Source organism: Magnetospira thiophila (assembly GCF_054657015.1).
In genome coordinates this window covers 1,126,993-1,183,237 of record NZ_BAAHXF010000002.1, presented here as the reverse complement: position 1 = coordinate 1,183,237, position 56,245 = coordinate 1,126,993, and the positions used below count along the sequence as shown (strand labels likewise).

53 protein-coding genes (2 of these 53 running past the window's edge) are annotated in these 56,245 nt (G+C 61.6%); 25 read left to right on the top strand and 28 right to left on the bottom strand.

The annotated features are described in order from the left end of the window. The 3 genes from ACYQ1P_RS15375 to speE form a co-directional block, all read left to right on the top strand. Nucleotides 1–2,191: the 3' portion of a tetratricopeptide repeat protein gene (locus ACYQ1P_RS15375; RefSeq protein ID WP_460021223.1), read on the top strand. It extends 1,217 nt beyond the left edge of the window; only the last 2,191 of its 3,408 coding nucleotides appear in the window; its start codon lies beyond the left edge, outside the window; its stop codon occupies nt 2,189–2,191. Nucleotides 2,192–2,355: 164 nt separating this feature from the next. Further along, nucleotides 2,356–2,835: an adenosylmethionine decarboxylase gene (gene speD, locus ACYQ1P_RS15370; protein ID WP_460021222.1), complete on the top strand. Its 480-nt coding sequence runs from the start codon at nt 2,356–2,358 to the stop codon at nt 2,833–2,835. Further along, nucleotides 2,832–3,680 (top strand): polyamine aminopropyltransferase, encoded by an 849-nt coding sequence (gene speE, locus ACYQ1P_RS15365; protein WP_460021221.1) that lies wholly within the window; start codon nt 2,832–2,834, stop codon nt 3,678–3,680. The genes speD and speE overlap by 4 nt, the downstream gene beginning before the upstream one ends. A 5-nt stretch (nt 3,681–3,685) precedes the next feature. Here the strand turns inward: speE and fliP are convergent, their stop codons facing one another. From fliP to ACYQ1P_RS15345, 4 genes are read right to left on the bottom strand one after another with little or no spacing between them, the layout of a single operon-like run. Next, nucleotides 3,686–4,438 carry a flagellar type III secretion system pore protein FliP gene (gene fliP, locus ACYQ1P_RS15360; RefSeq protein ID WP_460021220.1) on the bottom strand — a complete coding sequence of 251 codons (753 nt, stop codon included), beginning with the start codon at nt 4,436–4,438 and terminating at the stop codon, nt 3,686–3,688. Further along, nucleotides 4,435–4,797, bottom strand: coding sequence for a flagellar biosynthetic protein FliO (locus ACYQ1P_RS15355; RefSeq protein ID WP_460021219.1), 363 nt, complete (start codon nt 4,795–4,797; stop codon nt 4,435–4,437). The genes fliP and ACYQ1P_RS15355 overlap by 4 nt, the downstream gene beginning before the upstream one ends. Continuing rightward, the gene (locus ACYQ1P_RS15350; RefSeq protein ID WP_460021218.1) at nt 4,794–5,045 is read right to left on the bottom strand and encodes a hypothetical protein; all 252 of its coding nucleotides are present in this window, start codon (nt 5,043–5,045) and stop codon (nt 4,794–4,796) included. Before ACYQ1P_RS15350 ends, ACYQ1P_RS15355 begins: the two co-directional genes overlap by 4 nt. Further along, nucleotides 5,042–5,392 carry an EscU/YscU/HrcU family type III secretion system export apparatus switch protein gene (locus ACYQ1P_RS15345; protein WP_460021217.1) on the bottom strand — a complete coding sequence of 117 codons (351 nt, stop codon included), beginning with the start codon at nt 5,390–5,392 and terminating at the stop codon, nt 5,042–5,044. The genes ACYQ1P_RS15350 and ACYQ1P_RS15345 overlap by 4 nt, the downstream gene beginning before the upstream one ends. 170 nt (nt 5,393–5,562) lie before the next feature. Between ACYQ1P_RS15345 and flgB the strand changes: the two genes are divergently transcribed. The 8 genes from flgB (at nt 5,563) to recA (ending at nt 13,061) form a co-directional block, all read left to right on the top strand. Next, a complete protein-coding gene (gene flgB / locus ACYQ1P_RS15340) occupies nt 5,563–5,982 on the top strand; it encodes a flagellar basal body rod protein FlgB (RefSeq protein ID WP_460021216.1) in 420 nt (139 codons plus the stop codon). 33 nt (nt 5,983–6,015) lie between these two features. Beyond that, complete coding sequence (gene flgC, locus ACYQ1P_RS15335; RefSeq protein ID WP_460021215.1) at nt 6,016–6,429, top strand: flagellar basal body rod protein FlgC; 414 nt, start codon at nt 6,016–6,018, stop codon at nt 6,427–6,429. A gap of 29 nt (nt 6,430–6,458) precedes the next feature. After that, nucleotides 6,459–6,788, top strand: coding sequence for a flagellar hook-basal body complex protein FliE (gene fliE / locus ACYQ1P_RS15330; protein ID WP_460021214.1), 330 nt, complete (start codon nt 6,459–6,461; stop codon nt 6,786–6,788). Between the two features lie 31 nt (nt 6,789–6,819). Beyond that, the gene (locus tag ACYQ1P_RS15325) at nt 6,820–7,083 is read left to right on the top strand and encodes a flagellar biosynthetic protein FliQ (RefSeq protein ID WP_460021213.1); all 264 of its coding nucleotides are present in this window, start codon (nt 6,820–6,822) and stop codon (nt 7,081–7,083) included. Between the two features lie 30 nt (nt 7,084–7,113). Next, nucleotides 7,114–7,875, top strand: coding sequence for a flagellar biosynthetic protein FliR (locus ACYQ1P_RS15320; protein WP_460021212.1), 762 nt, complete (start codon nt 7,114–7,116; stop codon nt 7,873–7,875). A gap of 60 nt (nt 7,876–7,935) precedes the next feature. Further along, nucleotides 7,936–9,024 carry a flagellar biosynthesis protein FlhB gene (gene flhB / locus ACYQ1P_RS15315; RefSeq protein WP_460021211.1) on the top strand — a complete coding sequence of 363 codons (1,089 nt, stop codon included), beginning with the start codon at nt 7,936–7,938 and terminating at the stop codon, nt 9,022–9,024. A 5-nt stretch (nt 9,025–9,029) separates the two neighbouring features. Further along, nucleotides 9,030–11,762, top strand: coding sequence for a hybrid sensor histidine kinase/response regulator (locus ACYQ1P_RS15310; RefSeq protein ID WP_460021210.1), 2,733 nt, complete (start codon nt 9,030–9,032; stop codon nt 11,760–11,762). Between the two features lie 201 nt (nt 11,763–11,963). Further along, nucleotides 11,964–13,061 (top strand): recombinase RecA, encoded by a 1,098-nt coding sequence (gene recA, locus ACYQ1P_RS15305; RefSeq protein WP_460021209.1) that lies wholly within the window; start codon nt 11,964–11,966, stop codon nt 13,059–13,061. Nucleotides 13,062–13,204: 143 nt separating this feature from the next. On the opposite strand, the gene ACYQ1P_RS15300 is transcribed toward recA, so the two are convergent. After that, entirely contained in the window at nt 13,205–13,390 is a 186-nt protein-coding gene (locus ACYQ1P_RS15300) for a hypothetical protein (protein WP_460021208.1), read from the bottom strand. Nucleotides 13,391–13,532: 142 nt separating this feature from the next. Here ACYQ1P_RS15300 and alaS point away from each other — a divergent pair, with 142 nt between their 5' ends. From alaS to ACYQ1P_RS15285, 3 genes are all read left to right on the top strand, one after another. Next, the gene (gene alaS / locus ACYQ1P_RS15295) at nt 13,533–16,187 is read left to right on the top strand and encodes an alanine--tRNA ligase (RefSeq protein WP_460021207.1); all 2,655 of its coding nucleotides are present in this window, start codon (nt 13,533–13,535) and stop codon (nt 16,185–16,187) included. Then, the gene (locus ACYQ1P_RS15290; RefSeq protein WP_460021206.1) at nt 16,187–17,395 is read left to right on the top strand and encodes an MFS transporter; all 1,209 of its coding nucleotides are present in this window, start codon (nt 16,187–16,189) and stop codon (nt 17,393–17,395) included. The genes alaS and ACYQ1P_RS15290 overlap by 1 nt, the downstream gene beginning before the upstream one ends. A gap of 75 nt (nt 17,396–17,470) precedes the next feature. Next, nucleotides 17,471–19,009 carry an LPD3 domain-containing protein gene (locus ACYQ1P_RS15285; RefSeq protein WP_460021205.1) on the top strand — a complete coding sequence of 513 codons (1,539 nt, stop codon included), beginning with the start codon at nt 17,471–17,473 and terminating at the stop codon, nt 19,007–19,009. Nucleotides 19,010–19,356: 347 nt separating this feature from the next. Here ACYQ1P_RS15285 and cobD read toward each other — a convergent pair whose 3' ends face one another. After that, nucleotides 19,357–20,358 carry a threonine-phosphate decarboxylase CobD gene (gene cobD / locus ACYQ1P_RS15280; RefSeq protein ID WP_460021204.1) on the bottom strand — a complete coding sequence of 334 codons (1,002 nt, stop codon included), beginning with the start codon at nt 20,356–20,358 and terminating at the stop codon, nt 19,357–19,359. A gap of 86 nt (nt 20,359–20,444) precedes the next feature. Here cobD and ACYQ1P_RS15275 point away from each other — a divergent pair, with 86 nt between their 5' ends. Continuing rightward, entirely contained in the window at nt 20,445–21,017 is a 573-nt protein-coding gene (locus tag ACYQ1P_RS15275; protein WP_460021203.1) for an exonuclease domain-containing protein, read from the top strand. Here ACYQ1P_RS15275 and ACYQ1P_RS15270 read toward each other — a convergent pair. From ACYQ1P_RS15270 to radA, 4 genes are read right to left on the bottom strand one after another with little or no spacing between them, the layout of a single operon-like run. After that, nucleotides 20,991–21,749 carry an SDR family NAD(P)-dependent oxidoreductase gene (locus ACYQ1P_RS15270; RefSeq protein ID WP_460021202.1) on the bottom strand — a complete coding sequence of 253 codons (759 nt, stop codon included), beginning with the start codon at nt 21,747–21,749 and terminating at the stop codon, nt 20,991–20,993. The two genes, ACYQ1P_RS15275 and ACYQ1P_RS15270, sit on opposite strands and share 27 nt — an antisense overlap. Further along, the gene (purF, locus tag ACYQ1P_RS15265) at nt 21,750–23,231 is read right to left on the bottom strand and encodes an amidophosphoribosyltransferase (RefSeq protein ID WP_460021201.1); all 1,482 of its coding nucleotides are present in this window, start codon (nt 23,229–23,231) and stop codon (nt 21,750–21,752) included. 26 nt (nt 23,232–23,257) lie between these two features. Next, nucleotides 23,258–23,929 (bottom strand): CvpA family protein, encoded by a 672-nt coding sequence (locus tag ACYQ1P_RS15260; protein WP_460021200.1) that lies wholly within the window; start codon nt 23,927–23,929, stop codon nt 23,258–23,260. A 12-nt stretch (nt 23,930–23,941) separates the two neighbouring features. Next, a complete protein-coding gene (radA, locus tag ACYQ1P_RS15255; protein ID WP_460021199.1) occupies nt 23,942–25,339 on the bottom strand; it encodes a DNA repair protein RadA in 1,398 nt (465 codons plus the stop codon). 108 nt (nt 25,340–25,447) lie between these two features. Here radA and ACYQ1P_RS15250 point away from each other — a divergent pair, with 108 nt between their 5' ends. Beyond that, nucleotides 25,448–25,630, top strand: a complete 183-nt coding sequence (locus tag ACYQ1P_RS15250; RefSeq protein WP_460021198.1) for a DUF1192 domain-containing protein — start codon at nt 25,448–25,450, stop codon at nt 25,628–25,630. 136 nt (nt 25,631–25,766) lie between these two features. Here the strand turns inward: ACYQ1P_RS15250 and ACYQ1P_RS15245 are convergent, their stop codons facing one another. The 3 genes from ACYQ1P_RS15245 to rpmE form a co-directional block, all read right to left on the bottom strand. Then, nucleotides 25,767–25,979 (bottom strand): YgaP family membrane protein, encoded by a 213-nt coding sequence (locus ACYQ1P_RS15245; RefSeq protein ID WP_460021197.1) that lies wholly within the window; start codon nt 25,977–25,979, stop codon nt 25,767–25,769. A gap of 132 nt (nt 25,980–26,111) precedes the next feature. After that, nucleotides 26,112–26,570 carry an Hsp20 family protein gene (locus tag ACYQ1P_RS15240; protein WP_460021196.1) on the bottom strand — a complete coding sequence of 153 codons (459 nt, stop codon included), beginning with the start codon at nt 26,568–26,570 and terminating at the stop codon, nt 26,112–26,114. 416 nt (nt 26,571–26,986) lie between these two features. Continuing rightward, nucleotides 26,987–27,211, bottom strand: a complete 225-nt coding sequence (rpmE, locus tag ACYQ1P_RS15235) for a 50S ribosomal protein L31 (RefSeq protein WP_460021195.1) — start codon at nt 27,209–27,211, stop codon at nt 26,987–26,989. Between the two features lie 116 nt (nt 27,212–27,327). On the opposite strand from rpmE, the gene cyaY reads away from it, so the two are divergent. Then, nucleotides 27,328–27,645 carry an iron donor protein CyaY gene (gene cyaY, locus ACYQ1P_RS15230; RefSeq protein WP_460021194.1) on the top strand — a complete coding sequence of 106 codons (318 nt, stop codon included), beginning with the start codon at nt 27,328–27,330 and terminating at the stop codon, nt 27,643–27,645. Nucleotides 27,646–27,814: 169 nt separating this feature from the next. On the opposite strand, the gene ACYQ1P_RS15225 is transcribed toward cyaY, so the two are convergent. The 7 genes from ACYQ1P_RS15225 to ACYQ1P_RS15195 form a co-directional block, all read right to left on the bottom strand. Further along, the gene (locus ACYQ1P_RS15225; RefSeq protein WP_460021193.1) at nt 27,815–29,011 is read right to left on the bottom strand and encodes an MFS transporter; all 1,197 of its coding nucleotides are present in this window, start codon (nt 29,009–29,011) and stop codon (nt 27,815–27,817) included. An 85-nt stretch (nt 29,012–29,096) separates the two neighbouring features. After that, nucleotides 29,097–30,233: an osmoprotectant NAGGN system M42 family peptidase gene (locus ACYQ1P_RS15220; protein ID WP_460021192.1), complete on the bottom strand. Its 1,137-nt coding sequence runs from the start codon at nt 30,231–30,233 to the stop codon at nt 29,097–29,099. Between the two features lie 2 nt (nt 30,234–30,235). Then, nucleotides 30,236–31,981: an N-acetylglutaminylglutamine synthetase gene (gene ngg / locus ACYQ1P_RS15215; protein ID WP_460021191.1), complete on the bottom strand. Its 1,746-nt coding sequence runs from the start codon at nt 31,979–31,981 to the stop codon at nt 30,236–30,238. Between the two features lie 4 nt (nt 31,982–31,985). Further along, a complete protein-coding gene (locus ACYQ1P_RS15210; RefSeq protein ID WP_460021190.1) occupies nt 31,986–33,758 on the bottom strand; it encodes an N-acetylglutaminylglutamine amidotransferase in 1,773 nt (590 codons plus the stop codon). A gap of 330 nt (nt 33,759–34,088) precedes the next feature. Beyond that, a complete protein-coding gene (locus tag ACYQ1P_RS15205; RefSeq protein WP_460021189.1) occupies nt 34,089–34,589 on the bottom strand; it encodes a peptidylprolyl isomerase in 501 nt (166 codons plus the stop codon). Between the two features lie 68 nt (nt 34,590–34,657). Beyond that, nucleotides 34,658–35,203 (bottom strand): protein phosphatase CheZ, encoded by a 546-nt coding sequence (locus ACYQ1P_RS15200; protein WP_460021188.1) that lies wholly within the window; start codon nt 35,201–35,203, stop codon nt 34,658–34,660. 79 nt (nt 35,204–35,282) lie between these two features. Continuing rightward, nucleotides 35,283–35,606: a hypothetical protein gene (locus tag ACYQ1P_RS15195; protein ID WP_460021187.1), complete on the bottom strand. Its 324-nt coding sequence runs from the start codon at nt 35,604–35,606 to the stop codon at nt 35,283–35,285. Between the two features lie 129 nt (nt 35,607–35,735). Between ACYQ1P_RS15195 and pyk the strand changes: the two genes are divergently transcribed. Next, nucleotides 35,736–37,151 (top strand): pyruvate kinase, encoded by a 1,416-nt coding sequence (gene pyk, locus ACYQ1P_RS15190; RefSeq protein WP_460021186.1) that lies wholly within the window; start codon nt 35,736–35,738, stop codon nt 37,149–37,151. Nucleotides 37,152–37,157: 6 nt separating this feature from the next. Here pyk and ACYQ1P_RS15185 read toward each other — a convergent pair whose 3' ends face one another. Then, nucleotides 37,158–38,942, bottom strand: coding sequence for an AMP-dependent synthetase/ligase (locus tag ACYQ1P_RS15185; RefSeq protein ID WP_460021185.1), 1,785 nt, complete (start codon nt 38,940–38,942; stop codon nt 37,158–37,160). A gap of 121 nt (nt 38,943–39,063) precedes the next feature. Between ACYQ1P_RS15185 and ACYQ1P_RS15180 the strand changes: the two genes are divergently transcribed. Next, the gene (locus tag ACYQ1P_RS15180; protein WP_460021184.1) at nt 39,064–40,839 is read left to right on the top strand and encodes a M3 family oligoendopeptidase; all 1,776 of its coding nucleotides are present in this window, start codon (nt 39,064–39,066) and stop codon (nt 40,837–40,839) included. A gap of 4 nt (nt 40,840–40,843) precedes the next feature. Then, nucleotides 40,844–42,181 carry an ABC1 kinase family protein gene (locus ACYQ1P_RS15175; protein WP_460021183.1) on the top strand — a complete coding sequence of 446 codons (1,338 nt, stop codon included), beginning with the start codon at nt 40,844–40,846 and terminating at the stop codon, nt 42,179–42,181. Here ACYQ1P_RS15175 and ACYQ1P_RS15170 read toward each other — a convergent pair. Continuing rightward, the gene (locus ACYQ1P_RS15170; RefSeq protein WP_460021182.1) at nt 42,173–44,431 is read right to left on the bottom strand and encodes a hybrid sensor histidine kinase/response regulator; all 2,259 of its coding nucleotides are present in this window, start codon (nt 44,429–44,431) and stop codon (nt 42,173–42,175) included. The two genes, ACYQ1P_RS15175 and ACYQ1P_RS15170, sit on opposite strands and share 9 nt — an antisense overlap. A gap of 79 nt (nt 44,432–44,510) precedes the next feature. Here ACYQ1P_RS15170 and ACYQ1P_RS15165 point away from each other — a divergent pair, with 79 nt between their 5' ends. The 3 genes from ACYQ1P_RS15165 to ACYQ1P_RS15155 all read left to right on the top strand — a co-directional run bounded on the left by ACYQ1P_RS15165 (nt 44,511) and on the right by ACYQ1P_RS15155 (nt 47,158). Beyond that, nucleotides 44,511–45,527 carry an amino acid ABC transporter substrate-binding protein gene (locus tag ACYQ1P_RS15165; protein WP_460021181.1) on the top strand — a complete coding sequence of 339 codons (1,017 nt, stop codon included), beginning with the start codon at nt 44,511–44,513 and terminating at the stop codon, nt 45,525–45,527. 222 nt (nt 45,528–45,749) lie between these two features. After that, nucleotides 45,750–46,106, top strand: a complete 357-nt coding sequence (locus ACYQ1P_RS15160) for a DUF952 domain-containing protein (protein ID WP_460021180.1) — start codon at nt 45,750–45,752, stop codon at nt 46,104–46,106. Further along, a complete protein-coding gene (locus tag ACYQ1P_RS15155; protein WP_460021179.1) occupies nt 46,106–47,158 on the top strand; it encodes a quinone-dependent dihydroorotate dehydrogenase in 1,053 nt (350 codons plus the stop codon). The genes ACYQ1P_RS15160 and ACYQ1P_RS15155 overlap by 1 nt, the downstream gene beginning before the upstream one ends. A 245-nt stretch (nt 47,159–47,403) precedes the next feature. Here ACYQ1P_RS15155 and ACYQ1P_RS15150 read toward each other — a convergent pair whose 3' ends face one another. Beyond that, nucleotides 47,404–48,234, bottom strand: coding sequence for a tetratricopeptide repeat protein (locus tag ACYQ1P_RS15150; protein WP_460021178.1), 831 nt, complete (start codon nt 48,232–48,234; stop codon nt 47,404–47,406). Nucleotides 48,235–48,350: 116 nt separating this feature from the next. On the opposite strand from ACYQ1P_RS15150, the gene ACYQ1P_RS15145 reads away from it, so the two are divergent. Together ACYQ1P_RS15145 and ACYQ1P_RS15140 are read left to right on the top strand one after the other, a co-directional pair. Continuing rightward, the gene (locus ACYQ1P_RS15145; protein WP_460021177.1) at nt 48,351–48,806 is read left to right on the top strand and encodes a MarR family winged helix-turn-helix transcriptional regulator; all 456 of its coding nucleotides are present in this window, start codon (nt 48,351–48,353) and stop codon (nt 48,804–48,806) included. A gap of 108 nt (nt 48,807–48,914) precedes the next feature. Next, on the top strand, nt 48,915–49,055 hold the full coding sequence (locus tag ACYQ1P_RS15140; protein WP_460021176.1) for a hypothetical protein: 141 nt from the start codon (nt 48,915–48,917) through the stop codon (nt 49,053–49,055). A 249-nt stretch (nt 49,056–49,304) separates the two neighbouring features. On the opposite strand, the gene ACYQ1P_RS15135 is transcribed toward ACYQ1P_RS15140, so the two are convergent. The 5 genes from ACYQ1P_RS15135 to ACYQ1P_RS15115 form a co-directional block, all read right to left on the bottom strand. Beyond that, the gene (locus ACYQ1P_RS15135; RefSeq protein ID WP_460021175.1) at nt 49,305–50,861 is read right to left on the bottom strand and encodes a 2-isopropylmalate synthase; all 1,557 of its coding nucleotides are present in this window, start codon (nt 50,859–50,861) and stop codon (nt 49,305–49,307) included. Between the two features lie 467 nt (nt 50,862–51,328). Beyond that, on the bottom strand, nt 51,329–52,882 hold the full coding sequence (gene guaA / locus ACYQ1P_RS15130; protein WP_460021174.1) for a glutamine-hydrolyzing GMP synthase: 1,554 nt from the start codon (nt 52,880–52,882) through the stop codon (nt 51,329–51,331). 55 nt (nt 52,883–52,937) lie between these two features. After that, nucleotides 52,938–54,299: an RsmB/NOP family class I SAM-dependent RNA methyltransferase gene (locus ACYQ1P_RS15125; protein ID WP_460021173.1), complete on the bottom strand. Its 1,362-nt coding sequence runs from the start codon at nt 54,297–54,299 to the stop codon at nt 52,938–52,940. Nucleotides 54,300–54,303: 4 nt separating this feature from the next. Continuing rightward, entirely contained in the window at nt 54,304–55,776 is a 1,473-nt protein-coding gene (gene guaB, locus ACYQ1P_RS15120; protein WP_460021172.1) for an IMP dehydrogenase, read from the bottom strand. Between the two features lie 73 nt (nt 55,777–55,849). After that, a protein-coding gene (locus tag ACYQ1P_RS15115) for an RlmE family RNA methyltransferase (RefSeq protein WP_460021171.1) crosses the window boundary here: on the bottom strand, nt 55,850–56,245 show its 3' portion. 324 nt of this gene lie beyond the right edge of the window; 396 of the gene's 720 nt are visible here — the last part of the coding sequence; its start codon lies off the right edge, out of view; it ends in the stop codon at nt 55,850–55,852.

The following is a 56,245-nucleotide window of genomic DNA, read 5'->3' as shown; positions in this document are numbered from 1 at the left end:
GCAGGTCCCCCATGACAGCGGATTGGTATTGCGCATCCTGACCGCGCCGGGCGTCAACCCGTCTTTGCGCCGGGATGGCCTGGCCTGGCTGGTCGATCTGGGCGCGCAGCCCCTGGAGCCGAAAATCCCCATCGACGTCCGCGCCGAACCCAATTCGGCGGCGGGCGCGCGCTTGTTCCTGCCGGTTCCCGAGCCGGGGATTGCCCTGGCCGTCTTGGACCCGGCGGTGGGGGACAACATCATCGTCGTGCCGGTGATCCCGCTGGATTACGGCATGCCCCGGCAGGTGAATTATCCGCAAGTCTCCCTGCTGCCGACGGCCCAGGGGGTGGTGGTCAAGCCCTGGATCGACGATTTGCGGGTCCGTCCCCTGCGTCAGGGGGTGGAACTGACGGCGGCCAGCACCCTGCGCCTGTCCAGTGTCGATGAGAAGATGCAGGCCTCCATGAAGCTCGAATCTTCTCGCCCGCTGGTGCGCATGTTCGATTTCAGTCCCTGGCGCGGGGGGCCGGAAGAGTTCAACCGGGTGCGCGCGGACCTGTTTACCAAGGTGGCCGAAACCCGTGCCTCTGAACCGCGTCGGGAAGCGCGGCTCAATCTGGCCCGTTTCTATCTCTCGCAGGGTTATGGCGCGGAAGCCCTGGCAGTGGTCTCCCTGCTGGCCCAGGATGAACCGGAACAGGCCAATGCGCCGGAAATGCGGTTGTTGCGCGGCGGCGGCCATCTGTTGATGGCCCATTACGACGACGCGGCGCGGGACTTGGACGATCCCAGTCTCGATGAGAATGACGAGGCCCTGTTCTGGCGCGGTGCCCTGCATGTGGCCCAGGGCCTGCCCGACGAGGCGGTGACCAACCTGCCGAAGCTGGGCGGCGTGTTGCGCCCCTATCCCAAACGGTTGCGTATGCGCCTCGGCCTGTTGGCGGCGGAAGGCGGCATTCTGGCCGGACGTCCAGAGCAGGCCCAGCGCTTCCTCAACCTGTTGAAGACCGAGGACCCCTCGCCGGAGGTCAAGTCCCAGATTGATTTGCTGGAAGGCAAGTTGATGGAAATGTCCGGCAGCTATGACAAGGCCATCGGCCTGTGGGAGGCCGCCGAGGCCGGAGGAATGCGCAAGGTCCGGGCCTATGCCGCCTTCGACCGGGCGGAACTGTTGCTCAAGACCGAAAAGATCACGCCGCAGGAGGCCATTGATGAACTGGAGAAGCTGCGCTTTGCCTGGCGTGGTGATTCCTACGAGTTCAATCTTCTGCGCCGCCTTGGCCAGCTCTATATGGGGGTGGACGATTATCGCAACGGCTTGCGGACTCTGCGACAGTTGGTCACCAATTTCCCCAACAATCCGCAGACGGCAGCGGTGAGCGCGGAAATGGCGGCGGCTTTTGAATCCCTGTACATGGAAGACAAGGCTGACGCCATGCAGCCGGTGGCGGCCATCGCCCTGTTCGAGGAGTTCAAGGAACTGACTCCGGCCGGGGCCAAGGGGGATGAAATGATCCGACGGCTGGCCGATCGACTGGCTGCGGTGGATCTTTTGGACCGGGCGGCGGAGCTGTTGGAAAATCAGGTGACCTATCGCCTCAAGGACGAGGAAAAAGCCCGTGTCGGAGCGCGTCTGGCGTTGGTCTACCTGATCGACAAGAAGCCGGACAAGGCTCTGGAGTCCCTGAACAAAAGTGGTATGTCCAACATTCCGCCTGAATTGGTCACCCAGCGCCTGCATCTGCGGGCGCGCGCCTTATCCGACCAGGGCAAGACCGAAGAGGCGCTGAACCTGCTGGTCGACGATAAGTCCATGGATGCGTCGTTGTTGCGGGCGGGCATTCACTGGGAACAGCACCGCTGGTCCTCGGTGGCCAAATCCCTGCAAGAGGTGCTGGTGGCCCAGGGGATCAAGGGACGCCCGCAAAGCCTGCCCGAGGGCATTGCCCGGACAGTGCTCAATCTGGCCGTCTCGCTCAATCTGGGGGGCAATGAGCGGGCTCTGGAGCGGCTCCGCGAGAACTACTCCGAAGCCATGGATGCCACGCCCCTGCGCGACGCCTTCAGCCTGATTACCTCTCCCGATCCGGAAGGACTGGTGGATTACCGGACCATCGCCGACAAGGTGTCCGAGGGTCAGAAATTCCAGGCCTTCATGGCCTCCTACAAGGAACGCCTGAAGCAGGGCGGACTGAGCCAGATCAATTAGGTTCTTCAAATCCCTCTCATTTTATTTATGCGATAACCATCTGAATTATAAGTATAATATTTTGAAGTGAAATTTTTTTGTCACAGAGGCCGCAATTTAACTTGCCTTCCTATCGGCTAGGCCGTAGAAAACGCGCCTTTCATCTGCTGATTTGGAGGGAAAATATGTCCTTTGACGCCCTGACCGATTGGGGGATGGACTCGGTGGACGAGGCGAAAGATCACCCGGATTGCCTGTCCGAGGACCATTCGTCCGGCAGCTTCGAGAACGATAAGGACTACTTCATCGAGATCGACGGAGAGAAGTTCGCCGGCATGCATTTGCTGGTCGATCTTTGGGGGGCCGAGAACCTCGATAATCTCGCCCTGACCGAACGGGCTTTGTGCGATGCGGCGCGGGCCGCCGGAGCGACGATTCTGCATTGTCATCTGCACCATTTCACGCCCAATGGCGGCATTTCCGGAGTGCTGGTGCTGGCGGAGTCCCATATCAGCATTCACACTTGGCCCGAGCGGGGATTCGCCGCGCTGGATATCTTCATGTGCGGCGATTGCGATCCGCATGATTCTATTCCGGTGCTCGAAGCCGCCTTCCGTCCCAGCGAAATTCTGGTTAAAGAAGAGCGCCGGGGCGTGGTGAGGTGATTCGTTTTTCCGAGAAACTTCACGACGGCTATTCCCAGACTTTTGACGTCAAAGAGATCCTTTTCGAGGAAAAGAACGAGATCCAGCATCTGGTGATTTTCGAGAGCCGGACCCACGGTCGGGTGTTGGCGCTCGACGATGTTATCCAGGTCACCGAGGCGGACAATTTTTTCTATCACGAGATGATCGCCCATCTGCCGATCCTTGCCCATGGGGCTGTGGCCGACGTGCTGATTATCGGTGGCGGTGATGGCGGCACGCTGAAAGAGGTGCTGCGCCATCCGGGTGTGCGGGCGACGGTGGTGGAAATCGACCGGGCTGTGGTCGATCTCTGCGTCACCTACATGCCCTCGGTCAGCGAGGGGGCGTTTGACGATCCGCGCTGTGATCTGGTCATTGCCGACGGCCTGGACTACGTTGCCAAGACGGACCGCCGATTTGATGTCATCATCGTCGATTCCACCGATCCGGTGGGGCCGGGGGAAGTGTTGTTCAGCCAGGCCTTTTACCGCGATTGCCAACGCTGCCTGAAGCCGGGCGGTATTCTGGCGACCCAGAACGGCGTGCCTTTCTTCCAGCCCCAGGAAGTAGGAGTGACCTACCGCCGTCTGGCCCCGATTTTCGAGGATGTGTGGTTCTTTCAGACCCCGGTGCCGACCTACGTGGGCGGCATGATGACCCTGGCCTGGGCCACCGATGACCCGGCTTTGCGCCACCAGACGGTGGATATTCTGGCCGAAAGGTTCGAAGCTTCGGGGATCGTCACCCGTTATTACACGCCGGGCATTCACTGGGGCAGCCTGCAACTACCACCTTACATCAGCGAATTGATGGTTAAGGCTTAACCCGGCTATTCGATGCCGTAGCCGCGGACCAGACTGCCGACCAGCAGTTGCCATCCATCCACCAGCACGAAAAAGATAATCTTGAACGGCAAGGCGACGATAATCGGCGGCAGCATCATCATGCCCATGGCCATCAGCACCGAGGCCACCACCATGTCGATGATCAGGAACGGCAGGAACAGCAGAAATCCGATTTCGAAGGCGCGTCGGATTTCGCTGATCATGAAGGCCGGAATGAGGATGCGATAGGGCGGCTTGGTGCGCACTTCATCCTCGCCCAACCGCGCCATGTCCATGAAGAGGGCGAGGTCCGCTTCGCGGGTCTGGGCCAGCATGAACACGCGGAACGGCTCCGCCGCCCGTTCCAGGGCCTCGATTTCGTCCATTTCCTCGTTGATCAGCGGCTCAATGCCGTCGTTCCAGGATTTTTCGAAGGTCGGGGCCATGATGAACATGGTCAGGAACAGGGCCAGCGCCGCCAGTACCTGGGCCGGCGGAGTCTGCTGGGTGCCCATGGCCACCTTGACCAGCGACAGCACGATGACGATCCGGGTGAAGGAGGTGACCATCAGCAGGGCCGAGGGAGCGACGCTGATGGCCGTCACCGCCACCAGCAACTGAATGATCCGATTGGTCGAACTGCCGCCGCCGGTGCCCAGGTCGAAATTGAACGATTGCGCCAGCGCCGGGTGCTGGGTCACGAGCAGCGCCATCAGCACCGTGGTCAGGGTCAGCGCCAGCCAGCGAAACCGGGTCATAGGGTGGGCTCCTTGCGCGGACCGGCAGGCAGTTCCTTGCTGGTCGTCGGCTGTGGTTTGTCCGTTGGCGCGGCAACACTCCCTGGAACGGGGATGTTGCGTTCGACCAGCAAGTCGGCCCCCGTGCCATGGCCGAGCAGGATCAGATGTTCCCGGTCGTCCCGGCGCACCAGGACCAGACGCCGCCGGGCATCGACCGGCATGACCTCGACCAGGGAAAGGCGCTTGCGGCGCACGGCACCCCGGTTGGGCATCCGATTGCCCATGCCGAACCGGCGGCCGATCAAGGCCAGCAGGCCGACCAGTCCGAGCACGAAAACGAGGGCGGCCCCGAATTGAATGTAGTCTTCGATCGTCACGCGTTCCGTTTCCCTTCGATCTGCTCGCGCAGCAGAACTTCCAGCCGGTCCAATTCGGCAATGATGAACTCGACGTCCGCGCGCAAGGCCCGGGCTTCGTCTCGGTCTCCCTCGCCGAGGCGGCGGCAAGCTTCGACGATTTTGCCCTCCAGCGACGCCAGATCGACCCGTCGTCCATCCATGATCTCACGCCGCACAGCTTCTAGCAGGGTCTTCACGGCGTCAAGCGCCTGTTCCATCTCGCTCATGATTCGCTCGGCTCCCCGGTCAGCGGCGGGGACGGCGCCGGGCGGGCCCCGGTCAGCGGCGGAGACTCAGCGTTGGCTCGATAAACATAGGCCAGAATCTCGGCTACCGCGGCAAAAGCCTCCAGCGGAATCTCGCTGTCCACATCGACCAGCGCCAGAAGCTGCACCAGGTCGGGGTCCTCGCGCACCTTGACGCCCTCGGCAAAGGCAATTTCCAGGATCTGTTCGGCCACGGCTCCCCGACCACTGGCGATCACCTTCGGCGGTCGATCGTTCCAACGCTCGTTCTTCAGCGCCACCGCGACCGGAACAGGTCGCGGGGCGTCGGGATCGCGTGGGTCAGTCATCGCGCATTCCAGAATCTCTGCCCCTATGTCATTCCAGCCCCGTATGTTATCCGACGGGCATTAAACGAGTCTTAAGTGTGGTCGTTTCCTTCCCGGAAAGAGATTCATTGTTCTTTAAGGGCGTTTCGGGCATACTGGAGCGTGGAAGAGTAACCCTGCGAGGATTCCCCATGGCCGACCTGAATCTGGGCCTTAATGGTATTACGACGTTCAAGGCATTGAAGGAGCGCATGAAATGGACGGCGCACCGGCAGGCCGTGTTGTCGCAGAACATTGCCAATGCGGATACGCCGGAATACCGTCCCAAGGACCTCAAGCCCATGGAATTCGAGGACATGGTGCGCAATAAGTTGCAGATCACGCCGGTGCAACAGACCAATCCGCAGCATATGCAGGGCACCCTGGGCCAAGGGACCTATCGGGCTCAGGAGGAACGGCAGACCTACGAAACCTCGCCCGACGGCAACGCCGTGTTGCTGGAAGAGCAGTTGATGCGGATGGGACAGAACGATATTTCGCAGAAGCTGTCGTCGCAGCTCTATCGCAAGCATCTGGAAATGGTCAAGATGGCGGCGGGCAAGGGCAACTGAGTGGGATGACAAGGCAACAAGGATCGACCCGAAATGGCGGATGACCTCCTCAAATCAATGCAGATCTCGGCGGCGGGCATGAAGGCCCAGGGCACCCGCTTGCGCGTGGTGTCCGAAAATGTCGCCAACGTGAATTCCCTGGGCACCCAGCCGGGGCAGGAGCCTTATCGCCGCAAGCTGGTGACGTTCAAGAACGAACTGGATCGGGATCTTGGCGCCCATATGGTGCAGGTGGACCGCATTCGCGAGGACAAGTCCGAACTGCAAATGAAATTCGATCCCCAGCATCCGGCGGCCGATGAAAACGGTTATGTCAAGGTGCCCAATATCAATACCCTGATCGAGATGATGGATATGCGGGAGGCCCAACGGTCCTATGACGCGAACCTGAATGTCATCAAATCGTCGCGCCGCATGTTGAACAATACGTTGGATATTCTCCGATAGACTTTCCTATCGGCGGTAAGGAGGTTCCGATGCCTGTTGATCCCACTGCCATGACAAATGCCATCGCCGCCTATGGCGACCGGGCACGGGCCATTCGCAACGCCACGCCGGGCGGCAATCCCGGTATCCAGGGCGAAGGGCCCGATGAGTTCGCATCGCTGGTCAAGAGCGCCATCCGCGAGGCCGTGCAGGAGAGCAAACAGACCGAGCAGCTTTCCGTCGCCGCCGCCTTCGGCAAGGCCGATGTCAATCAGGTCGTGACGGCGGTGGCCGAGGCCGAAGTGACCCTGAAGACCGTGGTCACGGTGCGCGACAAGATGGTTGAAGCCTATAAGGAAATTTTGCGCACACCCATGTAAGGGTGGGGCGAAATCCCATGGAGTTCCGCTCGTGACACAGATTACCGTCTTGGAAATGGGTCGCGAATCCATGTATGTCATTTTCAAGTTGGCGTTGCCGATCATGATGGCGGGCATGGGCATCGGCCTGATTATCGCCCTGTTTCAGGCGCTGACCTCGTTGCAGGAAATGACCCTGACGTTCGTGCCGAAAATCGTGGTGATTTTCGGAGCCCTGGTGGTTTTCCTGCCCTTCATGATGACCACCATGATTGAGTTCGGTCAGCATATTTTCGATATGATCATTGCCCTGTAGACCCACTGCCGATCGGAGCGCCGGACCCGTATGCTCGACGTTCTGCTGTCCTACAACATCTTTCATTTCTTTCTGGTGGCGGCACGGGTCGGCGGCACGATCATGATTCTGCCGGGGTTCAGCGCCCTCTATGTCCCGGTTCAGGTGCGGGTGCTGTTGACCCTGGCCATCTCGCTGGTCGTGGTGACCGCGGTGGCGGACCTGCTGCCGCCGTTGCCCAGTCATCCGGCTGAAATTTTCCGCCTGATCTTCATTGAGATGCTGGCCGGAGTGTTCATCGGGATGATCGCGCGCATCATCCTCGGGGCGTTGCAGACGGCGGGCACCATCGTCTCCTTGACCTCGGCCATGGCCAATGCCTTTACCATGGATCCGATTTCAGCCGAACAGGGGGCCATCGTCACCAGTTTTCTGACCACCGTGGCTTTGGCGCTGATTTTTGTCACCGACCTGCATCACCTGATGCTGATTTCCATTGTCGAGAGCTATACCCTGTTTTTGCCGGGGGTCATGCCGTCGGTCGCCGATATGGCCAATATCGTGACCGCCCGCGTGGCCGAAGCGTTTCTGCTCGGGGTGCGCATGGCCGGACCCTATCTGATGCTGAGTATCACCTATAACCTGGGATTGGGCCTGATGACCCGCTTGATGCCGGCGTTGCCGGTGTTTTTTGTCGCCATGCCGCTCCAGCTTTTGGGCTCCATCGCCCTGATGATGATTGTATTGCCTGGAATCATGCTGGTTTTTTTGCCGGAATTTCAGGATGCCTTCTCTGCATTCCTCGAACCGTGAACATGCTATTCTTAGGGGCCGCACCTTGTCTTTTGGTGCGTATCCAGCAGGGAACCCGTAATGGCTGAAGACGACTCTGACAAAACAGAAGAACCGACAGACAGAAAACTGAGTCGGGCCCGAGAAGAGGGGCAGTCGGCGACCTCCCAGGAAGTGAAAAGCTGGGGCATTCTGGCTGCGGGTACGCTGCTTTTGATGACCGTCGCCCCCGCCATGTTCGTCAATTTGCGGGAGGTGCTGCGCAAATTCATCGAGGCCCCGGACAAGATTCCGACCGATTTCCAGCAGCTCTATTTGATCATGGTTCTATCTGCCCAGGAGGTGGTCGGCGCGGTCTGGCCGATGTTCCTGATTCTGGTGCTGGTGGCCCTGGCGGTCAATCTGGGGCAAACGGGGCTGATGTGGGCCCCGAAGAAAATCATGCCCAAGCTCAACAATATTTCCCCCATTGCCGGGTTCAAGCGCCTGTTTTCCGTCAAGGCGGTGGTCGAACTGCTCAAGGGCATTCTCAAGATGGTCATTGTCACCTTCGTGACGACCATCGTCGTGACTCCCATCCTGATGGACATGGAAATCATTCCGGCCCTGTCCTTCCAGGAGTTGATGTTGCGGCTGGAGGATCTGGCCCTGACCATGCTCGGGGCGACGGTGATCGTGACCTCGGTCATCGCCGTGCTGGACTATATTTTCCAGCGTTATACCTTCTTCAAAGGCCTGCGTATGAGCCTTCAGGAGGTCAAGGACGAGCACAAACAGACCGAAGGCGACCCCAAGGTCAAATCAAAGATCCGCAGCCTGCGCATGCAACGGGCGCGCGAGCGCATGATGGCGGCGGTGCCGCAGGCCGATGTGGTCATCACCAACCCGACCCATTACGCTGTCGCCATGAGCTACAAGATGGAGGAAATGGCCGCTCCCATCGTGGTCGCCAAGGGCATCGACGAGGTGGCCCTGCGTATCCGCGATCTGGCCGAGGAACACGAGGTCCCGATTGTTGAGAATGCACCGCTGGCGCAGGCCCTTTATGCGACGGTCGAGCTTGACGCGGAGGTTCCACCGGAACATTACAAAGCGGTGGCCGAGGTGATCGGCTATGTGATGCGCATGAAAGGGGGGCACGCCGCGACGGCGGCCCCGGCGGGAGGATGAGTAGCGTGAATTTGGTCCGCCAGGAGGGAAACAGGGCCCCGGAAGGCCCCGTCGGAGAACAGCCCAAGGCCCATCCCTGGCTGGACGAGGCCCCGGAATCGCCCGGTCGGCGCAAGACCGTGTCCCTGTGGCCCTGGACCCTGGGATTCGTCCTTTTGGGGCTGCTCGCCACCGTCGTCCTGCTCTATCCCTCCGAACTCCTGGTGCGGGCCGGATATGCGGTCACGGATCGCAATGCCTGGCTGGCGGCGGCCATTCCCGGGGTATTGGCGCTGGGCGTGTTGTTTCGATTGCTGGTCTTGATTTTCGGTGAGGACTCCCCCTCCACCGGCCATCCCTCTCCGGGGGAATTGTTGTTGGCGGCGGCGGAGGCCGAGCGGGAGGGCTGGGGACTGGTCGATCCTGACGGTGTGATCCTGCATGCCAATCTGGCATTCGAACAACTGTTTCCGTCCAGCCGCGCCGATGAGGCGGCACCGACGGAAATGCCGATTGATACGGTGGCCGAGCGACTGGCCGCCGATCCGACGTCCCTGGCGGCCTTCCGCCGTCTTCACGAACGGGCCGGGAACGGTCATCCGGGAGAAGCCGAAATGCGGGTGCGAGGTCCCGGGGGCACCGTCGAGGGACGGCGACTCTCGGTCACGCCGTTGCCGCAGGAGGGAGGGCAGGTGGGCTACGCCCTGTGGCGGGTGGCCCCGCTGCGCGAGAAACCCGCCCCGCCGGTGGAACTGGACACCGAGGATAGCGGCGCGCGGGCCCTGCGGCGGGATCTGTTGGACAATCTGCCAGTGGGGGTGTTCGCCATCGGCGACGATGGACGTTTCCGTTATGTCAATTCGACCATGGCCGATTGGTTGGGGCGGCCGGTGCGCAGTTTGCTGGAAGACCCCGCCGGGTTGGCCAGCTATATCCCGGAAGCGCCAGAGGAACAGCGCAGCTATGACGGAGAGCAGGGCGAGGGGCAGCACGGCGAAGTCCTGTTGCAAAGCGCCACGGGGGATCGCTTTTCCATCTATCTGCATCAGTCGAGCCGCGAATCCGAGGACGGGAATTTCGTCTACAGCCGCTCGGTGGCGCTGCGGGATCTGGTGCCCAGGGCCTCGGGACAGTCCCGGATGCTCGATACCAGCGAGGAAGAAGAAGCCGGTTTCGCCCTGCGTCATCTGCGCGAAGGGCAGCGGTGGTTGTTCCTGGATGCGCCGGTCGGCATCGTTTTGATTGATCATTCGGGACAGGTGCTTGACTGCAACAGGGCCTATCAACGGCTGATCGGGCGGCATCGGGAGGCGGTGGTGGGCTGGCCGCTCTCCGACCGTATCTCCCGCGAGGATCAAGGCGACATGGCGGCCCAGTTGTCGAAGCTGGTGATGGGCACTCAGAAGGCGGCGCATTTCGAGGTCCGCATGCCAGGGGTCAACGAACGCGAAGTCTCGGCTTCGGTCTATGCCAGCCAGATGGTCGACGTGGAGGGCGAACCCATTGGCGCGGTGCTGCATTTCATCGACACCACCGAGCAAAAGGTGCTGGAACAACAGTTCAATCAATCGCAGAAAATGCAGGCCGTCGGGCAGTTGGCCGGGGGCGTGGCCCATGATTTCAACAATCTGCTGACCGCCATGATCGGTTTCTGTGATCTGTTGCTGACCCGTCATGGGCCGGGCGATCCGTCGTTCAAGGATATCATGCAGATCAAGCAGAACGCCAACCGGGCCACCGATTTGGTGCGGCAACTGCTGGCCTTTTCCCGTCGGCAAACCTTGCAACCGCGGCTGATGAACATCAATGATGCCTTGTCGGAACTGTCGAAGATGCTGCGCCGTCTGCTCGGCGAGACCATCGAGTTGAATCTGGCCCCTTGCCCCAATCCGGCCCTGGTGCGGGTCGATCCCGGGCAGTTCGATCAGGTGGTGGTCAATCTGGTGGTCAATGCCCGCGACGCCATGCAGGGGGGTGGGCTGGTCACCATCCGCACCAAGACCGTCGATTTTCAGGAGCCGGTGAATCGGGGTCATGAAACTCTGCCAGCGGGACCTTACGTGGTGGTCGAGGTGAGCGATACCGGGACCGGCATCGCCAAAGAGGATATCGGACGCATTTTCGAGCCCTTCTTCTCCACCAAGGAAGTGGGCAAGGGGACCGGTCTGGGGCTGTCCACCGTATACGGCATCGTCTGCCAGACCTCGGGGTTCATATTCGTCGATTCGGCCCAGGGCGAGGGCACCTCGTTCACCATCTTCTTGCCCCGATTCGAGCCGGAAACCGAGGATGAACAACAGATCCTGAATGAACAGGTAGCGGGCTCCGGCGTGCCTCTGCGGCGACGGCTGGTGGAAACCCAGGAAGCCGACCTGAGTGGCACCGGCACCATTTTGCTGGTCGAGGACGAGGAGGCGGTGCGCCTGTTCGGCACCCGCGCCTTGAGCCTCAAGGGCTACGACGTGATGGAGGCGGCGGACGGCGAGCAGGCGCTGGAAATCGTCCAACGGTTGGACCGTCCCCTGGATATGATCATCTCCGACGTGGTGATGCCCGGCATGGACGGTCAGACCCTGGTGCGGCTGGTTCGGCACGAGATGCCGTCGGTCAAGACCATCCTGATTTCCGGATATGCCGAGGACGCCATCCCGGAGGAAATCGGTCGCGATCCGACCATCCATTTCCTGCCCAAGCCGTTCAGCCTCAAGCAACTGGCGGCCAAGGTCAAAGAGGTCATGGAGGCGAAGCCCGAGGCCTGATTCGGCCCCGGGTTTGCGTCCCGCATGACGAAAGACTGGTCGCTGTTCACATCCATGAATGAGCCGTGAACATTTCAGGTATAAACATGGTAACTATATGATATATAATGAAATTATGGCCCTTTACAGAACGGAACAAATACGGTACATTTCCTCATGACTTGCATCGTGTTCAACCGCATGAAATAAGGGGTCGAAGAGATGAACCAGACCGCGCTTCGCCTGGTGGATAAGGATACCATGGACAGAAATAAGGCATTGGACGCCGCCGTCGCTCAGATTGAGCGCGCGTTCGGCAAAGGCTCCATCATGAAACTCGGCCAGCGTCAGAGCGCGGTCGATATCGAATCCATTTCGACCGGCTCCCTGGGGCTCGATATCGCGCTGGGCATCGGCGGGTTGCCGAAGGGGCGGGTGGTCGAAATCTATGGTCCGGAAAGTTCGGGCAAGACGACCCTGGCCCTGCATGTGGTGGCCGAATCGCAAAAGGCCGGGGGCACCTGTGCCTTCATCGACGCGGAACATGCCATGGACCCGGGCTACGCCCGCAAGCTGGGGGTCAACCTGGACGATTTGCTGATTTCCCAGCCCGATGCCGGGGAACAGGCGCTGGAAATCGCCGATACCCTGGTGCGCTCCGGGGCGGTGGATGTGCTGGTCATCGATTCCGTGGCGGCGCTGGTGCCGCGGGCGGAATTGGAAGGCGAGATGGGCGATACCCATGTGGGCCTACAGGCGCGGCTGATGAGTCAGGCGCTGCGTAAGCTGACCGCCTCGGTTTCCCGCTCCAACACCCTGATCATCTTCATCAACCAGATCCGCATGAAGATCGGTGTGATGTTCGGCAATCCGGAAACCACCACCGGCGGCAACGCGCTGAAGTTCTATGCCTCCGTGCGGCTGGAAATCCGCCGCACCGGTCAGATCAAGGATCGCGACGAAGTGGTCGGCAACTCGACCCGGGTCAAGGTGGTGAAGAACAAGGTGGCCCCGCCGTTCAAGCAGGCCGAGTTTGACATCATGTATGGCGAGGGCTTTTCCAAGACCGGCGAATTGCTGGATTTGGGCGTCAAGGCAGGCATCGTCGACAAGTCCGGCTCCTGGTTCTCCTATGGGGATCAACGGATCGGCCAGGGCCGCGAAAATGCCAAGGGCTTCCTGCGCGACAATCCGGCCATGGCCGACGAGATCGAAGCCGCCATCCGCCAGTCGGCAGGTATTCTTTCCGAAGCCATGATGGCCGACCCGGACGACATGGACAGCAATGCCGACGCCGATGAGGCCCCGGCGGCGGAGTAAGTCCAGGGATCAGGGGAGCCGCAGGCCCAGAGGGTTTTCGGCTCCCTTTTCCCATGGTGCCAAGGGAAACAGGGGCGCCGCAGCCGCACAGATCCCTCATTCCGAGCTTGTCGAAAGATCGCGAGGTAAGGGGGCCGCTTGACTTACGGTTCAGTCGGCTTGGTCTTTGTCCGGTTGAGCTTCAGACCCTTGGGTTTTTGCTTGTCCGGGTTGGCGGTCTTGAACTTGCCGAACAGCACGCAGCCCTTCATGGCCGGGTCGCAGGCATGGCCGCGCACCTTGGTGCATTGACCTTTATCTTCATGGGGACAGCCCCAGCCGCTGCTCATGTTCATTCCCGCCGATGACATCTGGAGCCATTTTGTGCGGTTCCACGAGGGGGTGCAAGGGTCGGTGCGCTGGACAGGCCTTCGCGGGCGCGGTAAAAGCGTCTCCTGCCCATGCAACAATTGGCTTCGCCGGGATTCCGCCATGCAGACCGCCAACGACATTCGCCGCACGTTTTTGGAATTTTTCCATCGCAACGGTCATGAGATCGTCGAGTCCAGCCCGCTGGTGCCGCTCAACGACCCAACCTTGATGTTCACCAATGCGGGGATGGTGCAGTTCAAGAATGTCTTCACCGGCAATGAGTCGCGGCCCTACAGCACCGCCACGTCATCGCAGAAATGCGTGCGCGCCGGGGGCAAGCACAACGATCTGGAAAATGTCGGACGCACCGCCCGCCACCATACTTTTTTCGAGATGCTGGGCAATTTCTCCTTTGGCGACTATTTCAAGGACCGGGCCATCGAATTGGCCTGGGAACTGGTAACCCGCGAATACGGGCTGCCCAAGGAGCGGTTGCTGGTCACCGTCTATGCGGAAGACGACCAGGCGTTCGATCTGTGGAAAAAAGTCGCCGGACTGCCGGACAGCAAAATTATCCGCATTCCCACGTCGGATAATTTCTGGGCCATGGGCGACACCGGGCCTTGCGGTCCCTGCTCGGAGATCTTCTACGATCACGGCGATCATATCCCCGGCGGTCCTCCGGGCTCGCCGGACGAGGATGGTGACCGCTTCATCGAAATCTGGAATCTGGTGTTCATGCAATATGAACAGGTGTCGGCGGACCAGCGCAACGATCTGCCGCGGCCCTCCATCGACACCGGCATGGGCCTGGAGCGCATCGCCGCCGTGCTCCAGGGCACCCACGACAATTACGACGTGGACCTGCTGCGGGTGCTGATCGAGGCCTCGGCCGAGGCCACTGGCACCGAACCAGATGGTCCGCAAAAAATCTCTCATCGGGTGATCGCCGATCATTTGCGCGCCTGTTCGTTCCTCATTGCCGACGGGGTGCTGCCGTCCAACGAGGGGCGCGGCTATGTGCTGCGCCGGATCATGCGCCGGGCCATGCGCCATGCCCATATGATGGGCACCCAGGACCCGCTGCTGTGGCGTCTGGTCCCGGCCCTGACCGCCAAGATGGGACAGGCCTTCCCGGAACTGAACCGCGCCCAGCCGCTGATCCAGGAAACCATGAAGCTGGAGGAAACCCGCTTCAAGAAACTGCTCGATCGTGGATTGGGCCTGCTCGACGAGGAAACCCGGGGCATGGCCGCCGGGGCCGAATTGTCCGGCGATGTCGCCTTCAAACTTTATGACACCTACGGCTTTCCGCTCGATCTGACCCAGGACGCCCTGAAGGGGCGCGGCATCGGGGTCGATGAAGTGGCCTTCAACGCGGCCATGGATCGCCAGCGGGCCGAGGCGCGGGCCGCCTGGGCTGGGTCCGGCGACGCGGCCACCGACAAGGTCTGGTTTGAAATCCGTCAGGACATCGGGGCCACCGAGTTCCTCGGTTATGAAAACGAGACGGCTGAGGGTCAAGTGGTGGCGCTGGTGGTCGATGGGATGCGGGTCGACCATGCGCAAGCCGGGGCCGAGGTCGCCCTGGTGGTCAATCAGACCCCCTTTTATGGCGAATCCGGCGGTCAGATGGGCGACCGGGGCACGATCTATCTGGCCGGTGGTGGTCGAATCGAAATTAACGATACCCAAAAGAAGCTGGGCGATTTGTACGTGCATTTGGGCCGGGTGGTCGAGGGCCGGGTATCCCTGGGCGATGACGTGCGCCTGCGGGTCGATCATCAGCGCCGGGCGGCAGTGCGCGCCAACCATTCGGCGACCCATTTGCTACACGAAGCCTTGCGCCGCCGTCTGGGCGATCATGTGACCCAGAAGGGCTCCATGGTCTCCGGTGATCGGCTGCGCTTCGATATCAGCCATCCCAAGCCGGTGGACAGCGCCGAAATGGCCGACGCGGAAATCTGGGTCAATGACCAGGTGCGCCGCAACGCCGACGTGGTGACCCGCCTGATGACCCCTGAAGAAGCCATCGCTCAAGGGGCCATGGCGCTGTTCGGCGAGAAATACGGTGACGAGGTGCGGGTGGTCTCCATGGGGGCCGATGCGGACGGCAGTGTTTTTTCCACCGAGCTGTGCGGCGGCACCCATGTGCGGCGCACCGGCGACATTGGTCTGTTCAAGGTGGTTTCTGAAAGCGCCGTGGCGGCCGGGGTGCGGCGGGTCGAGGCGCTGACCGGGGCGGCCGCCGTGGCCCATATGGAAGCCCAGGAAAAGCTGTTGCTGCAAACGGCGGCGGTGCTCAAGGTGGCTCCGGCGGATGTGGCGAACCGAGTGGAAAGTCTGGTCGAGGAGCGGCGGCGGCTGGAAAAGGAAGTGGTCGACTTGCGCAAGAAACTGGCTACCGGCGCGGCCTCCGGCGGTGGTGGGGGCGGCGATGTTCAGGAGGTCGGCGGGGTCAAATACGCCCCGCGCCTGCTCGACGGCGTTCCGGCCAAGGAACTCAAAGGCATGGCCGACGAGATCAAGAAACAGATTGGCTCCGGCGTGGTGGCTCTGGTGGCGGTCAGCGACGGCAAGGCCTCTTTGGTGGTGGCGGTCAGCGACGATCTGACCGACCGCCTCAGCGCCGTGGATCTGGTGCGCGCCGGATCGGCGGCCCTGGGGGGCAAGGGCGGCGGCGGCCGTCCGGACATGGCCCAGGCGGGCGGCCCAGACGCAGACAAGGGGCAACAGGCCCTGGAGGCCATCGCGGCGGCGTTGGGTGGCGCATGATGCGAAAGGGCATTGCGGCCCGCAGCCCCGAGGGGTTCTTGTTCCTGCTGTCCATCGCCTTGCCGTTGGCCCATGCCACCTGGATGGCGCTGCTGAACAATTTCGCTGTCGAGCAGGCGGCCTTCACCGGTCGTGAAATCGGCATCTTGCAGTCGTTGCGCGAGATTCCAGGCTTTTTGTCGTTCGGCGCGGTGTTCGTGCTGCTGCTGATGCGCGAACAGACCCTGGCCCTGGTGGCCTTGCTGCTGTTGGGCATCGGCACCGCGGCAACGGGGTTCTTTCCGACTGAAGTCGGGCTCTATGCGACCACAGTGGTGATGTCCATCGGCTTTCATTATTTCGAGACCGTGCGCCAATCGCTAACCCTGCAATGGATCGGTAAGGAACGCGCTCCGCAAGTGCTGGGCAAGCTGATGTCGGTTGGCTCGCTGGCCACCATCGGTGCCTTCGCCTTGATCTATGTCACGGTGAGCTTCTTTGGCCTCAGCATGCCCTGGGTTTATCTGCTCGGTGGCGGGGCCGCTGTGATCCTGACCCTGCTGGCCTGGATCTGGTTTCCAAAATTCCCCCAGGGGGTGGAGCAACACAAGAAGTTGATCCTGCGCCGTCGCTATTGGCTGTTTTACGCCCTGACCTTCATGTCCGGGGCGCGGCGGCAGATTTTCGTCGTCTTTGCCGGGTTTTTGATGGTCGAGAAATTCGGCTTCGATGTGACGGCCATGACCCTGATGCTGTTGGCCAACCATACCCTGAACAGTTATCTGGCCCCGAAAATCGGGCGACTCATCGCCCATTGGGGCGAGCGGCGGGTGCTGGTGCTGGAATATGTCGGGTTGATCTGCGTGTTCGCCTCCTACGCCTTCGTCGAGACGGCCTGGGTCGCGGTGGGCCTCTATGTGATCGACCACCTGTTCTTTTCCATGGCCATCTCCCTGAAGACCTATTTTCAGAAAATCGCCGATCCGGCGGATATGGCCTCCACCTCCGGGGTCAGTTTCTCCATCAACCATGTGGCCGCCGTGGTCATTCCGGCGGCTTTCGGCCTGCTGTGGCTGGCCTCGCCCAGTTATGTGTTCCTGGCCGGGAGCGGCATGGCGGCGCTGTCATTGGGGCTGTCCCTGATGGTGCCCCGGGACCCCATGCCGGGTCAGGAAGTGGTGTGGCAGGAACGTCCCAGGGCAAATTCCGCTCAATCTGAATCATGTTGATGCAGCAATGGGAACATTGCCGACCTTTACGCCCAATATAAGCCGACCATCCAGGCCAAGATCGCCCAAGGGGCCGTGCGACGCGACGAGGCCGGTCTGGAGCGAATCATCGAGCGGGCGCGGGTTGATTCATCCAGGCTGACCAAAGCATCCGGAGTCTCGGATTATCCAATACTTGATCACCTGCGCAGCCTTGGCGGTGTTGACCCCAAATCAAAGCTGGCCGCCGAATTGGCGCACTATGGCATTCGGCCCGGGGAGAAAGCGGCGCGTGGGCTGTTCAAGAAAGGCGGACTCAAGGACGTGGACAACCTGGAGCGCCGGGACGCGCTGAAGGACATGCCGGGCGACGGAACCTATGGCGACTATGCCGACCGCCAGGAAATCCTGGACGCCATTCAAAGCGAGTGGATGGGGCGGCCCGTGCGGACCCAGGAAGACCAGGACGCCCTGGCCGCAACCGTCGCCCCCGTCGAAGACCTGCTGCGGGTCCTGGATGAACTCGGCCTCGACATCAACGAAATGTCGAACCAGGAGATCATCAAGGCGATCCGCGAGGCGACGGCGGAAGACGGCGGGTTGGAGCAGGCTATCAACGCCGGAGTCGACGAAAATCGTCAAGTAGCGGTTGTCGATCTGACGAAGCTGCCGAACTCCGCGCAGACGCCACAGGACTTAATGGCGGAATTGAAGGTATGGGCCGAAGTTGAGATTCCGACATCTGACCAGGACAAGATTGTTCAGATCCTGCGAAGCAGCCGTCGGCGTTCGCATATTGTCCGATCTGGCGCTCCAATTCGTCGGAGTGATTTTGGAGTGCGGACTAAATCGATCGAGAACATTATTGATGTGCTGGGTGCGTCTGTTCTGATTGAGAGCACACCAAACCGAAAGGTTACGGAAAAACCGGACGTCGATAGCTACCACAGATTCTATGTGCCGGTTTGGGATGGGCAGAAGGTTGCTGTCATTCGCTTGGTCGCTGAGCAGACGAAGGCGGGAATCCAGGTCAGGCCGGGGCTATTTGATCTTTATGATGTTGTGGTCGAGAGAAAGGCCCCTGCTGCCGTTGGCGGGTTACCAAGTGGGTCCGCACCATCTAAGGCAGGCCAGGGGCCTTCATCCATAAATATACGCGAGATGTTGTCTGGTATCAAGGACACTGACGGCCATATCTACTTTCAAGCCGCCCGGCACGGGACAGATCCCCGGATTCTCTACCAGACCAAGCGCGGCTCCTACAACCCCGCCACCCGCACTATTTCCCTGTTCGAGCAGAAGAACCTCACGACCCTGCTCCATGAAAGCGGTCACGCCTTTTTGGAGATCCTGCGCGACATCGCCGCTGACCCCAATGCGCCGCAACAGATTCGGGACGATTGGAAATCCGTGCTGGATTGGATGGGTGTCGAAACGTTCCCGACCGACACTGAGGCCTTGCGCCCCCTGCACGAAAAATGGGCGCGGGCGTTCGAAGACTATCTGATGACCGGCAAGCCCCCGAGCGAGGACCTGCGGCCGGCGTTCCGGCGCTTCGCTGATTGGCTGGTCGGGGTCTACAAGGACCTGCGCGGCCTGTCAAAGGACGCCGGTCACAAGGTCACGGTCCACTAGACCGAGGCAGCCCCAAGACGAAACCACGGTCATGCGGCAGCCAACCCGCGCATATGAGCTTGCTCAACTGTTGACATTAGCTCCGCCTCCTGCCATGGGCACCGCTGAAATTCAGCGCCTGGGTGAAACCGGGAGGTAAAGGCATGCCGGAAATCATTGACAGCGAACATGAGAGCAGCTTGCTGAAATAGCCGTTTTTCAGTGTCCCGCCTCGCCCTTCGACAGGCTCAGGGTGATGCTAACTTATTGAAAATATTTAATATATTCATGCTGAGCGTGTCGAAGCATGAGCGTGTCGAAGCATGAGGAGCGACATCCGCTAAATCTGACTTTTTCAGCAAGCTGTTCTAGAGACTAGGGAGACGAAGCGCTTCAGTCAATCGTTGCCAATCCTCCGGCGACCCCGGCAGTCCAAAGCGCAGCCAGTCCGGGGCCTCGGGAAACGGGCGGGTGAGGATCGCCGCCTGACAGAGGCGCTCGAACAGGGCCGCGGCGTCGGGATGGCGGGCCAGTTGGAACAGCGCCGTACCGCCGATGATCTCCAGGCCTGCTTGTTGCAACAACGCAGCGAGGCGTTCACTGTCCCGGCTCAGGGCGGCGCGGGTGGCGGCGATCCAGGGGCCATCGCCCAGGGCCTGGGTGCCGATGGTCAGGGCCGGGCCGGAAACCGCCCAGGGACCGAAGGCCCGCTCCCATTGGCGGGCCCGTGTGGGCACGGCCAAGACCACGCCGAGGCGCAATCCGGCCAGCCCGAAGAATTTTCCGAACGACCGCAGCACCACCAGATTTTCGAACCCGACACGCGGTGCGAGGGACAGTTCCGGATGGGGATCGGCGAAGGCCTCGTCCACCACCACCAGAACGCCTTGCGCGGCCAGATCGAGCAGGTCTTCGCGGGGCTGGCGGGTGCCGGTGGGATTGTTGGGCTGCACGACCACCAGCACCCGGGCCGCTTCGGGCAAACGCTCGAGCGCGGGAATGGTCAGCACATTGTGCCCGCCCAAACGCCAGCAGGCGACATGTTCGCCATAGGTGGGGCTGAGAACGGCAACCGTGGTTGGCGGAATCAGACGGGGTAGCCATTGAATGGCGGCCTGGGTGCCCGGCGTGGCGACCACCACTTCCGGGCTGTTGAGACCATAGCAGGCCACCACGGCGTCCTTGAATTGATCCAGGGACTCTTGCTCGGGCAGTCGGCTCCAGACCTGCGGATCGAGTGTTGGCACCGGATAGGGATGGGGATTGATACCGGTAGACAAGTCCAGCCATCGCGCGGCCGGGATCCCGGTCCGTTGGGCCGCCGCATCCAGGGCACCGCCATGGTGATGAAAGGGAGTCGGTTTGATCATCGGGCCATAATACCTGTATCCTTTTGGCCGTCGATGCTTGTATGACTGCCGGACATCGGATCATTGCAAAAAGTCGGAGCGGCCCCTTGAACGCGCCCTTTCCCCTGCTCGGCGATATTGTCGTCTATGACCTGGAATTCACCGCCTGGCCCGGTTCCATGGAATTTGACTGGTCGAGGCCGGGGGAATATCGGGAAATCGTCCAAATCGGTGCGGTGCGCCTGGATGGCCGAATGGGATTGACGGAAAAACAGGCCCTGACTGTTCTTTGCCATCCGATCAAAAATCCGCAACTGAGCGCCTATTTCACGAATCTTACTGGAATCACCCAGCCCGACCTGGATGCGGAGGGGGTCAGCTTCCCATCCGCATTGCAGCGCTTTCTCGACTTCGGAGCCGGAGCCGGGGCCTGGGTCGCCAACGGGCATGATTATGATATTCTGTGCGAAAACTGTGCCCTGCACCGGATCACGGTGCCGCAACTGAGCGCCTACGATATCTCCAACTGGATCTCTGCCAAACTGGAACAGCCTGAGCATGTGGACAGTCATACCCTGTCGGTCAGCCTGAACCTGTCGCCACAGGGTCGGGCCCACGATGGCCTGGCCGATGCCCGAACCATTGCTGCCGCTTTACGCCGGATGCTCGGGATTTCCTGATCCATCCAGCCGGATGATCTCGCCAGTCATGGTGCAGTCGGCAGCGGCCAAATCGACAAAGGCATCGGTGATGCTTTCAGGGGATTTCAGGCTGTCGGGATTTTCGCCCGGATAGGCCGAGGCGCGCATGCGGGTGCGGGTCGCTCCCGGATCAATCAGATTGGCCTTGATGGCGGTGACTTTTTCCACTTCCAGGGCATAGGAGCGGACCATGTATTCCAATGCAATCTTGCTGACTCCGTAGGTCGCCCAATAGACCCGGGGGGCCTTGGTGGTGCCGGACGTCAGGAAGATGGCGCGTCCCGCTTCAGATTGCCGCAGCAGGGGGTCGAGGGCACGAATCAGTCGCCAGTTGGCGGTCAAATTGATCCCCAGAACCTTGTCCCATTCCTTGAGTTCGATCTGGTGCATGGGGGTCAGGCTGCCCAGCAGTCCGGCATTGCCGACCAGGACATCCAGCCGCCCGAAGCGCTGATAAAGAGCCGCAGCCACCTGATCAATGGCGTCGAAATCCAGCAGGTCCAGGGGGACCAGGGTTGGCGCCTCAAAGCCCGCGCCGCGCAATTCGTCGTCCAGTTCCTCCAGTGCGCCCTGGGTGCGGGCCATCAGTATCAGGTGCGCTCCCTCGGCGGCGAAACGACGGGCCACAGCTTGGCCAATGCCTCGTGAGGCTCCGGTGATCAAGGCGATGCGTCCGGACAGACGACCGGAGGAGGACGTGCTTTCAGTCATTTATCGGCTTTCGGTCAGCAGGGTCAGTTGTTCGGGCATGCCATTGCTGTCCTTCAGGTCGGTCAGCTTGGTGGGATAATCGCTGGTGAAGCAGGCATCACAGTAGCAGGGCTTCTCGGCATTGCGCCCGGGCTCGCCGACCGCGCGGTAGAGCCCGTCCGGACTCACGAAGGCCAGGCTGTCGACACCGATGTATTCGGCCATGGCCTTTAGATCCATGCGGCAGGCCAACAATTTCTCCTTTTCCGGCGTGTCGATGCCATAGTAACAGGAGTTGCTGGTCGGCGGGCTGGAGATGCGCATGTGCACTTCCTTGGCCCCGGCGGCGCGAACCATTTCGACGATCTTGATGGAGGTGGTGCCGCGCACAATGGAATCATCGACGAGAATGACCCGCTTGTTGGCCAGGTAGGCCCCATTGGCATTATGCTTCAACCGCACCCCCAGATGGCGAATCTGGTCCGATGGTTCAATAAAGGTGCGGCCCACATAGTGATTGCGGATGATACCCAGGTCAAAGGGGATGCCGGATTCCTCGGCATAGCCCAGGGCAGCCGGGACGCCGCTATCGGGGACAGGGACCACCATGTCGGCCTCCACATGGCTTTCCCGGGCCAATTCAACACCGATTTGTTTGCGTACCCCGTACACGTTGAGACCTTCCATCACGCTGTCGGGGCGGGCGAAATAAACATATTCAAAAATGCAAAAGCGTTGTTTGGTCGGCGCGAAGGGCTTGATGCTGCGCATGCCGGTTTCATCAATGACGATGATCTCGCCCGGTTCCACATCACGCACGTACTCGGCCCCGATGATGTCGAGAGCGCAGGTTTCGGAACTCAGAATCAGCGCCTCGCCCAGACGTCCGAGGACCAACGGCCGAACGCCCAACGGATCGCGGACACCGATCATCTTCTTGCGGGTCAGGGCGACCAGGGAATAGGCCCCTTCCAATTGCCGCAGGGCGTCGATCATCCGATCCACCACTGTCGAATAGAGGCTGGTGGCAACCAGATGGATGATAATCTCGGTGTCCATGGTGGATTGGAACAGACAGCCCCGGTTGACCAGCGATTTGCGCACCGAGCGGGCATTGGTCAGGTTGCCGTTATGGGCGATGGCCATGCCGCCGAAGGCGAAATCGGCAAAAATCGGTTGCACGTTGCGCAACAGGGTGCCGCCGGTGGTCGAATAGCGCACATGGCCGATGGCCACTTCACCGACCAACTGATCCATCACCGCCTGGGTGCTGAAGGTATCGCCGACCAGCCCCAGAGCCCGGTGGGTGAAAAAATGTCCCTTGTCGTAGGCGACGATGCCCGCAGCTTCCTGTCCCCGATGTTGCAGGGCGTGCAGGCCCAGGGCGGTCAATTGGGCGGAATCCTTATGCCCATAAACACCGAATACCCCGCATTCTTCGCGCGGTCGATCAGATGGCAGAAAATCCTCGGGGGAGGGGGCTGGGGTCGGTATATCGGACATGGGATGGTCCTGTTCGCTGGCCGTCACTATTGATTGGTCTGGATGAGCCGTTCCAAAGCCTTGCGCTCCCGGTTGTCGTAACCGGACGGCGGTGTCTCCGGGTTTTGTCGCAACTGCGGGTCGATCACCTGACGCAGGACCTTTTCGGCTTCCATGGCCCGGTTGACGTCGTCGCGGGTCTGGTTGGCCTGGGTCGCGCCCTTGGCGGCCAGATCCTCCGGCACCAAGCGCTTGAGCGCCTCGGCACCGGCGACCACCAGCGGCAGGGAGCGTGCTTCGGTCACCCAACTGGGGCGTTCCTCCGGCGGCACGGCCCAGTCCAGGGCGATCCAGGCCAGAGACACCAAAACACCGCCACGAATCAGACCGAACAGGAATCCCAGCGAGCGGTCAAGAACGTTCAGGGCGCTGTCGCGGACGCCGCGGGACAAGGCCCGCGAGACCAGGGACAGAATGACCAGACTGCCAATGAACAAAACCGCCCCGGCGGCCAGATCGGCGGCCAATTCCACGGGAATCAATTCGCGCGCATAGGGGCGGACCAGGGGCAGGCCATAGATGGTGACGAAAATGGCCCCCAGCCAACCGGCGATGGACAGCACTTCGTGCACGAATCCCCGGCTGTAGGCGAGCATCCCCGACAGCAAAAGGACCAGCGCGACAGCGATGTCGATGGCATTGACCGGCAGGTTCTCCATAAGCCCTCTTTCCTAGACCGCGCCCGCACCCTGCGACAGGCTCGCGCCATTGTCAAACAGTCTGAGCAGGTCATCCAGATGGGAGACCTCGCGCAAGGCGATTCCGGACGGTCCGGCGTCGCCGTCCCGGTGCCGCCGTTTGGGGATGATGGCCTGGGTAAAGCCCAGTTTGGCCGCTTCCTTCAGGCGCGCATCGGCCCGACCGACGGCGCGGATTTCCCCCGACAGGCCGATTTCTCCGAACACCACGGTACCCGGCGGCACCGGCTGGCCGCTGACCGAAGAGGCCAGCGCCGCCGCCACCGCCAGATCCGCCGCCGGCTCGCCGATGCGCAATCCCCCGGCGACGTTCAGATAGACCTCGTGGCCGCTCAGGGACAGCCCACAGCGCGCTTCCATCACCGCCAGCAGCATGGACAGCCGTCCGGAATCCCAGCCGACCACGGCGCGGCGCGGAGTCGACATGGTGGACGGCGCGATCAGCGATTGCAGTTCCACCAGCACCGGACGCGAGCCTTCCAGCCCGGCGAACACACAGGCCCCCGACACATCGTCCCGGTGATCGGCCAGGAACAGGGCCGAGGGGTTGGGCACCTCGGCCAGTCCCCGTTCGGTCATCTCGAACACGCCGATTTCGTCGGTCGCTCCGAAACGGTTTTTGACCGCCCGTAAAATACGGAACTGATGACCCCGGTCGCCTTCGAAATAGAGCACCGTATCGACCATATGTTCGAGCACTCGGGGACCGGCGATGGCCCCTTCCTTGGTCACATGGCCGACCAGCACCACGGTAATGCCGCGCCGCTTGGCCAGCCGGATCAATTCGTGCGACGAGGCGCGCACCTGACCCACCGTGCCCGGCGCCGAATCCAGGTTGTCCAGATACATGGTCTGGATGGAATCAATGATCGCCACGTCGGGGCCGTCGGGACCTTCCAGGGTGGCGACGATATCGCGCACACTGGTCGCGGCGGCCAATTGCACATTGGCTTCCGACAGGCCGAGGCGGGCGGCGCGCAGGCGAATCTGATCAACCGATTCCTCGCCGGAGATATAGGCACAGCTCTGATCGCCGCTCAGTGCCGCCGTGACCTGCAATAACAATGTGGATTTCCCGATTCCCGGATCACCGCCGACCAGCAGCGCCGAACCGGGCACCAGCCCGCCGCCGCACACCCGATCAAACTCGGCAATGCCGGTGGTCTTGCGGGCCGTGTTGCTCATGGGCCCGCTCAGTTCGACAAAGGATATGCGCCGCCCCTTGCCCTTGCCCAGCCCCTTCGGCGCCGACTCCGGAGCCTGTTCCTCGCTCAACGAATTCCACGCCCCACAAGCCTCGCACTTGCCCGCCCATTTCGGGTAAGACGCGCCGCATTGCTGACAGACATACTGGTGAGAGGCTTTGGCCAAGGGGGGCTCCGAAATTTGAATGACCTATGAATAAGGCCAGAGACCGTGCAATGACAAGCAAGGGATCATATGTTTGTATCAGCATCGAACAGGGCAGGGAGTGAATACATGGATACCGACGATCTGGAACCCAAGCGGCCGGTGGTGGGGGCGCCCGACTTGGCGGGCATGTCCATTGAAGCCCTGGGGGATTATATCGCGCAGTTGGAAACCGAGATCGAACGGGCGCGGGCGGCCATCGAGGGCAAGCAGGCGGCCCGGGCCGGGGCGGAATCGGTCTTTAAGTTTTAATCTGCCGTTAATCGGCTCTTAAGGAATGGCCGGTATTCTGGCCTTGATCGGATATCCCCCGATCTGACTTGGATACCTCCCTGACTAACGCCGCCTCGCACCGCCCACTTCGCGAGGCGGCGATTTCATGTGCGGGTTAGGCCTGTTCTTTTTGCTCGGCAACGGAACAGGTGTTGATGCCGAACAGCCCATAGGGCGGGCACCAACCCAGTAGTCCGGTCCCCAGCGGCACCAGTCCAAGCAGTCCGATGTAGTTCATCGGAGTCTCCAGGGCGAAAAACAGGAAGAACACGACAATTCCGACGACGATGCGAATCGCCCGGTCGATACGGCCAACGTTGCGGTTCATGGGGCAAACTCCCGATGCGGTGAAAAAGACGCTGGCCCAACTCATGACCCATTCGGCGCTTGGGATCAAGGTCCGAACGACGGGGGCGTCCCCTTTCAGAGACGCCCCGCATTCATTTAAGCGGGAGCGCGGTCAGGCCGCTTTTTGCTCCAGCTTCTTCGGCGTGTCACCCGCGCTGATCTCGATCTTGCGCGGCTTCAGGGCCTCGGGCACCTCATGCACCAGGTCGATATGCAGCAGCCCGTCCTTCATGCTGGCCCCAGAGACCTTGATATGGTCGGCCAGTTGGAAATGGCGCTGGAAGGCGCGGGTGGCGATGCCGCGATGCAGATAGGTGGTGCCGTCTTCGGGGGTCTCAATGCGACCGGAAACGGTGAGGGTGGCGTTCTCTACCGTGAGCTCGATGTCTGACTCGGCAAACCCGGCCACCGCCATGGTGATCCGGTAGTTGTCCTCGCCCAGCTTTTCGATGTTATAGGGCGGATAGGCGGCATTGGTCTCGTCCAGGCGCAAGGCGCTGTCCATCAAACGCTGCATGCGATCAAAGCCGACGGTGGAACGGAACAGGGGAGAGAAATCGTAACGGGTCATGGCATGTTCTCCTTTGAGCAACATGGATGTTTCATGTGGGACGCCCGCAGGCGCTCCCGGTTCACGAGGCCCGGAACCCGCAACCGGCATTCCGTCCTCACGGTTCAATTTATTTTGGATTTTTTCGGTCGCAAGGGGGGCAAGGAAAATTTTTTTCCGTCTGATGAAGCGGATGGAATCTTGCCGCTGCATCGGTACAGTGGACGGGATTCCAGGTTCCAGGCCCAAGGAAGTGAGCCATGAAATTCGCCGTCTTGTTGCTATTGCTGCTGGGGATCGCGGCCCTATGGTTGGGCGTTGCCGACAAGCACGGCCTGCACGGCCTGTTGCACGGCCTCGGACTGGTCAAATGAACTCAAGGCCCCGGAGGACTGCTCTCGGGGCCTTGAAAATATACAGAAGGTGGCTCGGGAAGCTTACTGCTTGATCCCGAAGCTGGAGAACTTCTTGTTGAACTTGGCCAGCTGGCCGCCGGAATCGAGCAGGCGGTGCACGCCGGTCCAGGCCGGATGCGATTTGGCGTCGATATCCAGTTTCAACACGTCGCCTTCCTTGCCCCAGGTGGACTGGGTGGTGAAGGTGGACCCATCGGTCATCTGGACCGTGATCTCGTGGTACTCTGGATGAATGTCTTTTTTCATGTCTCGCGCTCCGAAATTCGAAGGCGCTTGTATAGCGAAGCCTGGATGTGGGCGCAAGGGTTGTTCTGCGGCTTTGGTCGCTTTATCTAAGAGGCAGCCAACCTGAGGAGCCGAACATGGACGCCAGCACCTTCGAAACCATCGCCGACAAGACCCTCGACAGCTATGCGGAAATCATCGACGAGCTTATCGGCGATGTGGCCGATGTGGAATTCCAGAGCGGCATCCTGACCATCGACCTGGAAGGGGTCGGGCAATACGTGGTCAACAAGCAGGCCCCGACCCGCCAAATCTGGCTGTCGTCGCCGGTCAGCGGGGCCAGCCACTATGCCTACGAAGACGGCGTCTGGCGCTCGACCCGCAGCGACGACATCCTGTCAGAATTGCTGGCCCGGGAACTGAGCGAAAAGACCGGAGTCCGTGTTTCGCTTTAGCCGCTTGCTGAAAAAGCCGTTTTTCTGCGTCCCGCCTCGCCCTTCGACAAGCTCAGAGTGAGGCTAACTTATTGAAATAATGAATTTCCTCATGCTGAGCTTGTCGAAGCATGAGCTTGTCGAAGCATGTGTCGCCACATCCGCCACATCTGGCTTATTCAGTAAGCTGTTAGGCGTCTTCGGTGACCGCTTCGGCCACCGGCGGTTGGCGCAACGCGACTAGGGCGATCAGCGCCACCAGGGCGGCAATGATGGCACCACCGAAATAGGGCCATTCGCGACCGAAACTGGCGAACAGAAAACCGGCCCAGGCCGGACCGACCACCCGGGCCAGGGTGGCGACCGAACGCATGACGCCCATGATGCCTCCCTGATTTTCCTCGCCCGCCGAGAGTGACAGCAGGCTGTTCAGGGAGGGCTGCAACAGACTGAATCCTCCGGCCATGAACACCATGGATACCGACAGCACGATCAAGTCGTTGGACAGCGGCAGAATGCCCAGCCCGATGGCCAGTCCGGCCGAGCCCAGAACCACCAGCTTGGCTTCGCCGAATATGCGCACCAGACGTCCGACCAGACCGCCCTGCATGGCGGCGGAAAACAGGCCGACGCAGGCGAACAGATAGCCGTTTTGCAGCGGCCCCCATTGGAACTGGCGCTCCGACCACATGGCGAAGGTGGTTTCCATCCCGGCAAAGACGAAGGTCGACAGGAACATCAGCAGCAGATAGCGGCCCTGTACCGGGCGGGAAAAGGCCTCGCGGATTTGCAGCGAGCGTTTGCGCTTCGGGCGATCCTTGATCCGGGCCCGGATTTCCGGCGACAGGGATTCCCTGAGCTTGACCAAGGCCAGCAGAAAGGCCAGAGCGGACATGCCCGCCGCGGCCATGGAGGGGGCGTAGAAATCGGCGGTGGCGGGATCGTGTCCGGCCAGGATGCCGCCGATCGCCGGGCCGAAGATGAAACCCAGCCCGAAGGCCGCGCCGACCGCGCCCATGCCCTTGGCCCGGTTGGCCGGGGTGGTGATATCGGCCACATAGGCGAAAGCAGTGGAAATGTTGCCCGCCATGAAGCCGCCGAAAGCGCGGACGGCGAACAGCAGCAAGAGGGAGTCCGCGTAGGCCAGCATCACATAGGACAGGGACAGCCCGGCCAGGGTCAGCAGCAGGATCGGTCGCCGTCCGCGATGATCGCTCAGCCGCCCCCAAAACGGCGCGGCGATGAACTGGGTCAGCGAATAGGTCGCCATGAGCAGACCCACCGTGTCCGGAGTCGCCTGGAAATGTTCGCCATAGAACGGCAGCAACGGAATGATGATTCCGAAGCCGATCAGGTCGATGAACACGATGATGAACAGGATAAGCATGGGCTCATGGGTATGCCGTCGGCCCGGGGGAGGCAAGTCTAAAATGCCTCGAAGTTGCAGAATGTCGATACTTCCCTATCCCGGGTCAACTCCGGGCCTGTTTCTCGGTGGTTTTCGAGATCAGCGGATAATCCTCTTCGGGACCCATGACGGTCTGGTTCTTGGCGAACAGGGGGGGCGATGCCACATAGGCGGCCAGCAGTCGAGCCAGATTGTCCAGCGAGCCCAGGTGCACCCGCTCGTAGCCATGGGAGGCATCGAGTCCGAAACAGACCAGGGCGGTTCGGATATCGCTGCCCGCCTCCAGGGCGGAGGCGGCATCGGAACGATAATAGTTGAAAATGTCGCGGCTGAATTCCAGCTTGTCCCGGTGGCAGAGTTCGATCAGGTGACGGGTCAGATGGCGGTCGAAGGGACCGCTGGAATCCTGCATGGCGATGGTCACGCCGAACTCGCTGGTATTCTGCTCCGGGGCCACGGTGCCGTTGTCCACCGACACCATTTCCGCCACGTCGCCGCGCAGGATATGGGAGGCCCCGACGCCCACTTCCTCCGAGATGGTGAGCAACAAATGGCAATCCAACGGCGGCAGAATGCCGTTGTCCAGGATGGCCTTGGCCGCCGCGAGCATGCAGGCGACCCCGGCTTTGTCGTCCAGATGGCGGGAATTGATGAAGCCGTTGTCGGTGAATTCCGTTTGCGTGTCGATGGAGACGAAATCGCCGATGCGCACGCCTACGTCCCACAGGTGGTCGATATTGGCACAGGTCTCGTCGAGGCGGATCTCCAGATTGGTCCAGGCCGAGGGCTGGCTGTCCACTTCCTTGTTGTAGGTGTGACCGGAAGCCTTCAGTGGCAGAATGGTGCCGCGAAAGGTGCGTCCGTCGTCGCTGTGGACGGTGCAGCGAGCCCCTTCGGCGAAGCGGGCCGACCAGTGACCGATCGGCACCACGGAGAGCCGCCCGTTGCGCTTCAACTGCTTGACCATGGCCCCCAGGGTATCCAGATGGCCGATGATGGCGCGCCGTGGCGAATAGCTCTCGCCGGGCAGGGTGGCCCGGATCGCCCCGCGCCGGGTCAGTTCGTAATGGATTCCCAAGTGCTCCAACTCGGCGCAGGCCAGACGCACGATGTTATCGGTCATGCCCGATGGACTGGGCGTCGCCAGCAGCTTTTTCAGAATCGCCTGCAAATAGTCCAGGTCGACGGGCAAACCATTCATGATCAGGACCTTTTGGTATAGGGAAACAGCAGGTCGATGAATTTTTCCGCCGTCGGCTGGGGTTCGTGATTGGCCAGACCGGGGCGCTCGTTGGCCTCGATGACCACATAGTCCGAACCTTCCACATCCGGCACCATGAAGTCAAATCCGACCACCGGAATATCCAACGCCCGCGCCGCCCGGATGGCGGCCCGCCCCAGCACCGGGTGCAGCCGGTCGGTGACGTCGTGGATGGTGCCGCCGGTGTGCAGGTTGGCGGTTTTGCGGACCCGGATCTTGATCCCGTCGGGCAGGATGTCAGACATTTCATAGCCTGCTTCCCGTACGCAGCGTTCACATTCCGCATCCAGGGCAATGGTGCTTTCGCCGTGGGTCGCGGCGGCCCGGCGGCGGCTCTGGTATTCGATCAGGTCGCGCACCGAACGCTTGCCGTCGCCCTTGATCTGGGCCGGACGGCGGACGGCGGCGGCGACCACTTCAAAATCAATGACGATGATGCGCAGGTCCTCGCCGCGCACGAATTCCTCCAGCAGCACCTTGTCACAGATCTCGCGTGCCTCCGAAACGGCGGTGAGCACGTCCGGCAGGGCGCTGAGGTCGACCCGGATGCCGCGCCCCTGTTCCCCCTGGGCCGGTTTGACCACCACCCGGCCATGTTTCCTGAGGAAGGATTCGATGTCCTCGGGCGTCCGCACGACCGTCTGTTCGGGGACGCGGATGCCCTCGCTCAAGAGAATCCGGCGAGTCACCGCCTTGTCGTCGCAGCGGCTCATGGCGATGGCCGTGGTCAATTCGCTCAGGGATTCCCGGCAGGTCACGGAGCGGCCGCCGAGGGACAGCCGGAAGAATCCGCAGGCCGCGTCCAGCACCTCCACATGAATGCCCCGGCGGCGCGCCTCGTTGGTCAGGATGCGGGCATAGACATTCAATCCCTCGACCGGGTCCGGCCCCAGGTAGAGTTGCTCGTTGATGGTGTTCTTGTGCTTGATGCAGTAGACCGGCACCTGCTGGAAGCCCAGCTTGTCGTAAAGGGCGAGCGCCTGCTTGTTGTCGTGCATCACCGACAGGTCGAGGAAGCTGCGACCCCGTTTGGCATAGAGTTCGATCAGTGCCCGGACCAGGGATTCGCCGACGGCGGGACGGGGACATTGGGGATCGACGGCCAAGGCCCACAGACTGCTGCCGTTGTCCGGATCGTCGATGGCGGCAAAATGATCGACCCCGGTCACTGCGCCGATGATCTCCGAGGTCTCGGCATCCTCGGCGATCAGCACGGTGATGACATCGGATTCTACCGCCTTGGCGTAAAAACCATCATAGGTCGGGACCATGTGATGGGCCATGTAGATGCGATTGATCGCTTCTTCATCGTCGCCGCTTTGCAAGGCGCGGACGGTGACGCCCACTGGTTTGACGTGACCCGGCTTGTAATAGCGGAAATTCAGCCGCAGGGTCAGCGACGGATCGAGAAACAGTTCCTGTGGCGCGAAGGACAACACCACGTTGGGGGCGCGGGGATAGAGCGCCACGTCGCGCCGCCCGGACTTTTCCTTGCGGATGGTGTCGGCCAGTCGCTTGGGGTCCTTGAACGTCTGGCCGAAGATCAGCCGTCCCCAGCCGCAATCGACGGTTCTTTCCTGTTGCATGGCGTCGATGCCCTCGCCGGCGGGCAACGCGCCCCAATGTTTGAGCGAGGCCATGGATGTGAGGTCCTGGGGACTGACCGTGCCTTTGTCCGGGGTGGTCATGGGCTCAAACTCCCTGTTCCTGCAACCACATCTCCAGCAGGGCCACCTGCCAGAGCTTGGAGCCGCGCAACGGCGTGATATGGGATTTAGGGTCGGCCAGCAGGCTGTCCACGTAACCGCCTTGGAACAGGTTGCGCGATTGACAGCGGTCGCTGTGCAAAAAGTCTTTCACCATCTCCAAGTACGGCCCCTCGATGTATTTCAGGGCGGGCACCGGGAAATAGCCCTTGGGCCGGTCGATGACGGCGGACGGGATGACTTTGCGGGCCGCTTCCTTGAGCACCCACTTGCCGGTGCCCTCGACCTTCAGTTCGGCCGGAATGCGCCCGGCCAGTTCGGCCAGTTCATGATCCAGGAACGGCACGCGCGCTTCCAGGCCCCAGGCCATGGTCATGTTGTCCACCCGTTTGACCGGGTCATCCACCAGCATGATCGTCGAGTCCAGGCGCAACGCCTTGTCGACCGCCCGGTCGGCGCCCGGTTCGGCGAAATGCGCGGCGACGAAATCACGGCTGTAATTGGTCCCGGCCAGATCGGGCCGTACCATCTGGGCGTAGTCGCTTTCGCTCTGGTCGAAAAACACCCGTTGATAGTCGTCCAGCGCTGTGTTGCTGCCCACCATCGGCGGATACCAGTGATATCCGGCAAAGATTTCGTCCGCCCCCTGGCCGCTTTGCACCACCTTGAGGTATTTGGAAACCTCCTGGGAAAGCAAAAAGAATCCCACGTTGTCGTAACTCACCATGGGTTCGGACATGGCGGCGATGGTGCGCGGCAGGGCGTCCAGCAGGCGCGCCGAGGGAACGAAAATCTGATGATGGTCGGTGGCGTAATGCTGGGCAATCAGGTCGGAATATTGAAATTCGTCGCCCTTTTCTCCGCCCGCTTCCTCGAAGCCGACCGAAAAGGTGCTCAGACCCGTCTGACCCTGTTCCGCCAACAGGCCGACGATGAGGCTGGAGTCCAGACCGCCGGACAGTAGGACTCCGACCGGAACATCGGCCACCATGCGCCGCCGCACGGCCAATCGCAGGCTCTCCATCACCTGTTCCATCCAGTCCTCGGCGGAACGGGCATGGTCCTCGGCGCTCTGATTCAGGGGCAGTCGCCAATAGACCGTTTCCCGGCTGCGCCCGTCGGCCTCGATGATCCGCAGGGAGGCGGGGGGCAGTTTGCGCACCCCCTTGAGCAGGGTATGAGGCGCCGGAACAACGGCGTGCCAATGCATGTAGTGATGCAGGCCCACCGGGTCGATGGCGCTATCCACGTTCCCCGCCTTGAGCAGGGCGGGCAGGGTGGAGGCGAAGCGCAGGCCGCCCGGCTGTTCGGCCAGATACAACGGCTTGATGCCGAAACGGTCGCGGGCCATCACAATGCGCCCGCTGTCGCGCTCATGGAGGACGAAGGCGAACATGCCGTGGAAGCGGTCCACGCAGTCGGTTCCCCAGGCATGGTAGGCTTTCAGGATGACTTCCGTGTCGCCATGGGAAAAGAACGCATAGCCCAGGTCTTGCAGTTCCCGGCGCAAGTCCTGGTAATTGTAAATGCAGCCGTTGAACACGATGGTCAGGCCCAGGTCCGGGTCCACCATGGGCTGCTGGGCATGGTCGCTGAGGTCGATGATCTTCAGCCGACGATGACCGAACGCCACGCGACCTTGGGCATAAACCCCACCGCTGTCCGGACCGCGCGGCACCATCGCCGCGACCATTTTATCAACGGATGTCAGGGAGGCCGGGCTTCCGTCGAAGCGGATGTCGCCGCAAATTCCACACATATGTTTTCTGAGCCTTTGTCACATGCCAAACAGGAATGCGAAGATTGCCCCGAACCACACAGTCGGAAGTTCAATGTAATCCGTGGCAGCGCGCCAAGATCAGATTAATATGTTTGCAATTGCACAATAATTAACCAGACCTCACATCCTTGAAGATATTATAGTCAGTCAGGCTTGACATTTGCAGGTTGTTTTTATATTATATTTTCCGCATAGAAGCACAAATCTCAGTGGCTTTTTTGCGTCTCTCTTTCTCGAATGTTCTTCGGGCGTGAAAACAGGTTGTTTCTGTTTTCACGCCCGAGTTCGTTTTGCCGTGCGTTGCTGAGGCTATTGCGCCACGTCAGCGGCCACGCGCAGGGTGGTGATGCGGTCCGGATTGCGCACCTGGCCGTTGAGGTGATCGGCCCCCTTCTTGATGTTGTCGACGAATTCCATGCCCGCCGAGACTTGACCCCAGACGGTATATTGACCGTCCAGGTGTCCGGCCCGTCCCAGACAGATGAACCATTGAGAATCGGCGCTGTTGGGATTCGACGAGCGGGCCATGCCGAGGGTGCCACGTTCGAACGGGGTGTCGGTGAATTCGGCGGCCAGCTTGACCCCGGAGCCGCCGGTGCCGTCGCCGCTGGGGTCGCCGGTCTGGGCCATGAAGCCGCGAATCACCCGATGGAAGGTCAGCCCGTCATAGAACTTCTGGCGCACCAGTTCCTTGATTCGGGCCACATGGCGTGGGGCCAGATCGGGGCGCAGGTCGATGACCACGCGCCCGTCGCGCAGTTCGAGATACAGGGTGTTTTCCGGGTCGGCGGCGGTGGCGTCCTGGGGCATGGACAAGGCTCCCATGATGATGAGTGATACGAAGGCGAAAAGTCGAAATGATGTGTGCAACATGATCCTCACTCGAAAAGTTTATCAATTTCTTCCTGGCTGATGCCCTGATCCGGCAAGGCCGGTCCGGCGAGCCGCGCACGGTCTGCTTCCTGGGTCACCGCCGCGACCGGAGTGGTTTCCACCTGCTGGCGTCCCCCTACATCGACGATGGCATTGATTCGCGTCTCCAGATATTTCAGCGACGTCACCACCTTGGTGATCCGCTGGCCGGTGATGTCCTGGAAGGTGCAGGCCTCGAACACGCGGGTGCCATTGGCGGCGAGGGCCGAAAGGCGCTCCCGTTGCGCCGCATCGGCCATCGACGGGCGCAGTTCCTCGATGATCCGGGCATTGGACTCCATGCATTCCATGATTTCATGGGTCGCCTCCTCGGTGGCGACGACGATGGCGTCCAACTGGTCGCCGACCACCGAAAAATGGTGATCCGGGTCGGGCGGGCGATGGATGGCAGCGATTTCCCGGCGCACCTGCTGCATGTAATCGTGCAGTTCCAGGAGCTGCTTTTTCAGCATGGCGGTGTCGTTGTCTCTGGCGGAAGGGATGTCGGCCATAGGGCGGGTCCTGTCGGCGGCGAGCGTCGCCGGTCAAACTATCCGCCGAGGCGGGAGAAGGCAAATCCAATATGGCGATTCATTTCTGGCCGTTGCCGGGCGGCGGACCCATCATGGTTTGAGCCAAGAGACGCAGCTTGGCGCGCTGCTCGGGGGACAGTTCCTTGAACAGGTCCTGTTGTTTGTGGCGGATCTTTTTGGCCTGGGCGATGAGGTCGCTGCGGGAGTCCTGGGCCTGTTGGCGGTTTTGCGCCCGCAACTGGGCGACCTGAGCTTCCCGGTCGATCAACCCCACCTGACGCAGGCGGCGGGCGATACCCTGGCGCAGCCGCACCTTGCGCAGTTCGCGGCGGGCGTCCTTGTCCATGAACAGGCTGAGTAGGGCGTCGCTGAAAAAGGCCATGAGCTTCTTTTCTAGGGGGCTCGGAGAAGTCTAGCAGTCCTTGCAGATTGGCATCCAGGAGTGAATTTTTGGTGATCACAGTAAAAGATATGGCGATTTGAGAGGTTTGCTTTTATATCTCGGCTCATCATGAGAAGAAACCGCCAAGCCAAAATCATTGCGACCCTCGGGCCGACGACCACGACCCGTCCGCGAATCCAGGAACTGATCGAAGCCGGAGTGGATGTCTTTCGGCTGAACTTCAGCCATGGCAGCTACGAAGACCATCAGCGCCGCTACGACCTGATCCGCCAGGTGGAGAAGGACCTTCAGCGGTCGGTCGCAATTTTGATGGATCTGCAAGGCCCCAAGCTGCGCATCGGAAAGTTTGGTCAGGGAGCCATCCGGTTGCAGACCGGATCGCCGTTCCGCCTCGACCAGTTGCCGGAGCCGGGTAACCAGCGCCGGGTCATGCTGCCTCACCCGGAGATTTTCGAAACCCTGCGCGAGGGCAACGATCTGCTGCTCGATGACGGCAAGGTGCGGCTGCGGGTCATGCATCGCAGCGATGATTTCGTCGATACCCAGGTCATCACGCCGGGCGAATTGTCGGACAACAAGGGGGTCAACGTCCCCGACGCCATGCTCAATCTGGCGGCATTGACCGACAAGGACCGCAAGGACCTGCAATACGGCCTCGACATGGGCGTCGATTGGGTGGCCCTGAGCTTCGTGCAGCGTCCCGAGGACATTGCCGAGGTGCGCAAGATCGTCGCCGGTCGGGCGGCGGTCATGGCCAAGCTGGAAAAGCCGTCGGCCATCGACTACCTGGAAGAAATCATTGATCTGTCCGACGGCTTGATGATCGCCCGCGGCGACCTGGGCGTGGAATTCCCGCCGGAAGAGGTCCCGGCGCTGCAAAAACGCATTATCTCGGCCTGCCGCCGGGCCGGCAAGCCGGTGGTGGTGGCCACTCAGATGCTCGATTCCATGGTCCGCGCACCGGCCCCGACCCGGGCCGAGGCCTCCGACGTGGCGACGGCGGTCTATGATGGCGCCGACGCCATGATGCTGTCGGCGGAAACGGCGGTCGGCGACTATCCGGTGGAATCGGTCAGCATGATGAACCGCATCATCCGGCGGGTGGAGAAGGATCACTTCTATTCGCGCCGCAACAAGGGCGGCGACTCGGCTCCCGAAGCGACCGCCGCCGACGCCATCAGCGCCGCTGCGGCTCAGGTGGCGCGGACCATTTCTGCCTCGGCCATCATCAGCTTCACCTTTTCCGGCTCGACCGCCCTGCGCGCGGCGCGGGAACGCCCGGAAGTGCCCATTCTCGGACTGACTCCCAGCGTCAACGTGGCGCGGCGTCTGGCCCTGGTCTGGGGCATCCATTCGGTGGTCACGCCCGATATCACCAGCCTCAAGCAGATGATTCAGAAATCCATCTCCATCGCCAAGCACGAAGGTTTTGCCGAGGCGGGCGAGCGTTTGGTGGTGATGGCGGGCATTCCCTTCGGCACTCCGGGGGCGACCAATACCCTGCATATTCCCTGGGTGGAGTAGGGACGCCTACCCGTACAGCGCCTCCAACCGATCCCCATAGATTTGGCGGATTACGTGGCGGCGGATTTTCAGGGTCGGGGTCATTTGTTCGTTGTCGATGCCGAACGGTTCCCGGGCGATGCAGAAGCGGCGCACCTTCTCGATGTTGGAGATTTGGGCGTTGACCCGGTCGATGGCCGGGCGCAGGGCTCGATGCAGGTCCTCGTCGTCGATCAGGGACTCCAGGTCCTGGGGTTTGCCATGGGCCTTGCACCATTGGTCGAGCCAATCCGAATCGGGCACGATCAGCGCCACCAGACGGGGGTGCCGGTCGCCGTAGACCAGCGCCTGAGCAATTTCCCGCTCCAGGGTCAGCAACCCCTCGACCCGTTGCGGCGAGATGTTGTCGCCACCGGAATTGACGATGATATCCTTCTTGCGGTCGGTGATGCGGATATAGCAATCCTCATCCATTTCACCGATGTCGCCGGTATGCAGCCAACCCTCTTTCATCACCTCGGCGGTGGCCTCGGGGTTGCGCCAATAGCCCTTCATGACCAAATCACCGCGACAGAGAATCTCCCCGTCCGCCGCCAGTCGCAGTTCGGTGTTGAGCACCGTTGGGCCGACTGTCTCCATTTTGACCAGATTGGGGCGGTTGACACTGATCACCGGCCCGGATTCCGTCTGGCCGTAGCCTTGCAGGATGCGCAGGCCCAGCGCGGTGAAAAACAGGCCAATGTCCGGATTCAGCGGTCCGCCGCCGGAGACCAGGGCCTTCAGACGACCGCCGAAACTGGCCTTGACCTTGCGGCGCACCAGCAGATCAAGGAGTTTGTCCATGATCCAACCGCCCGCTCCCAAGGGTTCGCCGCGCAGCCGGGCCAATCCCAGAGCGACGGTCTTGCGAAAGAGTTTCTCCTTGCTGCCGCCGGTCTTTTCGATGCCGCGCAGAATCTTCTGGTGCATCATTTCATACAGGCGCGGCACGGCGGTCATGATGGTCGGGCGCGCCTCGGTCATATTGCGGCCCAAGTGCTCAATGCCTTCGGCGTAGTAAATCTGCGCCCCGATGGAAACCGGGAAATGCAGCCCCGCCGAATGTTCATAGGAGTGGGACAGGGGCAGGAACGACAGGAAAACCTCATTGTCCAACCCCAGTTCCTCCAGCGCGTCGCGCGCCCCCATGCAGTTGTGCAGAATGGCCCGGTGCGGGGTCATGACGCCCTTGGGCACGCCGCCGGTACCCGAGGTGTAGATGATGCAGGCGGTATCTTCCGGCGACAGCTTGGCGACCCGGGCCGCCACGTCGTCGTTGGAGCGAGCCCCCTCGGCCAGCAGGTCGTGCCAGTCCAGCACGTCGAGGCTCAGGGACTGGGAAATGTCCGGCTGCTCCATAGCGATCACGAAATGCGCTTCTGGAGCCTGATGGGCGGCAGGCAGCAGCCGCTCGGCCAGACGGCGGGTGGAAACGATGGCCGCCTTGGCCCCGCTGTTGGTGAGAATATGCAGGTGATCCTCGACCGTGTTGGTGACATAGGCCGGGGTGGTGATGCCGCCGGCCACCATGATGGCGATGTCGGCAATCAGCCATTCGGGACGGTTTTCCGAGACCAGCACCACCCGGTCACCGTCGGTGATGCCATGGGCGCGCAGGGCGCGGGCCAGGGATTCGGCCTGTCGGGCGCATTCGCCCCAGGTCTGGGCCACGTAGAGCCCATTCTGTTTGGCCCACAGGAACGGCCTGTTTTCCCGCTGCCGGGCCTGATCGAAGAACATGGCGGCCAGATTGGGCCAGGGATATTCGACCATGTGAAGCTTCCCCTTGCGCTAAGGAATAATGATAGGTCACCGTTATAATATTGTCTACTTGCAGTGCCTTGCCGAGCCGTCTATCCAGCCCCATATGGCAGTCAAACACAAGGAGCAAGCCATGCCGTTGGAAGCCGTTGAAGTCATGCCCGAATGGGATCTTGGGGATCTGTACCCGGCGATGGATGGGCCGGAAATCCAGCAGGATTTGAAGAAACTCGAACGGATCGTCGGGCGTTTCGCCGCCGAATACAAAGGCCGTCTGGCCGAACTGAGCGGCGATCAACTGGGCGCGGCGATCGAGGACTACGAGGGCATGACCGAGATCATGCACCGGCTGTACAGCTATGCGGATCTGCTGTTTTCCGGCAATGTTTCGGACGCCGAAATCGGGCGTTTCCGCCAGACCTTGCAGGAAAAGCTGACCGATATCTCTTCCAAGAGCCTGTTTTTTACCCTGGAATTGAACCGCATTGAAGACTCGGTGCTGGAGTCTCAGTTGGCCGACCCGCGCGCCGGGCACTATGCTTCCTGGATTCGCGATATCCGCGTCTTTCGGGCCCACCAATTGTCCGATGAGTTGGAGGAATTCCTGCATCAGAAATCGGTGGCCGGGCGCAGCGCCTGGACCCGATTGTTCGAGGAAACCATGGCCCAGTTGCGCTTCCCTATCGGTGGAGAGTCTTTGCCGCTGTCCGATGCGCTGAATTTTCTCAGCGACAAGGAAGGCACCAAGCGCAAGGAAGCGGCACAGGCGGTGGGTCAGGTTCTGGGTGACCACATCCGGCTGTTTGCCCATGTGACCAACACCCTGGCCAAGGACAAGGAAATAGAAGACCGTTGGCGCAAATATCCGCATCCGGCGGCGGAACGCAATCTGGCCAATCTGGTCGAGGATGAGGTGGTCGAGGCCCTGGTGACCTCTGTGAAGCAGGCCTACGAAAGCCTGGGGCATCGCTATTACGCCTTGAAGGCCAAATGGTTCGGCGTCGACAAGATGGACTATTGGGACCGTAACGCACCCCTGCCCGAGGATGCCGACCGGCTGTTCTCCTGGGACGAGGCCCGCGACACGGTGATGCAGGCCTATGGGGCGTTCTCCCCCGAGTTGGCAGATATTGCGCAGCCGTTTTTCAAGAATCGGTGGATCGACGTGCCGCCGCGTCCGGGCAAATCGCCGGGGGCCTTTGCCCATCCCACGGTGCCCTCGGTCCATCCCTACCTGCTGCTCAATTTCCACGGCAGGTCGCGCGACGTGATGACCCTGGCCCATGAACTGGGGCATGGGGTGCATCAGGTGCTGGCTGGCGGGCAGGGGACCTTGATGGCCGACACGCCGCTGACCCTGGCCGAGACCGCCTCGGTGTTCGGCGAGATGCTGGTGTTCCGGGCCTTGCTCAACAAGGAAACCGATCCGGCCCGGCGGCGCATCCTGCTGGCTTCGAAGGTCGAGGACATGCTCAACACGGTGGTCCGTCAGGTGGCCTTTCACCAGTTCGAGGAGCGGGTGCACGCGGAACGCCGACTGGGCGAACTGTCGGTGGAACAACTGGGCGGCATCTGGATGGATGTGCAGCGGGAAAGCCTCGGCCCGGCCTTCCGGTTCCATGACGAATACAAACACTTCTGGGCCTATATCCCGCATTTCGTCCATACGCCGTTTTATGTCTATGCCTATGCGTTCGGCGATTGCCTGGTGAACTCGCTCTATGCGGTGTTCCAGGACGGACATCCCGGATTCCAGGCCAAATACCTGGATATGCTGCGCGCCGGGGGCACCCTGCGGCACAAGGATCTGTTGGCGCCGTTCGGCCTGGATGCCGGGGACCCGGCCTTCTGGCGGCGCGGGCTCGACGTGATCAGCGGATTTATTGACGAGTTGGAAGCGGAGCTCTGAAGCCATGGCCCGCCCCCCTGAGTCCGACAATCTGGGGCGACGGGTCCAGCGCTATGCCCGGGTCGGCGGCGCAGTGGGCGGCATGGCGGCGCGCATGGCCGGTAAGAAATTCTTCGGCCTGTCCGTGGATCAGGGGGCGCATGCGGCGGAATTGACGGCGGCGCTGGGTGGACTCAAGGGACCACTGATGAAGGTGGCGCAGATCCTGACCACCATCCCCGATGCCCTGCCCGAAGAATACACCCTGCAATTGGCGCAGTTACAGAACAACGCCCCGGCCATGGGCTGGCCGTTCGTCAAGCGCCGCATGGCGGCGGAACTGGGGCCGGACTGGCAAGCCAGATTCCAGAGCTTCGAGCATGAAGCCGCCTCCGCCGCCTCCCTGGGGCAGGTCCATCGGGCGATCGGTCCCGATGGGCAGAAGCTGGCCTGCAAACTTCAGTACCCGGAGATGGCCTCGGTGGTCGAAGCCGACCTGAGGCAGCTCAAGCTGGTGCTGGGCCTGTATCATCGCTACGACAAGGCGCTGGATTCCACCAACATCCACGCCGAACTGTCGGAGCGTCTGCGCGAGGAGCTGGACTACCTGCGGGAAGCCCGCCACATGCGGCTTTATGGCCGGATGCTGGCCGAAGAACCGGGGGTGTGGATACCGGAACCGGTGGAGGCGCTGACCAGCCGCCGCCTGTTGAGCATGACCTGGCTCGACGGGGAGCCGCTGCTGTCCTTCTGCGACCACCACCAGGAACTGCGCAACCAATTGGCCTATAACATGTTCCGCGCCTGGTACGTGCCGTTCTACGACTACGGGGTGATCCATGGCGACCCGCACCTGGGCAATTACACGGTGCGCCCGGACGGTTCTGTGAACCTGCTGGATTTCGGCTGTATCCGGGTGTTCGAGCCGTCCTTCGTGGCGGGGGTGATCGAGCTTTACAAGGCGTTGCGCGACGACGATCCGGCGCGTGCCGTGCATGCCTACGAAACCTGGGGGTTCACCGACCTGCGCCAGGAGGTAATCGACGTGTTGAACCTGTGGGCGGGCTTTGTCTACGCGCCGTTGATGGAGGATCGCGCGCGGCGCATTCAGGAGACCAATTCCGGGGTCTATGGGGCCGAGGTGGCGGCCCGCGTGCACCGGGAACTGCGACGGGTCGGCGGGGTCAGGCCGCCGCGCGAATTCGTGCTCATGGACCGCGCCGCCATTGGCCTGGGCAGCGTTTTTTTGCATCTCAAGGCGGAAATCAATTGGTACCGGTTGTTTCACGAACTGATTGGCGACTTCGACGTGACGACGCTGGAGAAACGCCAGGCCGCCGCACGGACCGAGGTTTCATTGTGAAAATTTTTCCGCCTCGAGGATGGCTTGCCGCAATTGATGCGGGTCGATGGGCTTGTAGAGCACCGGCAGGCCGGTGCCGTCGATTTCGGTCAGCCGCTGGGGGCTGGTCTCGCCGGTGACGATGATTGCCGGAATGGCCCTATTGAAGACCTGACGCAACGCCTGGATGGCCTGCACCCCGGTGCGCTCCTCGGGCAGACGGAAATCCATGATCAGCAAATCCGGAGGCCCATCAAGGGCGTCGATCAGGGGGGCGAAACCCGGGCTGTTCGGATCGGCGCAACAATCGGCGATCACCGCATGTCCCCAGGCGCGCAACAGGGCCTCGGTGGCCTCGCGCACCTGCACGTCGTCCTCGATCAGCAGAATCTTTGAGCGTCGACCGAAGGCCTGGGGCGACAGGGAGACCGGTCGGGGCAGTGGCCGGTTGACCACCAGGGGCATGGCAATGGAAAAGCGCGAGCCGCGGCCCGGTCGGGAGTCGATTTCCAAAGTACTGCCCAGGAGATCGGTCATTCTGCGCACGATGGCCAGCCCCAGCCCCAGCCCCTTGCGGCGGTCGCGTTCCTGATTGCCGACCTGATAGAACTCCTCGAAAATCCGGCTCTGCACTTCCGGGGCGATGCCGCGACCGGTGTCCAGCACGTCGATGCGCAAATTGGCCCCGCGCCGGTGGCCGCCGAACAAAATGCCGCCCTGGTCGGTGTATTTGATGGCGTTGTCGAGGATGTTCCGGAGCACCGTTTCGAGCAGCCGCGGATCACCCCTGAGCAGCACGGACGGGGCGACGACCTTAAAGCGAAGTCCCTTGTGTGCGGCCAGTTGCGAAAATTCACTGGCCAGACGTTGGAATAGGACGGCGGACTGGAAGACTTCCGTTTTGACCGTCACCAGGCCGGCATCTAGCTTCGAGAGGTCGAGAATGCCATCAAGCAGAAAACGCAGGCTGGCGATGGCGTCTTCGGTCTTGCCGACGATTTCCTGATGTTGGGGTTTGAGATCCAGGTTGGACAGGGTGGAGAGAAACAAGGTGGCCGCCTGTAGCGGTTGCCGGAGATCGTGGCTGGCGGCGGCGAGAAACCGGGTTTTGGAGTGGCTGGCCGCCTCGGCCTGTTCCAGGGCCCGCTGCTTCTGCGCTTCCCGCTGGTCGATGGCCTCGACCAGTTCCCGCAGGGCGGTGCCGACGCGGGTGATTTCATCGTCGCCATCCACCTGGAAATCCTGCCGTTCCCCCAGGGTGTGCCGGAGCACCGCCTGATGCAGGCGGGAGATCCGCCGGACCACCCGGACCCGGATGAGGTAGAAGGAGGCGAGCAGCCCGAACAGGACCAGAAACAGCGTGGCGATGAGGAACGGTACCTGTTCCTGGATATTGCTGCGGGTGGTGGCGGCGACTCCATGGACCCGATCCCGGGTTGACCGATAGATGGTGTTGGCCCCGTAAATGAGTTTGTCGCCCGCCTGCTTGAAGGCCATGATCTGGGCGTCGATCTTGCCGTTGATGTCCAGTTCCCGTCGGCGGACGTCCAGCGCTCCAGCGGCGACCAGTCGGCGCAGTTCCTGTTCGCTGTTTCTAAGATCGGACAGAACGGCGTCCTCGCCGTATTCTTGCAAGGCGACCCGCAGTCCGGCCATGTAGCCACTCACCTGAGAGGCGAGTCGTTGATGGTCGAAGGGAGTGGGGGCCTGCTGGATTTCGACGGCCTTGCCGATGACCTTGCCGAGGTTGCGTTGCAGCGCCAGGACACCGGGGCGTTCGGCAGGGTCGCGGCTGACCGATTGGGCCAGCAGGTCGAACAAATCCCGCGACAGGGAGGCTTTCTCGGCTTCCACCCCGTTGCGCTCGGCCACCAGATCGCGCAGCGTCTGGGCTCGCTGTTCGTAGGCGTCGGCATCGGCCCGCAGGACCCGCAGATACCGACGCTCGGCCCCCAGGGTTTCCAGATGCGCAATATAGTCGCGGATGTTTTTGGCGCGGTCGCGGATGGTCTGGTAGATCAGGTCCTGCCGCCCCGGCTCTCTGGCCTCGATCATCAACGGCGTCAGAGCCCCCAGAGAGCCCACCTGTTCGGCCAGTTCCAGGGATTCCGAAATGATCGGCAACCCCACATCGGTAATCTGGCGCAGATCGGTCCGCACCGAGCGAAAGGTGGAGAATGTCAGGGCACCAGCCACCAGCACGGCGGCAAAGGCCAGCATATAGCCGCCGATGACCTGGAACTCGACACTTCTGTGGCGGGAGGGGGGCATGCAGGGGACGTGCCTTTTATTGGATGTTGGTCCTGCCGTACGTTAACATCCCGGCGCGATGAATTATAGAATCGGATGGATGATGCGTTGGTTGTGGTTGGCCCTGATGGTGGGAATGGTCGGGAGCGCGCCCGCGCAGGCTGGCGCGGTGCTCGACGCGGTGCGCGAGCGCGGCTACGTGAAATGCGGTGCCGGGGAAGGCCATCTGGGATTCGTGGTTCGGAACGAGGATGGGGTCTGGGAAGGATTCGACGTGGATTTCTGCCGCGTCATTGCCGCCGCCGTTTTGGGGGATGCCGCGAAAGTCCAGGTGTTGCCGGTCAGCAATCAGCTTCGACTGCCCATGGTGCAGAACGGTGATGTCGATGTGCTTTACCGCACCACCACCTGGACGCTGACCCGGGATACTCTGCCCGGTCTCAATTTTGCCGGGGTCAATTTCTATGACGGGCAGGGCTTCATGGTGTCGCGCGCCTCGGGAATCCGCAATCTGGCGCAACTCAAGGGCCGGATCGTTTGCGCGGCGGATCATGCCACCGGGTTGAATAACGTCACCGACTATTCGGCCAGCCACGATATGGCTTTCGAGATCAAGTCCTTCGCCTCGCAGGATGTGCTGAAAAACGCCTTGTTTCTGGGCAAGTGCGATGCCTACGCGGAAGACATCTCCGGTCTGGCGGCGATCCGTGCCTACAATGCACCGGTGCCCGAGGACTATCTGATTCTGCCCGAGGCGATTTCCAAGGAACCCCTGGGGCCGGTGGTGCGCAGTGACGATGATCAATGGTTCGATATCGTCAAATGGACCCTGTTCGCGACCATCGAGGCCGAGGAAAGGGGGATCACCTCGGCCAACATCGACGATTTCCTGATCACCAGGGATGCCGCCCTGGGCCGCTTTCTCGGGACGACGTCCGAGTTGGGGGCGGCCCTGGGGCTGGATGCGTCCTGGGCCTATCGGATTATCAAGCAGGTGGGCAACTACGGCGAAATCTTCGAGCGTAATATCGGTCCGCAAAGCCGCGTCGGCCTGCAACGGGGGTTGAACGATTTATGGACCCGGGGTGGCCTGATGTATGCCCCGCCCTTTCGCTGAGACGGAATTCTGGATAAAAAAATCCCCCGGCCAGGTGTCGGATCATGGGACCGAGGGAGCGGACCCATAAAGGGCCCAGGGGGAGAATGGGGAATCGGGGAGACCGATTCGAAACGAAAAGCAATGAGCATCTCACTCATATGAGAATTATTCTAATATGCTGTTGTGGGGTGAAAAAACACTTTTTTTGCTGAGGGTATTGGCGCAAGTCAGGAACGAAACATGACAGTGATTCATCATCTGGCCCACGCTGAATCCTGGCGACAGGCCCAGGATATCGGATTCTATGACGGCTTGGCGGCGGATCGGGCCGATGGCTTTCTGCATTTCTCGACCGGGGCGCAGATTCGTGAAAGCGCCGCCCGACATCGGGCCGGGGAGACCGGATTGCTCCTGTTGACGGTGCTAGCCGAGGATTTGGGGGCAGATTTGCGCTGGGAGAAATCCCGTGGCGGGGCGCTGTTTCCGCATCTTTATGGCCGCCTTTCGGTGGCACAAGTGCAACGGGTCGATCCATTGCCGCTGGATGGCGAAGGCCGACATGTCTTTCCGGCTGATCTGTTCGCGGAGCAGGCGTGATGGGCGATTGGTATAGCCTGGCCTGGCCCCTGTTGCGGCAACTGAATCCCGAGACGGCCCATGGGCTGGCCTTGTGGAGCTTGCGCCGGGGGCTGACGCCGCGTCCGCCGTCCGTCGAGGCACCCAATCTCAGGTGTCGCCTGTGGGGCCTGGATTTTCCCAATCCGGTGGGCTTGGCCGCCGGATTCGACAAGGACGGCGAGGTCCCCGACGCGGTGCTGGAATTGGGGTTTGGCTTCACCGAAATCGGCAGCATCACACCCGAGCCGCAGCCGGGCAACCCGCCGCCCCGGCTGTTCCGACTGATCGAGGAGCGCGGGGTGATCAACCGCATGGGCTTCAACAGCCAGGGGCTGGAAGTGGCGCGGAAAAATCTGGCGGGGCGGCCTCGCCGCGGCATCGTCGGGGTGAATCTGGGCAAGAACAAGACCAGCCCCGACGCCGCCGCCGATTATGTGCGGGGCGTGGAAACCCTCGGCCCCTATGCGGACTATCTGGTGGTCAACGTCTCATCGCCCAATACGCCGGGCCTGCGCGCCTTGCAGGGGCGGGCAGAGTTGGCGGCCCTGCTGACGGCGGTCAAGGCGGCCCGCGACAGCCTGGATGAGCGTCCGCCCCTGTTGCTCAAAATCGCCCCCGATCTGACCGGAGAGGACAAGGCGGATATCGCCGCCGTGGTCCTGGATCTGGGCATCGACGGGCTGATTGCCACCAATACCACAATCACCCGCCCGGACAATCTGACGTCGCCCCATCGGGGGGAGAGTGGCGGCCTCAGCGGTCAACCGCTCACCGATTTGTCGGCCCGGGTGCTGGCGGACATGTACCGATTGACCGGGGGCCGTCTGCCGTTGATCGGGGTGGGTGGCATTGCCAATGGGCAGCAAGCCTATGCCCGCATCCGGGCCGGAGCCTCCCTGGTCCAGATCTATTCGGCCATGGTCTACGCGGGGCCGGGATTGGTGGCGCGAATCAAGGGCGAGCTGAGTGCGTTGCTGACCGCCGATGGGTTCGGCAGCGTCATGGATGCCGTCGGCGCGGACCACAAGTAAAGTTCAAGTAAATCAAAAAAAGACCGCGCGACAGGGGGAAATCGTCGCGCGGTCAAAGGGGTGTGTTCCAAGAGCACGAGGAAAAAGTCACTCATCATGACTTGATCCTGACACGGGAATTAGGGGAATTCGGAGGAGCAACCCCCGTGTCTGTGTGATTTGAATGTATAACTTTGGCCTAAAAGTGTCAATAATTAAATTACATATTAGATAATGTGAATAACAGTTTTTTTGAATGTTCTTATTTACTTGGCGGAATCGGGCGGTGTCTCCGAGGGGGCGATTCCGAGGACCGCGGCGGCCCGGTCGGCGGCGGGCAGGGATTGCAATTTTTGATAGAATTCAATGTTTTGCATAACTTTTGGGGGCGAAAGAACCCGCCCGCAGATTTCCGCTGCCTGATCCATCTGTCCGGCCAATCCGTGGATCAGCGCCAGATTGAGCACCACCCGGGGCGTGGCCTCGGGGGCCGTTGCGACCGGCGTGAGGGTGCGCAGGGCCTCGTCGAATTCCCCGTCCAAGGCCATGGACAAGGCCAGATTGTTGGTCAGGGAACTGTTGCCGGGGGCTTTTTCCAAGCCGTCCACATAGGCCGTTTGAGCCTCATCGTGGCGGGCCAGCAGATCGAGGGATACGCCGAGACCGCTGTAGACTCGGGGGTCATCGGGCAGCAGCTGCGCCGCAGCCTGGAATTGGGGCAGGGCGTCGCCGGGATTGCCAGTCCCGATCAGCGCCTTGCCCAGGCCGAGCCGGGCGGTCGGGTTGTCGGGGGCGAGGGCGACGGCCCGGGTGAAGGCGGCGGCGGCCTGGGGGTGATCGCCCAGCGCCTCCGCCGTCGCTCCCAGTTCCAGCAGCGGGGCCAGATTGTCAGGTTCCATGCGGTGGGCGCGCTCGTACATGCGTCCGGCACTGACCAGATCGCCGCCGCGCCGGGTGATGTCGGCGACCCGCATCACCTGGGCCAAATCGGCCGCGTGGTTGTCGCGGGCGCGTTCCTCCGCCGTCGGCACCGGACCGGCGCAGCCCGCCGTCAGCAACAACAGCGGCAGGATTGTCAACAATACGCGGTACGCCATGGAAATAGGACCTCAATGTGGGGAATACTTGTGATTCCGAAACAATCCCCTTATACATGAAAACACCTTATGGGACAGGGGGGCTTTGTTCCCGGGTCCACTTCGTGGAGGCAAGCTTGAAAGAGCAATACCTGGATCTGACCAAGCTGATTGAACGCCTGCACCGGCGTTTTCTGGACGTGCTGCGCGCCGAGTTGAATCGCCTGGGAATCAAGGAAATCAATGGTGTGCAGGCACTGCTGTTGGCCAATATCGGCGACGAGGACATTGTCATCCGGGATCTGGTCGAGCGCGGCTACTACCAGGGCTCCAACGTTTCCTACAACATCAAGAAGCTGGTCGATTTCGGCTATCTGGAGCAGGAGCGGGTCGAACACGACCGGCGCTCGGTGCGGGTCAGCCTGACCCAGAAATCCAAGGATCTGGTGGCCCACATCCGCGACATGGAAGAACGCAACGCCGCCGCTCTGGCCGAGGAAGGGCTGGATGGCGAGGAGATCAAGGCGGCCTTCAAGACCCTGCGCCGCCTGGAACGCACCTGGGCCGACTATATCCAATATGGCGATTTCTGAGCTTGCTCGGGTCGGGCGCGCACTGGGACGCGGTCTATGGCAAGAAAGCCAGCCACGGGGTTTCGTGGTTCCAGTCCTTCCGGCCCGTAAAAATGCAGCGGCCTGCCGGTGCAACGCTATAGCGCCGAAACCCTGACCGCCCGCCTCGGCGATGGCTTCTACCTGGTCGAGGGCCTGGAAGAAGTGCACCACACCCCGAAAGGCGGCAGCCAACGGTTTTCGTATGCGTTGGTACGGGTTGGGGGGTGAAAGTGAAATGAGGTGTTCTATTTAATGCCCAGCCCCTGAAAATAGGGCCACCGTCTCTTCGTCGGACAGGTCGTGGATGTGCTTCAGATAATGCAACCCGACCTTCGGCGCGTCGGCTTTGCCTGGCGACCCACAGGCTGGAAAAACATGCCGAACGCCTCGTCGAACGGACGACTGGGGCGATACCCGCCCGTCGCGCCACGCCGACCGACGTAGGGGCCGACGTGGCGTATTCTGGTGGGACGGTGCTCAGACCGTCACCGCCTGCGGCTTTCCTCTTTCCCGTTTGACGAACAGCTTGTTCAGGGCGTTCACATAAGCCTTGGCCGAGGCGACCAGAGTGTCCGTATCGGCCCCCTGGCCGTTGACGGAGCGGCCGTCTTCTTCCAGCCGCACGGTAACTTCCGCCTGCGCATCGGTGCCGCCGGTGATGGCATGGACCTGGTACAATTGCAGGCGCGCCTGATTGGGCACCAGTTCCTTGATGCATTTGAAGGCGGCGTCCACCGGACCGTCCCCGCTGCCGACGGTGGAGAACATCTTGCCGTCAATTTCCAGCTCCATGGCCGCCACCGGAGGATTGTGCTTGGTGCCGCACTTGATCTCCATGGCGATCAGTTTCACCCGGTCATTGGTGCGCACCACCTCGTCATCGACGATGGCCATCAAATCCTCGTCGAACACGTCCTTTTTGCGGTCGGCCAGGTGCTTGAAGCGAACGAAGGCGTCGTTGATCGCGTTGTCGCCCAACTCGTAGCCCAATTCGCGCAGCTTGTCCTTGAAGGCGGCGCGGCCGGAATGTTTGCCCAGCACCAGGGTGGACTTGCTCAGGCCGACGGATTCCGGGGTCATGATTTCATAGGTTTCGGCATTTTTCAGCATGCCGTCCTGATGAATCCCGGACTCATGGGCGAAAGCGTTGGCCCCGACAATGGCCTTGTTGGGTTGCACGTTGAAGCCGGTAATGCTCGACAACAGCCGCGAGGCGCGGGTGATCTGCGTGGTGTCGATGCCGGTGACGAAGGGCATGTGGTCGTGGCGGGTGCGCAGGGCCATGACCACTTCCTCCATGGCCGCGTTGCCGGCCCGCTCGCCGATGCCGTTGATGGTGCATTCCACCTGCCGCGCCCCGGCCCCCACGGCGGCCAGGGAATTGGCCACCGCCAGTCCCAAGTCATTATGGCAATGCACCGAGATAATGGCCTTGTCGATGTTTGGCACCCGGTCATACAACATGCGGATCAGGGACGAAAATTCGTCGGGAATGGCATAGCCGACGGTGTCGGGGATGTTGATGGTCCCGGCCCCGGCGGCGATGGCGGCCTCGACGCAGCGGCACAGGAAATCATGCTCGGTGCGCGAACCGTCCTCGGCCGACCATTCCACGTCGTCGACCAGATTGCGGGCATGGGTGACGCTGGAGGTCACCATTTCCAACACTTTCTCTGGGGCCATCAGCAATTTGTACTTCATGTGCAGCGGGCTGGTGGAGATGAAGGTATGGATGCGCTTGCGGGGGGCCGGGGCGACCGCTTCGGCGCAGCGGTCGATGTCGCCGCGAGTCGCCCGGGCCAGGCCACAGACGACGGAATTCTTGACTGTGCGGGCGACTTCGCGCACCGCCTCGAAGTCGCCGTCAGAAGCGATGGGGAATCCGGCCTCAATCACATCGACGCCCAGGTCTTCCAGGGCTTTGGCGATGCGCAATTTCTCGTCCAGATTCATGGAGCAACCGGGCGACTGCTCGCCGTCGCGCAAGGTGGTATCGAAAACAATCACACGATTGGATTCAGTGATGGCGTTCATGGTTCAGGTCCTTCAATCGAAAATATCACGGGATGGGATGGCGATCCCCTGAGCGGCTGTCGGCAAACGACGGAGTGTTGCGGCTCAGGGGCGCGTAAGTCGAAGGAGCCCGTCCAGAAGCAGGGCGCGCGGCAACAGGCGGGATGCAGCAGCATCCTCAGCAGTCGGAATCATGACCGTGAAAGGGACGGCGGTCATCGTTGGAGTCCGTTTCCTGTGCGTTGCGAAAATCGACGTTTCTAAAATAAGGGGACGGGGGAGGGGCCTGTCAATGGAAAATGCACCGAAGAGGCTGGCCGCTGTCTCGAAGGATGGGGTTATGCTTTTTCAGGCGGTAGCCCAGCCTGAACGAGATGGCGTCCCATGCCCACCCAAAAGCTATCGACAGAATCTGAAAAAAGTTATTATTTTTCAGTTAATTATATTGTAGTGAGGCGTGATTTTGGATGCGCACGGATGGACCTGAATCATTCCCACTCAATGGTCCCCGGCGGCTTCGAGGTGATGTCATACGTCACCCGGTTGATGCCCTTCACCTCGTTGATGATGCGATTGCTCACCCGGGCCAGGAAGGCCATGTCGAAGTGGTAGAAGTCCGCCGTCATGCCATCGGTCGAGGTGACGGCGCGCAGGGCGCAGGCGTAGTCGTAGGTGCGGGCGTCACCCATCACGCCAACGGTCTGTACCGGCAGCAGCACGGCGAAGGCCTGCCAGATGGCATCATAGAGCCCGGCGTTGAGAATCTCTTCGCGGTAGATGGCGTCGGCCCGTCGCAACACGTCGAGCTTCTCGCGGGTGATCGGCTGACCGGGAATGCGGATGGCCAGACCAGGGCCGGGGAACGGATGGCGGCCGACAAAGGCCTCCGGCAATCCTAGTTCCCGGCCCAGGGCACGCACCTCGTCCTTGAACAGTTCGCGCAGCGGCTCGACCAGTTTCATGTTCATGCGGTCGGGCAGGCCCCCCACGTTATGGTGCGACTTGATGGTCACCGAGGGGCCGCCGATGAACGACACGGATTCGATGACATCCGGATAAAGGGTCCCCTGGGCCAGGAAATCAGCCCCGCCAATGTTCTTGGCCTCTTGTTCAAAAACATCAATGAACAGGCTGCCGATGGCCTTGCGCTTTTTCTCCGGGTCGGTCTGCCCCTCAATGGCTTTGAGGAACATGTCGGAGGCGTCGCGGTGCACCAGCGGAATATTGTAGTGGTCGCGGAACAGACTGACCACTTCCTCCGGTTCGTCCTGGCGCATGAATCCGTGATCGACGAACACGCAGGTCAACTGATCGCCGATGGCCTCGTGCAGCAGCACCGCCACCACCGAGGAATCAACGCCGCCGGACAGGCCGCAAATGACCCGGCCCGACCCCACCTGCTCGCGGACTTTGGCGATAGCCTGGGACTTGAAGTGGGCCATGGTCCAGTCGCCGCCACAGCCGCAAACCCGATGGGTGAAATTTTCCAACAGCTTGGCCCCGTGCGGCGTATGCACCACCTCGGGATGGAATTGCAGGCCATAGAAGTGCTTTTCGTCGTTGGCGATGGCGGCATAGGGCGAGCCCTGGGAAGTGGCCACGGCGCGGAAGCCAGGCGGGATGGCGTCAATGCGGTCGCCGTGGCTCATCCAGACCTGTTCCTTCGAGCCCACCTCCCAGACCCCATGGAACAGCGCGCAGTCTTCCACCACGTCCACATAAGCGCGGCCGAATTCCCGATGGTTGGATTCTTCCACCCTGCCGCCCAACTGGGCGCAGATGGTCTGTTCGCCGTAACAGATGCCGAGCAGCGGCAGGCCCATGTCAAACAATTCCTGCGGCGCCCGTGGGGTGTCGGTGAGAGTCACCGAGGCCGGGCCACCGGACAGGATGACGCCGCGCGGGTCATAGGCGCGGATGCTTTCGGCGGTCACCTTGTTGAACGGATGGATCTCCGAATAGACCCCGCTTTCCCGCACCCGTCGGGCAATCAACTGGGTGACCTGGGAGCCAAAATCAATAATCAGGATACGGTCGGACATGGACAAGCTGGAACCTCGCGCTGGGTCATTGGCGGAGAATAAACGGTCAGATGTTCTACCCCGTCCGCTCCAGAATGGCACAGAAAAAACCGTCGGTGCCGTGGTCGGCGGGGGTCAATTGCAGATAGGGGCTCTCGGTCGGGCAGGGGCCGTCCAGCACATCCCGCCAGACCTCGGCCACCGGGATCGGGTGAAAGCCCGAATGGTCGTCGAGAAAGCGGCTGACCTGCTGTTCGTTTTCCTCGCCGAGCAGGGAGCAGGTGGCGTAAATCAGCCGACCGCCGGTCTGCACCATGCGGGCGGCATGGCTTAGAATGGACTGTTGGCGACGGATCAGGGCTTTCAGGTCGTCGGCGCTCAGATGATTTTTCTGCTCCGGTTTGCGCCGCCAGGTGCCGCTGCCGCTGCACGGCGCGTCGATCAGCACCCGCTGGGCCAGATCCCGGTTGCGTTCTACCCAGCGATCCTGTTCCGAGGACAGGGTGCGGCGGATGACGCCGGTGCGGATGCCGGCCCGGACCAGCCGATTGTCCATGCGATGCAGTCGTTTGGCGGAGGTGTCGCAGGCGAAAATCCGGCCATGCACATTGTCGGGCCGCCCCGGCGTGGTGCCCATGGTGGCGGCCAGTGCGAGGGTCTTGCCCCCGGCTCCGGCGCAGAAATCCACCACCGTCATGCCGTAGCGCGCATCCACCAGCAAGGAGAGAATCTGCGAGCCCTCGTCCTGGACCTCGACGCGGCCCTCGCGAAAGAGGTCGAGGCCGCCCAACCGGACCCGCCCGGTGAGGCGCAATCCGATAGGCGAAAAGGGAGTCCTCTCGGCGAAAAGGCCTTCGGCGGTCAGGGCCTCGCGGGCCTCGTCGCGGGTGCTTTTAAGGGTATTGACCCGCAGGTCCAGCGCCGCCGGTTGATTAAGCGCTTGCATCTGCCGTTCCAGATCGTCCCCCCAACGCTCCTGAAGCGAAACTTCCATCCATTGGGGAAATTCATGGGCCACCCAAACGGGCATGTCGGCGTGGCGAAAGGTTTGGCCTTCGAGCTGTTCGGCCAAAGCCCGCTCATGGGCGGTCAACAGGTCGGGACAGTGGCGGTTGCCGTTGAACAGCTCCGACATCTGGGCTGCGTTCTGTTCGTTGTTCAGGATCAGGTCGGAGATCATCCGGGCGCGCAGCCGCGTGGGGCCATCCAGCGGCTTGGAAGTGGGGAAGCTGGACCAGATCCGGTCGACCCACCAGTCGAGGCCGCTGCGACGGCGGATTTGCTGATAGACCAACTCGCTGATGGCACGGCGGTCGCGGGAGCCGACAAAGCGACGACTGCGGAAAAAACCGTCCATCAGTGCCTCGACCGGCTGCTGGCCCCGTTCCGCCTCCTGGAGCAACTCGATGGCTGACTTGATGCGCGCGCCGGGCGTCACGAGGTCAGGTGCCGATGCGGTAGTTGGGAGCCTCGCGGGTGATGGTCACGTCATGAACATGGCTTTCCCGCAGACCGGCATTGGTAATGCGGCGGAACTGACAGTTGCTCTGCATTTCGGGGATGGTGGCATTGCCGGTGTAGCCCATGGCAGCGCGCAGCCCCCCCATCAACTGATGCACCACCTGTCCGGCCGGACCCTTGTAGGGGACGCGGCCTTCGATGCCTTCCGGCACCAGCTTCAGATTGTCCGACACGTCCTGCTGGAAATAGCGGTCGGCGGAGCCCTTGGCCATGGCCCCCAGGGAGCCCATGCCGCGATAGGACTTATAGGAACGGCCCTGATAGAGGAAGACCTCGCCCGGGCTTTCGTCGGTCCCGGCGAGCAGTGAGCCGATCATCACGCTGTCGGCCCCGGCGGCGATGGCCTTGGCCACGTCCCCGGAATACTTGATACCGCCATCGGCGATGCAGGGTACCCCCGCCGCCCGGCAGGCGACCGCCGTTTCCATGACGGCGGTCAATTGCGGCACGCCGACCCCGGCCACCATGCGGGTGGTGCAGATGGAGCCCGGCCCGATGCCGATCTTGACCGCATCGGCTCCGGCGTCGATCAGCGCCTTGGCGGCATCGGCGGTGGCGATGTTGCCGGCAATGACCTGCACCCGGTTGGAAATCTTCTTGATATAGGCAACGGCTTCGAGAACGCCTTTGGAGTGGCCGTGGGCGGTGTCGACCACCAACACATCCACCGAGGCGTCGATCAAGGCTTCGGCGCGGGCAAAGCCGTTGGCGCCGACCCCGGTGGCCGCCGCCACCCGCAGGCGGCCCTGTTCATCCTTGCAGGCATTGGGGAAGGTCTTGGCTTTTTCAATGTCCTTGACGGTGATCAGGCCAATGCAGCGGAAATCGTCATCCACCACCAGCAGCTTCTCGATGCGGTGCTGATGGAGCAGCCGTTTGGCCTCCTCCATGTCGACGCCCTCGCGCACGGTGACCAGCGGACATTGGTCCGTATGGCGGGTCATCAGTTCTTGCACCTGTTGCGCGGGATTGATGGCGAAACGTACATCGCGGTTGGTCAGAATGCCGCGCAGCACGCCGCCCTTCTCGACCACCGGAATACCGGAAAAATGGTGCGCCGTCATGAGGTCCAGCGCATCGGACAGGCAGGCGTCGGGGGTGATGGTCATGGGATCGACGACCATGCCGGACTCGAACTTCTTGACCGCCCGGACTTCATTGGCCTGCTCGGCAGGGTCGAGATTTTTGTGGATGACGCCGATGCCGCCGCCCTGGGCCATGGCGATGGCCATGTTGCGTTCGGTCACCGTGTCCATGGCGGCGGAGATCATCGGAATCCCGAGACGGATGCTGCGGGTCAACTGGGTCGTGGTATCCGCTTCCGCCGGTAGAACGGACGATGCCGCCGGGACCAGCAAGACGTCATCGAACGCCAAAGCCTCGGGAATGTTCATAATGCCTCCATGCGCGTTTGGCCGCACAGAATACACCAGCCCGCCCGGATGCCAAGCAGGCTTTGTTAGGGCCTCAGTCCGTTGGATTTTCTGCCCGAAATCCGGTGGCGATGACGTAAATCTCCGACGAATCGGCGCGGCTCGACGGCGGCTTGGCATGGCGCACGGTGCGGAACATCTGTTTCATTCGGGCCAGCAATTGGGTTTCTGTGCCGCCCTGAAAGACCTTGGCCACGAATCCCCCGCCCGGGGCCAGGACCTCGGCGGCAAATTCCAGCGCGGCATCGACCAGCCCCATGATTCGCAGGTGATCGGTCGGGGCATGGCCGGTGACCGGGGCCGCCATGTCGCTGACCACCCAGTCGCAGGGGCCGTCAAGCGCCGCCTTCAGGCGATCAGGCGCGCTGGGGTCCATGAAATCCAGATGCAGCACCGTGGCCCCGGGGAGTTCGTCCATTTCGGCGATATC

What these genes read in the sequence shown, in the direction of transcription:
- speD (WP_460021222.1), top strand. Translation starts at nt 2,356, where the DNA reads ATGTCCTTTGACGCCCTGACCGATTGGGGGATGGACTCGGTGGACGAG.
- fliP (WP_460021220.1), bottom strand. Translation starts at nt 4,438, where the DNA reads ATGACCCGGTTTCGCTGGCTGGCGCTGACCCTGACCACGGTGCTGATG.
- ACYQ1P_RS15350 (WP_460021218.1), bottom strand. Translation starts at nt 5,045, where the DNA reads ATGAGCGAGATGGAACAGGCGCTTGACGCCGTGAAGACCCTGCTAGAA.
- ACYQ1P_RS15345 (WP_460021217.1), bottom strand. Translation starts at nt 5,392, where the DNA reads ATGACTGACCCACGCGATCCCGACGCCCCGCGACCTGTTCCGGTCGCG.
- flgB (WP_460021216.1), top strand. Translation starts at nt 5,563, where the DNA reads ATGGCCGACCTGAATCTGGGCCTTAATGGTATTACGACGTTCAAGGCA.
- flgC (WP_460021215.1), top strand. Translation starts at nt 6,016, where the DNA reads ATGGCGGATGACCTCCTCAAATCAATGCAGATCTCGGCGGCGGGCATG.
- fliE (WP_460021214.1), top strand. Translation starts at nt 6,459, where the DNA reads ATGCCTGTTGATCCCACTGCCATGACAAATGCCATCGCCGCCTATGGC.
- ACYQ1P_RS15320 (WP_460021212.1), top strand. Translation starts at nt 7,114, where the DNA reads ATGCTCGACGTTCTGCTGTCCTACAACATCTTTCATTTCTTTCTGGTG.
- flhB (WP_460021211.1), top strand. Translation starts at nt 7,936, where the DNA reads ATGGCTGAAGACGACTCTGACAAAACAGAAGAACCGACAGACAGAAAA.
- recA (WP_460021209.1), top strand. Translation starts at nt 11,964, where the DNA reads ATGAACCAGACCGCGCTTCGCCTGGTGGATAAGGATACCATGGACAGA.
- ACYQ1P_RS15300 (WP_460021208.1), bottom strand. Translation starts at nt 13,390, where the DNA reads ATGAGCAGCGGCTGGGGCTGTCCCCATGAAGATAAAGGTCAATGCACC.
- alaS (WP_460021207.1), top strand. Translation starts at nt 13,533, where the DNA reads ATGCAGACCGCCAACGACATTCGCCGCACGTTTTTGGAATTTTTCCAT.
- ACYQ1P_RS15290 (WP_460021206.1), top strand. Translation starts at nt 16,187, where the DNA reads ATGCGAAAGGGCATTGCGGCCCGCAGCCCCGAGGGGTTCTTGTTCCTG.
- cobD (WP_460021204.1), bottom strand. Translation starts at nt 20,358, where the DNA reads ATGATCAAACCGACTCCCTTTCATCACCATGGCGGTGCCCTGGATGCG.
- ACYQ1P_RS15270 (WP_460021202.1), bottom strand. Translation starts at nt 21,749, where the DNA reads ATGACTGAAAGCACGTCCTCCTCCGGTCGTCTGTCCGGACGCATCGCC.
- purF (WP_460021201.1), bottom strand. Translation starts at nt 23,231, where the DNA reads ATGTCCGATATACCGACCCCAGCCCCCTCCCCCGAGGATTTTCTGCCA.
- ACYQ1P_RS15260 (WP_460021200.1), bottom strand. Translation starts at nt 23,929, where the DNA reads ATGGAGAACCTGCCGGTCAATGCCATCGACATCGCTGTCGCGCTGGTC.
- ACYQ1P_RS15250 (WP_460021198.1), top strand. Translation starts at nt 25,448, where the DNA reads ATGGATACCGACGATCTGGAACCCAAGCGGCCGGTGGTGGGGGCGCCC.
- ACYQ1P_RS15245 (WP_460021197.1), bottom strand. Translation starts at nt 25,979, where the DNA reads ATGAACCGCAACGTTGGCCGTATCGACCGGGCGATTCGCATCGTCGTC.
- ACYQ1P_RS15240 (WP_460021196.1), bottom strand. Translation starts at nt 26,570, where the DNA reads ATGACCCGTTACGATTTCTCTCCCCTGTTCCGTTCCACCGTCGGCTTT.
- rpmE (WP_460021195.1), bottom strand. Translation starts at nt 27,211, where the DNA reads ATGAAAAAAGACATTCATCCAGAGTACCACGAGATCACGGTCCAGATG.
- cyaY (WP_460021194.1), top strand. Translation starts at nt 27,328, where the DNA reads ATGGACGCCAGCACCTTCGAAACCATCGCCGACAAGACCCTCGACAGC.
- ACYQ1P_RS15225 (WP_460021193.1), bottom strand. Translation starts at nt 29,011, where the DNA reads ATGCTTATCCTGTTCATCATCGTGTTCATCGACCTGATCGGCTTCGGA.
- ACYQ1P_RS15220 (WP_460021192.1), bottom strand. Translation starts at nt 30,233, where the DNA reads ATGAATGGTTTGCCCGTCGACCTGGACTATTTGCAGGCGATTCTGAAA.
- ngg (WP_460021191.1), bottom strand. Translation starts at nt 31,981, where the DNA reads ATGACCACCCCGGACAAAGGCACGGTCAGTCCCCAGGACCTCACATCC.
- ACYQ1P_RS15210 (WP_460021190.1), bottom strand. Translation starts at nt 33,758, where the DNA reads ATGTGTGGAATTTGCGGCGACATCCGCTTCGACGGAAGCCCGGCCTCC.
- ACYQ1P_RS15205 (WP_460021189.1), bottom strand. Translation starts at nt 34,589, where the DNA reads ATGCCCCAGGACGCCACCGCCGCCGACCCGGAAAACACCCTGTATCTC.
- ACYQ1P_RS15200 (WP_460021188.1), bottom strand. Translation starts at nt 35,203, where the DNA reads ATGGCCGACATCCCTTCCGCCAGAGACAACGACACCGCCATGCTGAAA.
- ACYQ1P_RS15195 (WP_460021187.1), bottom strand. Translation starts at nt 35,606, where the DNA reads ATGGCCTTTTTCAGCGACGCCCTACTCAGCCTGTTCATGGACAAGGAC.
- pyk (WP_460021186.1), top strand. Translation starts at nt 35,736, where the DNA reads ATGAGAAGAAACCGCCAAGCCAAAATCATTGCGACCCTCGGGCCGACG.
- ACYQ1P_RS15185 (WP_460021185.1), bottom strand. Translation starts at nt 38,942, where the DNA reads ATGGTCGAATATCCCTGGCCCAATCTGGCCGCCATGTTCTTCGATCAG.
- ACYQ1P_RS15180 (WP_460021184.1), top strand. Translation starts at nt 39,064, where the DNA reads ATGCCGTTGGAAGCCGTTGAAGTCATGCCCGAATGGGATCTTGGGGAT.
- ACYQ1P_RS15175 (WP_460021183.1), top strand. Translation starts at nt 40,844, where the DNA reads ATGGCCCGCCCCCCTGAGTCCGACAATCTGGGGCGACGGGTCCAGCGC.
- ACYQ1P_RS15170 (WP_460021182.1), bottom strand. Translation starts at nt 44,431, where the DNA reads ATGCCCCCCTCCCGCCACAGAAGTGTCGAGTTCCAGGTCATCGGCGGC.
- ACYQ1P_RS15165 (WP_460021181.1), top strand. Translation starts at nt 44,511, where the DNA reads ATGATGCGTTGGTTGTGGTTGGCCCTGATGGTGGGAATGGTCGGGAGC.
- ACYQ1P_RS15160 (WP_460021180.1), top strand. Translation starts at nt 45,750, where the DNA reads ATGACAGTGATTCATCATCTGGCCCACGCTGAATCCTGGCGACAGGCC.
- ACYQ1P_RS15155 (WP_460021179.1), top strand. Translation starts at nt 46,106, where the DNA reads ATGGGCGATTGGTATAGCCTGGCCTGGCCCCTGTTGCGGCAACTGAAT.
- ACYQ1P_RS15150 (WP_460021178.1), bottom strand. Translation starts at nt 48,234, where the DNA reads ATGGCGTACCGCGTATTGTTGACAATCCTGCCGCTGTTGTTGCTGACG.
- ACYQ1P_RS15135 (WP_460021175.1), bottom strand. Translation starts at nt 50,861, where the DNA reads ATGAACGCCATCACTGAATCCAATCGTGTGATTGTTTTCGATACCACC.
- guaA (WP_460021174.1), bottom strand. Translation starts at nt 52,882, where the DNA reads ATGTCCGACCGTATCCTGATTATTGATTTTGGCTCCCAGGTCACCCAG.
- guaB (WP_460021172.1), bottom strand. Translation starts at nt 55,776, where the DNA reads ATGAACATTCCCGAGGCTTTGGCGTTCGATGACGTCTTGCTGGTCCCG.